This is a genomic window from Leucobacter sp. cx-42 (assembly GCF_014529985.1).
Lineage (GTDB): Bacteria > Actinomycetota > Actinomycetes > Actinomycetales > Microbacteriaceae > Leucobacter.
The window spans coordinates 398,372-456,042 of sequence record NZ_JACVMU010000001.1 but is presented as its reverse complement, the minus strand read 5'-3'; the positions used below and the strand labels follow the sequence as shown (position 1 = coordinate 456,042).

At 63.1% G+C, this 57,671-nt stretch carries 49 protein-coding genes (2 of these 49 running past the window's edge); 22 read left to right on the top strand and 27 right to left on the bottom strand.

The window, feature by feature from the left end; all coding sequences use genetic code 11:
- The 3 genes from ICM05_RS02000 to ICM05_RS01990 form a co-directional block, all read right to left on the bottom strand.
- On the bottom strand, positions 1-820 hold the 5' portion of the coding sequence (locus ICM05_RS02000) for a metallophosphoesterase (protein WP_188022866.1). Its footprint begins 8 nt before the window's first position; 820 of the gene's 828 nt are visible here — the first part of the coding sequence; it begins with the start codon at positions 818-820; the stop codon falls past the left edge of the window.
- Positions 817-1,503 carry a tyrosine-protein phosphatase gene (locus tag ICM05_RS01995; protein ID WP_353055790.1) on the bottom strand — a complete coding sequence of 229 codons (687 nt, stop codon included), beginning with the start codon at positions 1,501-1,503 and terminating at the stop codon, positions 817-819. The genes ICM05_RS02000 and ICM05_RS01995 overlap by 4 nt, the downstream gene beginning before the upstream one ends.
- Before the next feature lie 155 nt (positions 1,504-1,658).
- The gene (locus tag ICM05_RS01990) at positions 1,659-2,591 is read right to left on the bottom strand and encodes a MurR/RpiR family transcriptional regulator (RefSeq protein WP_353055789.1); all 933 of its coding nucleotides are present in this window, start codon (positions 2,589-2,591) and stop codon (positions 1,659-1,661) included.
- A gap of 142 nt (positions 2,592-2,733) precedes the next feature.
- Between ICM05_RS01990 and ICM05_RS01985 the strand changes: the two genes are divergently transcribed.
- The 3 genes from ICM05_RS01985 to ICM05_RS01975 all read left to right on the top strand — a co-directional run bounded on the left by ICM05_RS01985 (position 2,734) and on the right by ICM05_RS01975 (position 6,634).
- Positions 2,734-5,265 (top strand): ATP-dependent Clp protease ATP-binding subunit, encoded by a 2,532-nt coding sequence (locus tag ICM05_RS01985; protein WP_188022864.1) that lies wholly within the window; start codon positions 2,734-2,736, stop codon positions 5,263-5,265.
- Positions 5,266-5,419: 154 nt separating this feature from the next.
- Positions 5,420-5,947 carry an amino-acid N-acetyltransferase gene (locus ICM05_RS01980; RefSeq protein WP_188022863.1) on the top strand — a complete coding sequence of 176 codons (528 nt, stop codon included), beginning with the start codon at positions 5,420-5,422 and terminating at the stop codon, positions 5,945-5,947.
- A gap of 18 nt (positions 5,948-5,965) precedes the next feature.
- Entirely contained in the window at positions 5,966-6,634 is a 669-nt protein-coding gene (locus tag ICM05_RS01975) for a hypothetical protein (protein ID WP_188022862.1), read from the top strand.
- Between the two features lie 639 nt (positions 6,635-7,273).
- Here the strand turns inward: ICM05_RS01975 and ICM05_RS01970 are convergent.
- Positions 7,274-8,821 carry a PucR family transcriptional regulator gene (locus ICM05_RS01970; protein ID WP_188022861.1) on the bottom strand — a complete coding sequence of 516 codons (1,548 nt, stop codon included), beginning with the start codon at positions 8,819-8,821 and terminating at the stop codon, positions 7,274-7,276.
- 83 nt (positions 8,822-8,904) lie between these two features.
- Here ICM05_RS01970 and ICM05_RS01965 point away from each other — a divergent pair, with 83 nt between their 5' ends.
- Together ICM05_RS01965 and ICM05_RS01960 are read left to right on the top strand one after the other, a co-directional pair.
- A complete protein-coding gene (locus tag ICM05_RS01965; protein WP_188022860.1) occupies positions 8,905-10,098 on the top strand; it encodes a CoA transferase in 1,194 nt (397 codons plus the stop codon).
- Between the two features lie 70 nt (positions 10,099-10,168).
- A complete protein-coding gene (locus ICM05_RS01960) occupies positions 10,169-11,332 on the top strand; it encodes an acyl-CoA dehydrogenase family protein (protein WP_188022859.1) in 1,164 nt (387 codons plus the stop codon).
- A gap of 548 nt (positions 11,333-11,880) precedes the next feature.
- Here ICM05_RS01960 and ICM05_RS01955 read toward each other — a convergent pair.
- From ICM05_RS01955 to ICM05_RS01930, 6 genes are all read right to left on the bottom strand, one after another.
- Entirely contained in the window at positions 11,881-12,510 is a 630-nt protein-coding gene (locus ICM05_RS01955; protein WP_188022858.1) for a TetR/AcrR family transcriptional regulator, read from the bottom strand.
- A gap of 171 nt (positions 12,511-12,681) precedes the next feature.
- Positions 12,682-14,088, bottom strand: a complete 1,407-nt coding sequence (locus ICM05_RS01950; protein ID WP_370566758.1) for a class II fumarate hydratase — start codon at positions 14,086-14,088, stop codon at positions 12,682-12,684.
- Between the two features lie 59 nt (positions 14,089-14,147).
- Entirely contained in the window at positions 14,148-14,825 is a 678-nt protein-coding gene (locus ICM05_RS01945; protein ID WP_188022856.1) for a carbonic anhydrase, read from the bottom strand.
- 10 nt (positions 14,826-14,835) lie between these two features.
- The gene (locus ICM05_RS01940) at positions 14,836-15,546 is read right to left on the bottom strand and encodes a DUF4245 family protein (RefSeq protein ID WP_188022855.1); all 711 of its coding nucleotides are present in this window, start codon (positions 15,544-15,546) and stop codon (positions 14,836-14,838) included.
- Between the two features lie 2 nt (positions 15,547-15,548).
- Positions 15,549-15,791: an exodeoxyribonuclease VII small subunit gene (locus ICM05_RS01935; protein ID WP_188022854.1), complete on the bottom strand. Its 243-nt coding sequence runs from the start codon at positions 15,789-15,791 to the stop codon at positions 15,549-15,551.
- 31 nt (positions 15,792-15,822) lie between these two features.
- A complete protein-coding gene (locus ICM05_RS01930) occupies positions 15,823-16,434 on the bottom strand; it encodes a TetR/AcrR family transcriptional regulator (RefSeq protein WP_188022853.1) in 612 nt (203 codons plus the stop codon).
- Positions 16,435-16,508: 74 nt separating this feature from the next.
- On the opposite strand from ICM05_RS01930, the gene ICM05_RS01925 reads away from it, so the two are divergent.
- The 8 genes from ICM05_RS01925 to ICM05_RS01890 all read left to right on the top strand — a co-directional run bounded on the left by ICM05_RS01925 (position 16,509) and on the right by ICM05_RS01890 (position 27,945).
- Positions 16,509-17,900: an amidase gene (locus tag ICM05_RS01925; protein WP_188022852.1), complete on the top strand. Its 1,392-nt coding sequence runs from the start codon at positions 16,509-16,511 to the stop codon at positions 17,898-17,900.
- A 179-nt stretch (positions 17,901-18,079) separates the two neighbouring features.
- The gene (locus ICM05_RS01920) at positions 18,080-19,516 is read left to right on the top strand and encodes an APC family permease (protein ID WP_251364430.1); all 1,437 of its coding nucleotides are present in this window, start codon (positions 18,080-18,082) and stop codon (positions 19,514-19,516) included.
- 259 nt (positions 19,517-19,775) lie between these two features.
- Positions 19,776-21,308: an ABC transporter substrate-binding protein gene (locus ICM05_RS01915; RefSeq protein ID WP_188022851.1), complete on the top strand. Its 1,533-nt coding sequence runs from the start codon at positions 19,776-19,778 to the stop codon at positions 21,306-21,308.
- A gap of 90 nt (positions 21,309-21,398) precedes the next feature.
- Positions 21,399-22,328: an ABC transporter permease gene (locus tag ICM05_RS01910; protein WP_353055788.1), complete on the top strand. Its 930-nt coding sequence runs from the start codon at positions 21,399-21,401 to the stop codon at positions 22,326-22,328.
- Positions 22,325-24,169, top strand: coding sequence for a dipeptide/oligopeptide/nickel ABC transporter permease/ATP-binding protein (locus tag ICM05_RS01905; protein WP_188022849.1), 1,845 nt, complete (start codon positions 22,325-22,327; stop codon positions 24,167-24,169). The genes ICM05_RS01910 and ICM05_RS01905 overlap by 4 nt, the downstream gene beginning before the upstream one ends.
- Entirely contained in the window at positions 24,166-25,008 is an 843-nt protein-coding gene (locus tag ICM05_RS01900) for an ATP-binding cassette domain-containing protein (RefSeq protein WP_188022848.1), read from the top strand. The genes ICM05_RS01905 and ICM05_RS01900 overlap by 4 nt, the downstream gene beginning before the upstream one ends.
- Before the next feature lie 190 nt (positions 25,009-25,198).
- Positions 25,199-26,260, top strand: a complete 1,062-nt coding sequence (locus tag ICM05_RS01895) for a hypothetical protein (RefSeq protein ID WP_188022847.1) — start codon at positions 25,199-25,201, stop codon at positions 26,258-26,260.
- Between the two features lie 539 nt (positions 26,261-26,799).
- Complete coding sequence (locus ICM05_RS01890) at positions 26,800-27,945, top strand: DUF4062 domain-containing protein (RefSeq protein WP_188022846.1); 1,146 nt, start codon at positions 26,800-26,802, stop codon at positions 27,943-27,945.
- Positions 27,946-29,313: 1,368 nt separating this feature from the next.
- Here the strand turns inward: ICM05_RS01890 and ICM05_RS01885 are convergent.
- The 5 genes from ICM05_RS01885 to ICM05_RS01865 form a co-directional block, all read right to left on the bottom strand.
- The gene (locus tag ICM05_RS01885; RefSeq protein WP_353055787.1) at positions 29,314-30,555 is read right to left on the bottom strand and encodes a multidrug effflux MFS transporter; all 1,242 of its coding nucleotides are present in this window, start codon (positions 30,553-30,555) and stop codon (positions 29,314-29,316) included.
- A complete protein-coding gene (locus tag ICM05_RS01880; RefSeq protein ID WP_188023024.1) occupies positions 30,552-31,478 on the bottom strand; it encodes an alpha/beta hydrolase in 927 nt (308 codons plus the stop codon). The genes ICM05_RS01885 and ICM05_RS01880 overlap by 4 nt, the downstream gene beginning before the upstream one ends.
- Before the next feature lie 83 nt (positions 31,479-31,561).
- Positions 31,562-32,590: an alpha/beta hydrolase gene (locus ICM05_RS01875; protein WP_188022845.1), complete on the bottom strand. Its 1,029-nt coding sequence runs from the start codon at positions 32,588-32,590 to the stop codon at positions 31,562-31,564.
- 2 nt (positions 32,591-32,592) lie between these two features.
- Positions 32,593-33,564, bottom strand: coding sequence for an aldo/keto reductase (locus ICM05_RS01870; protein WP_188022844.1), 972 nt, complete (start codon positions 33,562-33,564; stop codon positions 32,593-32,595).
- A 30-nt stretch (positions 33,565-33,594) separates the two neighbouring features.
- Positions 33,595-34,710 carry a zinc-binding dehydrogenase gene (locus ICM05_RS01865; protein ID WP_188022843.1) on the bottom strand — a complete coding sequence of 372 codons (1,116 nt, stop codon included), beginning with the start codon at positions 34,708-34,710 and terminating at the stop codon, positions 33,595-33,597.
- Positions 34,711-34,936: 226 nt separating this feature from the next.
- On the opposite strand from ICM05_RS01865, the gene ICM05_RS01860 reads away from it, so the two are divergent.
- Entirely contained in the window at positions 34,937-36,475 is a 1,539-nt protein-coding gene (locus ICM05_RS01860; RefSeq protein ID WP_188022842.1) for an amidohydrolase, read from the top strand.
- 574 nt (positions 36,476-37,049) lie between these two features.
- Here the strand turns inward: ICM05_RS01860 and ICM05_RS01855 are convergent.
- Entirely contained in the window at positions 37,050-37,799 is a 750-nt protein-coding gene (locus ICM05_RS01855; RefSeq protein ID WP_188022841.1) for an SDR family NAD(P)-dependent oxidoreductase, read from the bottom strand.
- Positions 37,800-37,949: 150 nt separating this feature from the next.
- On the opposite strand from ICM05_RS01855, the gene ICM05_RS01850 reads away from it, so the two are divergent.
- A complete protein-coding gene (locus ICM05_RS01850; RefSeq protein ID WP_188022840.1) occupies positions 37,950-38,942 on the top strand; it encodes an aldo/keto reductase in 993 nt (330 codons plus the stop codon).
- Positions 38,943-39,405: 463 nt separating this feature from the next.
- Here the strand turns inward: ICM05_RS01850 and ICM05_RS01845 are convergent, their stop codons facing one another.
- Positions 39,406-40,134 (bottom strand): alpha/beta fold hydrolase, encoded by a 729-nt coding sequence (locus ICM05_RS01845; protein WP_215401719.1) that lies wholly within the window; start codon positions 40,132-40,134, stop codon positions 39,406-39,408.
- A gap of 198 nt (positions 40,135-40,332) precedes the next feature.
- Between ICM05_RS01845 and ICM05_RS01840 the strand changes: the two genes are divergently transcribed.
- The 5 genes from ICM05_RS01840 to ICM05_RS01820 all read left to right on the top strand — a co-directional run bounded on the left by ICM05_RS01840 (position 40,333) and on the right by ICM05_RS01820 (position 44,330).
- Positions 40,333-41,307, top strand: a complete 975-nt coding sequence (locus ICM05_RS01840) for a methyltransferase dimerization domain-containing protein (protein ID WP_188022839.1) — start codon at positions 40,333-40,335, stop codon at positions 41,305-41,307.
- Between the two features lie 57 nt (positions 41,308-41,364).
- On the top strand, positions 41,365-42,504 hold the full coding sequence (locus tag ICM05_RS01835; protein ID WP_188022838.1) for a hypothetical protein: 1,140 nt from the start codon (positions 41,365-41,367) through the stop codon (positions 42,502-42,504).
- A complete protein-coding gene (locus ICM05_RS01830; protein WP_188022837.1) occupies positions 42,501-43,598 on the top strand; it encodes a phosphotriesterase in 1,098 nt (365 codons plus the stop codon). Before ICM05_RS01835 ends, ICM05_RS01830 begins: the two co-directional genes overlap by 4 nt.
- A gap of 108 nt (positions 43,599-43,706) precedes the next feature.
- On the top strand, positions 43,707-43,988 hold the full coding sequence (locus ICM05_RS01825) for a type II toxin-antitoxin system Phd/YefM family antitoxin (protein WP_188022836.1): 282 nt from the start codon (positions 43,707-43,709) through the stop codon (positions 43,986-43,988).
- 3 nt (positions 43,989-43,991) lie between these two features.
- Positions 43,992-44,330: a hypothetical protein gene (locus ICM05_RS01820; protein ID WP_251364429.1), complete on the top strand. Its 339-nt coding sequence runs from the start codon at positions 43,992-43,994 to the stop codon at positions 44,328-44,330.
- A 9-nt stretch (positions 44,331-44,339) separates the two neighbouring features.
- Here ICM05_RS01820 and ICM05_RS01815 read toward each other — a convergent pair whose 3' ends face one another.
- The 7 genes from ICM05_RS01815 to hpaH form a co-directional block, all read right to left on the bottom strand.
- The gene (locus ICM05_RS01815; RefSeq protein ID WP_188022835.1) at positions 44,340-44,936 is read right to left on the bottom strand and encodes a TetR/AcrR family transcriptional regulator; all 597 of its coding nucleotides are present in this window, start codon (positions 44,934-44,936) and stop codon (positions 44,340-44,342) included.
- A 289-nt stretch (positions 44,937-45,225) separates the two neighbouring features.
- On the bottom strand, positions 45,226-46,368 hold the full coding sequence (hpaD, locus tag ICM05_RS01810; RefSeq protein ID WP_188022834.1) for a 3,4-dihydroxyphenylacetate 2,3-dioxygenase: 1,143 nt from the start codon (positions 46,366-46,368) through the stop codon (positions 45,226-45,228).
- Between the two features lie 43 nt (positions 46,369-46,411).
- Positions 46,412-47,908 (bottom strand): 5-carboxymethyl-2-hydroxymuconate semialdehyde dehydrogenase, encoded by a 1,497-nt coding sequence (hpaE, locus tag ICM05_RS01805; protein ID WP_188022833.1) that lies wholly within the window; start codon positions 47,906-47,908, stop codon positions 46,412-46,414.
- A 43-nt stretch (positions 47,909-47,951) separates the two neighbouring features.
- Positions 47,952-48,629: a GntR family transcriptional regulator gene (locus tag ICM05_RS01800; RefSeq protein ID WP_188022832.1), complete on the bottom strand. Its 678-nt coding sequence runs from the start codon at positions 48,627-48,629 to the stop codon at positions 47,952-47,954.
- A gap of 2 nt (positions 48,630-48,631) precedes the next feature.
- On the bottom strand, positions 48,632-50,143 hold the full coding sequence (locus ICM05_RS01795; protein ID WP_188022831.1) for a fumarylacetoacetate hydrolase family protein: 1,512 nt from the start codon (positions 50,141-50,143) through the stop codon (positions 48,632-48,634).
- An 85-nt stretch (positions 50,144-50,228) separates the two neighbouring features.
- Entirely contained in the window at positions 50,229-51,053 is an 825-nt protein-coding gene (locus tag ICM05_RS01790) for an HpcH/HpaI aldolase/citrate lyase family protein (RefSeq protein WP_188022830.1), read from the bottom strand.
- Positions 51,038-51,823, bottom strand: a complete 786-nt coding sequence (gene hpaH, locus ICM05_RS01785; protein ID WP_188022829.1) for a 2-oxo-hept-4-ene-1,7-dioate hydratase — start codon at positions 51,821-51,823, stop codon at positions 51,038-51,040. The genes ICM05_RS01790 and hpaH overlap by 16 nt, the downstream gene beginning before the upstream one ends.
- A gap of 321 nt (positions 51,824-52,144) precedes the next feature.
- Here hpaH and ICM05_RS01780 point away from each other — a divergent pair, with 321 nt between their 5' ends.
- Positions 52,145-53,524 carry an MFS transporter gene (locus ICM05_RS01780; RefSeq protein ID WP_188022828.1) on the top strand — a complete coding sequence of 460 codons (1,380 nt, stop codon included), beginning with the start codon at positions 52,145-52,147 and terminating at the stop codon, positions 53,522-53,524.
- 275 nt (positions 53,525-53,799) lie between these two features.
- Here the strand turns inward: ICM05_RS01780 and ICM05_RS01775 are convergent, their stop codons facing one another.
- Both ICM05_RS01775 and ICM05_RS01770 read right to left on the bottom strand, forming a co-directional pair.
- Complete coding sequence (locus ICM05_RS01775; RefSeq protein WP_188022827.1) at positions 53,800-55,260, bottom strand: MDR family MFS transporter; 1,461 nt, start codon at positions 55,258-55,260, stop codon at positions 53,800-53,802.
- A complete protein-coding gene (locus ICM05_RS01770; RefSeq protein WP_188022826.1) occupies positions 55,257-55,619 on the bottom strand; it encodes a DoxX family protein in 363 nt (120 codons plus the stop codon). The genes ICM05_RS01775 and ICM05_RS01770 overlap by 4 nt, the downstream gene beginning before the upstream one ends.
- A 139-nt stretch (positions 55,620-55,758) precedes the next feature.
- Between ICM05_RS01770 and ICM05_RS01765 the strand changes: the two genes are divergently transcribed.
- Positions 55,759-56,277: a helix-turn-helix domain-containing protein gene (locus ICM05_RS01765; RefSeq protein ID WP_353055785.1), complete on the top strand. Its 519-nt coding sequence runs from the start codon at positions 55,759-55,761 to the stop codon at positions 56,275-56,277.
- A gap of 526 nt (positions 56,278-56,803) precedes the next feature.
- Here ICM05_RS01765 and solA read toward each other — a convergent pair.
- A protein-coding gene (solA, locus tag ICM05_RS01760) for an N-methyl-L-tryptophan oxidase (RefSeq protein ID WP_188022825.1) crosses the window boundary here: on the bottom strand, positions 56,804-57,671 show its 3' portion. 305 nt of this gene lie beyond the right edge of the window; only the last 868 of its 1,173 coding nucleotides appear in the window; the start codon falls outside the window, past its right edge; the stop codon is at positions 56,804-56,806.

The following is a 57,671-nucleotide window of genomic DNA, read 5'->3' as shown; positions in this document are numbered from 1 at the left end:
CAGCAAGCGCCGCGGAAGCTGATGCGCTCGCCGCAGGGGTGAGCGGCTTCCGGAAGAGCGGCTGTGGTTCACACAGGCTCACGGTCGCAACGCTGACCTCGTGGGCTGTCAGCCTGACGAGCGAAAACATGGGGGAGTCGTGACCGGCGACAGAGTCGGGATCCGCGTCCATCACCTGGTGATAGGCGAGCGACGGACCGACAAAGACCGGGATGCCATCGGCGGTCGCACTTAGCGGGTGATGAAAGTGGCCAGCGAGGAGCGCACGCACGTCGCTCCCGCGCAGCACGCGCAAGAGCTCGTCAGCATCGCGCAACCCCTGCTTGCGGAGCGCCGGCAACGGCGAATCAAGCGGCGCATGATGGATCGCGATGATCGTTCCACGGCCATACGGGGCGCGGATCGTGTCAGCAAGCCAGGTGAGCTGCTCGGCCCCGAGACTGCCCGTGTGGGAATCGAGCCGAACGATGCGGAAGTCCTCGATGTGCGTGACGCCGAAGTGGCTCGTCTCGTGCCCGGTGAGCGTGCGCGCCGCGATCGGATCATCGTGATTGCCGAGCACCGTGAGTACGGGCGCACCGAGCTCGTGCTCGAGGCGGCGGCACGCGAGTTCGAATGCTGCGTAGGCGCCGGGATTCTCGCGCTGCACGAGGTCGCCCGTGATGAGCACGATCTCCGGGGTAATGCCCGCCTCGGTGGCGTAGTCGCTCACGCTGCGGAGGCGCGCGAGACCATCGACCGCACCGTAGAGTTCACCAGACTCCGTCGCGTGTACATCGCTGAGGTGCAGTACCGTGAACCGGCCGGTCGCGCGACTCATCGGACTGCTCCGGCGAGAGCGCGGGACTGCAGCGCACTGAGTGCTTCCCGCGGCGTGCCGTGCGCGAGCAGGTATTCGGTGGCGCCGCCGAGCGCGTCAAGCTCATCGAGCGCGAGGCCAAGGGCTGCGGCGGGGCTGTCGAGGTGGAGCCGTTCGGCGGCTGCCCGATCCGCGCCCGCAATTCCGAGGCCGTTGAGCTGACGTGTCACCAGGTCGATGCGCTGCGGGCGCACCCGGTCGCCGGAGAGCTCGTAGTCGGCCATAACCGTCGCACGGTCATCGCCAGCGGCCAGCCGGGCGAGTGCCACGACGAGTCCGGTGCGGTCCTTGCCAGCTGCGCAGTGCACGAGGCTTGCTCCCTCTGCGACCGCGAGCTGTGTGACCGCGAGAGCGAGTGCCCGACCGTTGTTGCGGAGGAGGCCGAGGTAGACCGCTTCGAGCGTGCCATCGGCAGGCGGGGCAGCGCCGTACAGCGGCACTGAGACGACCGGGAGTGAGTGACTGCGTGGCGCGTGCTCCGAGGGCTCGCGCAGGTCAATGATCTGGGTGACACCGAGGTCGCGCAGCTGGTGTTCGTCGGCCGCGGTGAGCGCGTCGACCGCCGCGGTGCGCACGAGCCAGGGGGCGCGCGGATCGCCAATGCTGCGTGCGTTGTAAGTCCCCTGCAGGGTGAGCTCGTTCACCAAGTGCGTCTCCAGATTCTTCGTGTGATTCGTGATGCACCGCCGTTTCATGCGGAATGAAATGCGTTACAGGAATCACTCTCACGGGCGCATGTGACCGCTCGGTAAATCGGGAGGGAACCCGGAGTGAAGACTCGGGGCGGGCTGTGAACTTGCTAGTCGGCGGAGTCGGAAAGCGCCGTCGCGACGACGTCAAACATGCCTGCGGCGTCGCCACCGCCGGCGAGATCCGTGTAGGCGGTGAGGAGCGCGTGGAGCGCGACCGAGTGATTCACGCGCGAGAAAAACGGGTCAACGGCCTGCTGGGCACTGCGCGACCCGGTCGCGATGACAGTGTCTGCTAGCTCGGGAATCGGTGCGTGGGAATAGCTGCACACCACGATGACGGTGGCGCCGGCCTGCTGCGCCGCGCGCACAGTCGCCAGGGTGTGCGCGTTGGCGCCGGAGTGCGTCAGGGCCAGACAGACGTCATCTGGGCCGAGGGTGTGCGCGGTGAACTGCTGCGCCAGAATATCGAGCGGTGATTCGACGGGGCGGCCCACCGTCGCAAATCGCATAGCCGCGTCCTGGAGCGGTGGGGCGGAGAACCCGTTCGCCGTGAACATGATCCGGTTGGCGCTCAAGAGCGTCTGCGCCGCTCGCAATACAGTCGAGCGGTCGATTGCCGCAGCGCTCAGCCGCAGCGCTTCCTGTGCTCCGGTGAATGACTGCGTGACGGCATCGAAGCTCGCGCTCGTTCCAGCTGACTGCAGGGGAGCGCCCTCGCGCGCCAGCTCGAGCCGCAGGTGCTGATACCCGCGAAAGCCCAGCCGCTGGCACGCCCGCACAACCGTCGCTGCGGAGGTCCCCGCTGCCGCAGCAAGCTCCTGTGTTGACCAGTCAGGAATCTCGGCGCAACGGTCCAGAATCACCCCCGCCACGGCGCTCTCGCTCGGACCAAGGCTCGGTTTCAGGGCGCGGATCAGCGCAAGCGTCGGTGGGACAACGCCGACTGGCGAAGAAACTTCTCGGGATCGCTGCATGGCAGCACGGTAAATAGCTGGCGTGATCCGCGCATCCTCGCTCGCCGTGCGTTGCCAGCTGTTCACGAGCCGGACAGCGTCCCGGGGGAATTGAGGGAAGCTTGCACGCCTCTGGCGAACAAATCCCCACGCCGCAATATCACCGCGTAACCTGGATTTATCGACCGGGAGGCTACCGCCATGTGTCCCCGGAAACAGGAGGTATTCGATGTTTGAGAGATTCACAGACCGCGCTCGCCGCGTCATCGTTCTCGCCCAAGAAGAGGCGAAGATGCTGAATCACAACTACATCGGCACAGAGCACATTCTGCTCGGCCTCATCCACGAGGGTGAAGGTGTTGCCGCGAAGGCGCTTGAACAGCTCGACATCTCGCTTGATGCCGTGCGTGAGCAGGTGACCGAAATCATCGGCACTGGCCAGCAGCCGCCCGCCGGTCACATCCCCTTCACGCCGCGTGCGAAGAAGATGCTTGAGCTGAGCCTCCGTGAGTCGCTCCAGCTCGGCCACAACTACATTGGCACCGAGCACATCCTGCTCGGCCTCATCCGTGAGGGCGAGGGTGTTGCCGCTCAGGTGCTCGTCAAGCTCGGTGCAGACCTGAACCGTGTCCGTCAGGCAGTGATTCAGCTGCTCTCGGGCTACCAGGCTGGCAAGGAGAACGCCACGGTTGGCGCTCCCGAGCAGCAGAACGACACCAAGGGTTCGCAGGTGCTCGACCAGTTCGGTCGCAACCTCACCCAGGCAGCTCGCGACGGCAAGCTTGATCCGGTCATCGGCCGTGAGAAGGAAGTTGAGCGGGTCATGCAGATCCTCTCGCGCCGCTCGAAGAACAACCCCGTCCTGATCGGTGAGCCTGGCGTGGGCAAGACCGCAGTCGTCGAGGGCCTCGCGCAGGCAATCGTCAAGGGCGAGGTTCCCGAGACGCTGAAGGACAAGCAGCTCTACGTGCTTGACCTGTCGTCGATGATCGCTGGTAGCCGTTACCGCGGTGACTTCGAGGAGCGCCTGAAGAAGGTCACCAAGGAGATTCGCAACCGCGGCGACATCATCATCTTCATCGATGAGATCCACACGCTCGTTGGCGCTGGCGCTGCCGAGGGTGCGATTGACGCAGCAAACATCCTGAAGCCGCTGCTCGCACGTGGCGAGCTGCAGACCATCGGTGCGACCACGCTCGATGAGTTCCGCAAGCACTTCGAGAAGGACGCAGCGCTTGAGCGCCGCTTCCAGTCGATCATGGTGAACGAGCCGTCGCTGCCGCACACCATCAACATCCTCAAGGGTCTGCGCGACCGCTACGAGGCGCACCACAAGGTGTCGATCACCGACGGTGCAATCGTCGCTGCCGCGAACCTTGCTGATCGCTACGTACAGGACCGCTTCCTCCCGGACAAGGCAATCGACCTCATCGATGAGGCAGGCGCACGCCTCCGCCTCTCAATCCTGTCGAGCCCGCCCGAGCTCGTCGAGTTCGACGAAAAGATCGCGGTCGTTCGTGCTGACAAGGAAAAGGCCATCGAGGAGCAGGACTTTGAGAAGGCTGCCGGCAAGCGCGACGAAGAGAAGAAGCTGATCGCTGAGCGTCTCCGCATGGAGAAGCAGTGGCGTTCGGGTGACGTCGAGTCGGCCGCTGAGGTCGATGAGGGACTCATCGCCGAGGTGCTCGCACAGGCAACCGGTATCCCCGTCTTCAAGCTCACCGAAGAAGAGACCTCGCGTCTCCGCTTTATGGAAGAGGCGCTGCACCAGCGCGTCATCGGCCAGAACGAAGCAATCTCGGCGCTCGCGAAGACGATCCGCCGCCAGCGCGCAGGCCTCAAGGACCCGAAGCGTCCCTCGGGCTCGTTCATCTTCGCCGGTCCTACCGGTGTCGGTAAGACTGAGCTCGCGAAGGCACTCGCTGAGTTCCTGTTTGACGACGAAGATGCACTCATCTCGCTCGACATGTCGGAATACGGCGAGAAGCACACCGTTTCGCGCCTGTTCGGTGCCCCTCCCGGGTTCGTCGGCTTCGAAGAGGGCGGCCAGCTCACCGAGAAGGTGCGCCGCAAGCCGTTCTCGGTCGTGCTGTTCGATGAGATCGAGAAGGCTCACCCTGACATCTTCAACTCGCTCCTGCAGATCCTCGAAGAGGGTCGCCTGACTGACGGTCAGGGCCGCATCGTTGACTTCAAGAACACCGTCATCATCATGACGACCAACCTCGGCTCGACCGCGATTGCGGGCGGCCCGGTTGGCTTCCAGATCGAGGGCGACGTTCGCCACGGCTACGAGAAGATGAAGGGCAAGGTCAACGAAGAGCTCAAGAAGCACTTCAAGCCCGAGTTCCTCAACCGTGTCGATGACACGATTGTCTTCCCGCAGCTCACCAAGCCCGAGATCCTCAAGATTGTCGATCTCTTCGTCAAGCAGCTCAAGGATCGCCTGCTCGATCGCGACATGTACATCGAGGTTTCGCAGGCCGCTCGTGAGCGCCTTGCTGACCTGGGGTACGACCCCGCGCTCGGTGCACGTCCGCTGCGCCGCGCGATCCAGCGCGAGATCGAGGATCAGCTCTCCGAGCGCATCCTTGGTGCAGAGCTCGTCGCCGGCGACACGGTCGTGGTCGACATCGAGGAGGAGAGCGGCAAGTTCACCTTCGAGACCAAGAGCGCGAACCCCAAGTCTCACGGTGAATCGTCGGCTTCCGCAGCCGCAGCCGCAGCATCGACCGCACCCACCCCGGGCGCGACCGACTAAGGCTCACCCGCTAGCCAGTTGCAAGAGGCCGGTATCCCCTCGGGGGTGCCGGCCTCTTGCGTTCCCTGCTGCGGGAGGTCTGGATCCGCCTCCCATCGCTGTCCCCTGAAGGGGGGCGGATCCGAGCAATCACACGAAAGAGTAGACTCAGCTCATGGAAATTCAGGCATCGGCAGTAACCATTCGCCAGGCGCGCACGCAGGACGTGCGCGCAATGGTGGCGCTTATGGAACCGCTGATTGCCCGACGTATTTTGCTCGGTAAAGATCTTGTTGATCTGTACGCGGCAGTTCCCGAATTTCTTGTTGCGGTCGACGGCGACGAAAACGTTGTCGGCTATGGCGCAGTGCACGTGATGTGGGAGCAGCTCGGTGAGGTACGCACGCTTGGCGTCTCTGAAGAGTGGCTTGGCAAGGGCATCGGGCACATGCTGCTCGATGCGCTCCAAGACCGCGCACGCGCGCTCGGTCTTGAGCAGCTCTTCTGCCTGACGTTTGAGACCACGTTCTTCGAGCGCCACGGCTTCTCTGCGGTCGAAGAAAACGAGTCGCTCGTTGCGGCTGACGTGTACGCCGAGCTGTTGCGCTCGACGGATGAGGGCATCGCGGAGTTCCTGGATCTCGCCCGTGTAAAGCCGAACACGCTCGGCAACACGCGAATGATCAAGCGCCTCTCTGCGTAATCGCGGTAGCCTGAATTCATGCCAGGCAATGCGCGACAGACCCCAGGACAGGCCCCGACCGGTGGCCTGGACAAGAGTGTCTATCGTCGTCGGCGGATCGTCGTGTTCGGCGGCCTGCTAATCGTCATTGCGCTCATCGTGCTGCTCATCATGTCGTTGAGTGGCGTGTTCGGCGGTTCTGATTCCAGCGGCTCCGGTTCTGGCGCGCAGAAGGTCGATGTGCCAGCCGACATCACCGCGCAGGAGAAGCAGAAGTCCGCGACGGAGAAGAAGGAAGGCGAGCCAGATGCGTGCGCTCAGGCGCGCGTCATGGTGACCGCGGTGGTCGACCACGACTCGTACGATCCTGGCGAGCTTCCGGAGCTCTCACTGACCGTTGAGAACACGAGCGAAGTTGAGTGCATCATTGACCTCGGCACCGCCGCGATGACGTTTGAAGTCTCCAGTGGTGACGATATCGTCTGGCGTTCGACCGATTGCCAGACTGATCAGACCAAGCGCCAGATCATCCTGGTGCCAGGCAAGCCGCTCGAAACCGAACCCATTGTCTGGGACCGCACCCGTTCAGATCCCGAAACGTGTGACATCACGCGCGACGACGTGATTGGCGACGGCGCGACCTACCACCTGCGCACTGCGGTCGTTGGGACCACGAGCAAGGCTTCCGCGCAGTTCTTGTTGTACTAGACGGCACACTTTTGAGTTCACCTCCGCCTGCTGACTCAACCCCGTCAAGAAGGGGCGCGTCACACAAAACGGGGTGTTTGAACGGGTTTGGCCGGTGGCAGACTTGAAGGAAACTCTGAACAGCGCGTTCTGAGTGGCTTCTCGGACATCCTGTCCGGTTTCTTGCATCGAACAGCGTTCGGCCGCTGTTGAAGGGTGCTGACGGCCATCACCTGTCAACGCTTGCGATACAACATCATGTCGTGCAAACTCACGTGATGGAGACCGTAGCTAGTCGTACCGTTGATACTCCTGACGGGCCAGTGCAGATAGTGATCTTGTGCGTGAACGGATCGCACCATGCGCCGGATGAGGACTCCGAGTACGCGGAATTTGTCTACGAGGTATGGGCCCCCGACGAGAAACTCTTTGTACGTCAAAGAATCTTTGGAGCCGATTCAATGCAAGCCCTGCTTCTCTGCATTGCTGCGTGTGGTGATCTATTAAGCAGGTACTACCCAGCGGCCTCCTGCCTCGGCTCAGACGGGCATGGGTTGTTGCAGACCGACCTTTCGAGCGGCCTCGAATGGCGAGCCACGGTGCGAATGACGCTTGAGTAAAATCCTCGGGACGGGCCACGCAATTGCCCGGCACATCACCTCACTGCGCAAAGGTCTGCTCCTCGAGGCGCAGCGCGATCCAGATCTCGGCTCGGTCGTCGGGTTCCGAGAGTGAGCGCCCGATGAGTCGCTCGATCCGCTGCATGCGGTCACGCAGCGTGTTTCGGTGAATGCCGAGAGCTGTGGCAGCCGGGCCGCGCTGACCGTCGGCCTCGAACACGGCGCGGAGGGTGACTCGCAGCGTCTCGCGATCCGCCACCGTGAGCTCCGTTGATTCACGCGCGAGTGGACCAAGCACGCGCGCGGCAAGTTCGGCGCTTGGCGCGGGGTAGCCGCCAGCGACCCCGCCGTCCGCGGCGCTACCCGGCAGCGTCATGAGGGTTTCGAGGACGGGGGAGGTGCGATCCGCCCAGATGGTCTCTGGCACGCGCGGGGCGATGTAGAGGGGCGCGGTGGTCGACAGCGTCGGGAGCTTGGCGAGCGCGGATCGCCGACTCAGCGGCGCATCCTCAGCGGCAACGGGCCGCCCGAGTACGACGTCGAGGCCATGCGCGTGCGCGGCAGAGACCGCGGCATCGATGGCAGCTGGCGTGTCAGACACGAGCTGCCAGGCCTGTGCGATACCGGGCGCGGAAATATGTGGCAACGCGGAAGTGATGAGGCGCTCGAATCCCGAGCGCGACCGTGAACGCCACTCGACGAGATCTTCGGCGGATCCCTGCACGGCAACCGCGCGCACGGTCTCCGGCAGCGGGTGCGAGGGGAACAGTACTGATAGCGCGGCGGGTGCCTGGGTCCCGGTGAGGAGGCCCTCGGTGAGCCGTGCCCACTGCTGACGTTCGCGCGCCTCGGCAGCGCTGCTGCCACGGATGCCGAGCCCGAGGACGATCGCGCCCGCCGCGATGACCGAGCGGCCCTCGGGGGAGAGCGGCGTGCCGCCTGAGATGTGGAGCTGGAGCGATCCGGCGGAGTTGAGGGGCACCTGCTCCATCGCCTGCACCGAGCCTGGGGCTGCTCCGTGGGCTGCGGTTTGTGCGGCTGCGAATCCGCCGGTGGCTGCGAGCACACTGCCGTCATTGCTCACGACGCCAAGCTGGCGCCCGGTTGCCTGCGCGATACTCGCGAGCACGGCCGCCGGCTCTTGCTCACTGCGGGCACTGTCGAGGAGCCGCTCCTGGATGCGGAGCGCATTGCGCGTCTCGCGAAGCTCGTCAGTGCGCAACAGCTCGGCGATCGCCTTACTGATCGCGATGAACGGCGTCGGAAGGGCAATCTCGAAGAGGGCCACCTGGTAGGTGCTTGCTGCCTGCACGAGTTGCGCCGGTACCTGGTCGTGATTCACGCCAATGCCGAAGCCAATCGCGGCGACCTGCGCTCGGCTGAGGCTCGCAACGAAGTCACGCCAGCGCGGATCATCACCATCGAGCGCGAGGCCCGTCGTCATAATGATCTCGCCACCCTCGAGATACTCCGAGAGGTTGAGGAGCTCGGTCACGGATCCCCAGGTGAGCTCAGGATCGCGGCGGCCAGCCTGGATGAGGCGAAGCCCCAAACTGGGAATCGCGAGGAGCTGCGACAGTGTAGCCATGCTGCCATCATTGCACAGTTGATACGAAACAAGTTGTGCACTTTGTCACACAATGACGTCGAGGCCAAACGTACACTGGAGATGTGACCGACGACGTACATGCATCCCAGGGGCCGCTCAGCGGCATTCGAGTAGCCGACTTCTCGCGAGTTCTCGCGGGTCCGCACGCCACGATGATTCTTGCCGATTTCGGCGCAGACGTCATCAAGATCGAAAGTCCAGAGGGCGACGGCACTCGGCAGTGGAACCCGCCGACGAACGCAATCGGCCAGAGCACCTACTTTGCAGGCGTGAACCGCGGTAAGCGCTCGGTCGTCTGCGATCTTCGCTCGGAAGAGGGTAAGGCACGCGCTGCCGAACTCGCGCGCACCGCTGACGTGGTCATCGAGAACTTTAAGCCGGGCACGATGGCCAAGTTTGGCCTGAGCTACGACGAGGTCGCAGCCGAGAACCCCGGTGTCGTGTACTGCTCGATCTCGGGCTTCGGCGATGCTGAGGGCAAAAACCTTCCCGGTTATGACTTGCTCGTCCAGGCCGTCGGCGGACTCATGAGCATCACCGGTCGCGCCGACGCCGACGGTGGCGAGCCCACCAAGGTCGGTGTCGCTCTCGTCGACATTCTCACCGGTCTGAACTCGGTCATCGGTATCCAGGCCGCACTCCGTGCACGTGAGACCCCCGGCACCGACATGACCGGCCGCGGCCAGCACGTCAAGGTCACCCTGCTCGGATCGCTGCTTTCGGCGCTCGCGAACCAGACTTCTTCGACCCTCGAGACGGGCGTCTCGCCCGGTCGTATGGGCAACGCCCACCCGTCGATTTCGCCCTACGAGACCTTCGCAGCGGCGGATCAGGCCATCGCGCTCGCAGTGGGCACCGACGGCCAGTTTGCCCGGCTGTGTGACGTGCTCGGTATTCCTGAGCTGGCGACTGATCCGCGCTACGCAACGAACGTGGATCGCGTGGCGAACCGAGTCAGCCTCCGCGAGGCGCTCGAGGTCCGCCTGAAGACCCGTCCCGCAGCGGAGTGGATCGAAGAATTCACCGCCGCGGTTATTCCCGCAGGCCGCGTGAACACGATCGCGCAGGCGCTGGAACTCGCAGACTCGCTCGGCCTCGAACCCGTAGCCGAGACGCACGCACTGGATGACGAGGGTGTCGAACGAACCCTCCGCTCAGTTGCCACCCCAATCTCGTTCTCTGCAACGCCCCCGCGCTACGGCACCCCGCCCCCGCGCGTTGGCGAGCACCAGAACGCGGAGTGGCTGCCGCGCTAGGCACCGATCCGCGCCCCGTTCTTCCCTAACATCACCTGCATTTCACACGGTAGTGAGCCAAAGGAGCATCATGACCACCACGATTGACCAGCTGTTCAACGTTTCCGACTTCGTGACCGAAGAGGAGCGTGAGTGGCAGATGAAGGCGCGCGAATTCGCGCAGACCCGCATCAAGCCGATCATCGACCAGGCCTTTGAGGACCGCCGTCTTCCCGTCGAGCTGCTGCCCGAGGTTGGCGAATTCGGTGCCTTCGGTATGTACATGGATGGCTACGGCCTGAAGGGTGCATCGTCGGTCGCGTACGGCCTCGTAGCGATGGAGTTTGAGGCGGTTGACTCGGGCTTCCGCACGGCGCTTTCGGTGCAGGGTTCGCTCGCAATGGGCGCGATCTACAAGTTCGGTTCTGAAGAGCAGAAGCAGCAGTGGCTGCCCGCAATGGGTCGCGGCGAGGCTGTCGGCTTCTTCGGCCTCACCGAGCCGCAGGGCGGATCGGACCCCAACACTATGCTCACCACCGCACGCCGTGACGGCGACGAGTGGGTACTCAATGGCAAGAAGCGTTGGATCGGCCTCGCAACCATCGCCAAGGTCGGTGTCATTTGGGCAAAGGACGAAGAGGGCATCGTGCGCGGCTTTGTCGTGCCCACCGAGACCCCCGGCTTCAAGGCAACCGCGATTGAGAACAAGCTCTCGATGCGTGCCTCGCTGCAGACCGAGATCGAGCTCACCGACGTGCGCCTGCCGCTCGACGCGATCCTCCCCGGCTCGAAGGGTCTCTCGTCGCCGTTCAAGTGCCTGAACGAGGCACGCTACGGCATCGCTTGGGGCGTCATGGGCGCAGCACGCTCGTGCCTCGAGGTCGCTGTTGAGCGCTCGCAGACCCGCCAGGTCTTCGGAGCACCGATCGGCTCGAAGCAGATCATCCAGGCGCAGCTCGCAGACATGTTCGTTGAGTACGAAAAGGGTCTGCTGCTCGCGCTGCACCTCGGCCGCCTCAAGGACGCAGGCAACCTCTCGTACGGCCAGATCTCGGTCGGCAAGCTGAACAACGTGCGTGAAGCGATCAAGATTGCGGGCACCTGCCGTGGCATCCTCGGTGGCGACGGCATCACGAGCGACTTCCCCGTGATGCGCCACATGGCGAACCTGGAGTCGGTGCGCACCTACGAGGGCACCGACGAGGTACACCAGCTCGTCATCGGCCGCGAGCTGACCGGTATCGCAGCGTTCTAGTCTTACTTTTCGCTTGCTAGCCCCGTAAGACTCGGGGTTTCTGGCACAGAGGGCACTTTCAATTGTTTGAAAGTGCCCTCTGTGCATTTGTGGGCCTGTTTCGCGGGGTGCTCGGCGCGCTGCACGGGGCCAATGGTGAATGCACTGCTTGTGCCGACCAGTGCCTTAGTCACCAGCCCGTGCCTACACAGCTCGCTCAGCCATCCGAAAGCCCGTGGTGAGGGGAAAAGACGCCCGGCCATAGGGCCGGCCCTTTCTCTCCCATAGCAGAGCCCCAGACGCGGAAACTGAGCGCCAACGCCACGCATTGGCCTAGCGGCGGGAGCAGCGAGACGAGGGTTGCGGGGGCCAACCCAGCGAACATAGGCCTAAAACTCGCCCCAACCCCGAGCTAACCCCTCGAAACAGGGGGTTTCTGCCGAAACTGGCACTTTCATGCGCAAGAATGACCCCATCTCGACAGAATCGGTCGATCTCGCGGGGTTGAGCGCCAAAGCCTCGCGGGGGTGGCGCCAACGCAGGGTAGCACCAAGAGCTCAGAACAGTGCCTATCGCAGCGGCGGGAACAGCGCGCCGCGATCGAGCACAGTTCCATCGGGCTCGGTGCGCATCCACTCGGGGTACACGACACCGAAGTTGGCACGCAGATCTTCGCGGGTAAATGAGGCGTCGCCAAGCCAGTAGCCGATGGCAGTTGCGAGCGCGCTTGCGAGCACCCAAGCGACCATGTCGATGTCGATGTCTGCGGGGGTGGTTGCCCAGTTGCGGCGCAGCTCAAGGTGCCACAGCAGCGACTCGTAGGCGTGCTTGGTGAGTGCTTCGCGTACGGTGCCGTCGAGGGGGTCCTCGAAGCCGAGACGGTAGAGCTCGTGGTTGTCTTCAACGTGGTCGACGAGGTGGGTGAAGCCCGCCCACATCTCAAGGATGCGAGGCGTCGACTCGTCGGCGTATGCGTTGCGCGTCTCGCGACCGCTGTCAGTTTCAGCGAGCATCCCGCCAATGACATCGGCAAGAGTTTCTGAGGGGGTCGCGTAGTGCTTGTAGAACGTCACACGGTTGATGCCAGCCTCAGCGGCAAGCTCAGAAACGGTGACGGTGCTGATATGTTTTGCGCTCGCGAGGTTCAGTACGGCCCGGTGGAGGGCAGCCCGTGTTCTCACTACGCGCGCATCAGTCATGGTTTCTAGAGTAGTCCAGAACGGCAACGGAACATTGAGCATTGCGCGGTCTGCGCTCAGAGTGTGATCAGGAAAATGTGACGCTGAGTAGCCATTTATGCAAAAGGAGCCTGGTTACGCAACGGTAACCAGGCTCCTCGTGTGACGAATTACGACACAGGGAAAACGAAATTACTTCGCGACACCCGGGTGAGTCATCGAGAGCAGATCGAGTGCCTTGTCGAGGTCAGCCTCGGTGACCTCGCCACGCTCGACGTAGCCGAGGTCGATTACCGCGTCGCGCACGGTGATGCCCTTGGCAACCGAGTGCTTTGCGATCTTCGCAGCTGCTTCGTAACCGATGAGACGGTTCAGCGGGGTGACGGTCGAGGGGCTCATGCCAGCGAGTGCCGCAGCGCGCTCGAGGTTTGCCTCGAGGCCCTTGATGGTCTTGTCTGCGAGAACCACCGAAGCGTTCGAGAGCAGGCGAACCGACTCGAGGAGTGCGGTGCCCATGACGGGGATCTGCACGTTGAGCTCGAAGGTGCCCGAAGCGCCAGCGAAAGCGATTGCTGCGTCGTTACCGATAACGCGCGAGCAGACCATGAGGACTGCCTCGGGGATAACGGGGTTGACCTTGCCGGGCATGATCGACGAGCCGGGCTGGAGATCGGGGATGTGGATCTCGCCGAGGCCGGTGTTGGGGCCCGAACTCATCCAACGAAGATCGTTGTTGATCTTCACGAGCGAAACAGCGATCGTGCGCAGCGCGCCCGAAGCCTCGACGAGGCCGTCGCGGTTTGCCTGTGCCTCGAAGTGGTTGCGTGCCTCGGTGATGGGCAGGCCGCTCGAAGCTGCGATCTCAGCAATAACCTTCTCAGGGAAGCCGAGTGGGGTGTTGATGCCGGTGCCAACAGCGGTGCCGCCCTGGGGAACCTCAGCTACGCGGGGGAGAGCTGCGTCGATGCGCTCGATGCCGTAGCGAATCTGTGCAGCGTAGCCGCCGAAGACCTGGCCGAAGGTGACGGGGGTTGCATCCATGAGGTGGGTGCGGCCGGGCTTGACTGCGGTCTTCCACAGTTCAGCCTTCTCCTCGAGTGCCTCAGCGAGGTGTGCAAGCGAAGGCTTGAGCTGCTCGATGAGCGCGCCGGTCACAGCGATGTGTACCGAAGTGGGGAACACGTCGTTCGACGACTGCGAAGCATTGACGTGGTCGTTCGGGTGCACTGCATCGCCGCGGTGCTTGGTTGCGAGGTTCGCGAGAACCTCGTTCATGTTCATGTTCGACGAGGTGCCCGAGCCGGTCTGGTAGGTGTCCACCGGGAACATGTCGTGGTGTGCGCCGCCGATAACCTCGTCTGCCGCTGCAACGATCGCGTCTGCGATGTCTGCGGGGAGGATGTCGAGCTCCTTGTTGGCAATTGCGGCTGCGCGCTTGATGCGTGCGAGCGCAACGATCTGTGCAGGCTCAAGACCCGAGCCTGAGATCGGGAAGTTCTCAACTGCGCGCTGGGTCTGCGCCGAGTAGAGCGCATTCTTCGGAACGCGCACTTCACCCATGGTGTCGTGCTCGATGCGGTATTCGATCTGTTCGGTCACTGTCATCCTTTGTTTGACGAGATGAAAGAAGGGGAATTACAAAAGCGTGTGAGGCCTAATTAGCCAATCAGGTCGCTGGTCTCGATGTTGAGTCGACCAACAGCAGTGTATGGCACTGCACGGCCTTCGAGAAGGCGGTACTGGCAGCCCACAACTGCGACCTCACCGCGGTCAACCGCGGCGCTGATGGTCGGCGAGTTGCGGAGTAGCTCGTTCACGGTCGACTGCAGGTGCAGGCGGCCGACGGTGTTCGCGTCGATCTCGCCGGGAACGACGTAGGGCGACTCGTGGTGATCGCGGTGCCAGAGCGCCTGCACAGCGGGCTGGATCGGTGCGAGCGTGTTGCGCACGGCGGGGCTGACCTCGCCGGGTTCACGGGTGGTCTGGTCGATCGCAGCTGCGACCGCGCCACACGAATCGTGTGCAAGCACAACGATGAGTGCCGAGCCGAGGTGAGAGACGGCGTACTCCATCGATGCGGTGATCGACTCTGCGACGACGTGCCCCATGTTGCGGGCAATGAACATGTCGCCGAGGCCGCAATCGAAGATGATCTCTGCAGCGAGGCGGGAATCCGAGCAACCGAAGAGCGCAACGTCTGGTGACTGCTGGTTCACCAGCTCAGAGCGTCGCTCGACGTTCTGATTGGGGTGGTTCGACGTACCGCTCACGAAGCGGTCGTTCCCTGCAATGAAGGTATCCCAAGCTTCCTGCGGTGTTACGCGTGGTGCGGTCATGCGGCTTCCTTTACTGTGTTTCGGCGGATCCGCCCGTCGCCTGGTCAGTGGGCTCGGTGAGCGAGTCCATGACCTGGGTGGCGAGCACACGAATGGTGCCGGCAGTGTCAGTGCCGGAGACGATGACCGCGTCGTTGCCGACAGCGCCTGAGAGTGCAAAACGGATGTTGCTCTTGTCGATTGCCCGGTCGGGGTAGTCGTAGAGCGTCCAGTCAGTGCCCGCGAGGGTTTCCTGGCCGGTGGGGGCGAGTGCCTCAAGCACCTCGGTGTTGAGGTAGGTCTCAACACCGGGAACATCGAGTACGGGCTCGCCGGTTTCCGTGAAGATCTGGGTGACGGAGGCGTATGCCTCGTCTGCCGTGGTGTAGTGAATACGCCAGACGTAGAAGCCATCTTCGTGCTTCAGGCTGGCCGACTTTGCCTTCCAACCCGCGTCAACGGCGGGAACCGCAAGGTTGTCGTTGAGGCCTGGGCCTGACTGCTCAGCGATTGCCGCGACGTCGACCGAACGCTGATCAAAGTCGCCGGTGCTCTGCGGCATCATGAAGTAGATGACGAGCATGAGTCCGAAGCTCACGAGCAGCGAGAAGACCAGGTTGTTGACGGTCTTGCGGCTCTTGTACAGTCGGCTGTTTTCGGCTTTGCGTGCCGCCGTCTCAGAGGCGGTTTCGGGCCTGCCGAGCTCGGCAACTACTACGGGAGCCTTGGACTTCTTCGCCATTGTTAGTTGCCGGCCTCCGTCGGTGCAGCTGAGTTTCGTGCGGCCTCGAGGCGCTGGCGAGCGCCAAGGAGCCATTCTTCGCAGCGCTGCGCGAGCAGTTCGCCGCGTTCCCAGAGCTGGAGTGACTCTTCGAGCGTGATGCCGCCCTGTTCGAGTCGGCTGACGACCTGAATAAGTTCGTCACGAGCCTGTTCGTAGCTGAGCGTGCTCGTCTCGCTGGCAGCAGCGGACCCCATGTCTGACATACCCTCCAGCTTACTCGCTTCGGCTGAAGATTCACATGCGAGCGCGGATCCCCGCCAGCAGTATCTCGATCCCGGCCTCGTACGCTGGCCAGGCTGACTCCGCGAGGTCCTCCGCCGGGTTGTGTGCGAGGCGCGGCAGGCTTGGCTGTGCGCGGACGATGAGGAATCCTGTCGCAAATGCGTCGGCGGTGTCGAGGATGATCCGCGCGTTTTCTTGCGAGAAGCCAAGTGTGCCGAGGTGGGTGACGATGCTGTCGAGGTGCTCGGTGACGTGCGCGGCTTCCGCAGGCGCGAGGGCGAGAAGCGCGAACGACCGCGGGAAACGCAGCGCGAGGTCGAAGTACGCGCGAAGCGTCGCCCGCATCACCGATTCCCAGTTGGGGCCGGACGCGCGTATCACTCCGGGGATATCGAGCTCAGCAATCAGGTGTGCGACGACGGCTGCTTGGAGATCATCGCGGTTCTTGACGTGCGTGTAGAGCGACATCACTGCGCAGTCGAGGTCGGCGGCGACCGCGCGCATGGTGAGTCGATCCGCACCATCGGCTTCGATCCGAGAAATTGCGGTCGCGACAATGATCTCGCGCGTGAGTGTGCCGCGCGCGGTCGACTGTCGCCGCGTTGCGTCTTGACGGGTTGCCATGTCTGTAGGTTAATAGATGCACACGTTCCGTACTAAGTACGGTTTGCAATGTCGCAACACGAATGGGAGTCACCATGGACCTGCATCACCTCACAGCATCGGAGGCGGTTCGTCGCTTCCAGAGCCGCGAACTCTCGCCCGTAGACCTGCTTGACGCAGTGGTCGCGCGCGGTGAGGCGACCGAGCCAACGGTCAACGCGATCACGGAGCAATTCCTAGACGAAGCCTATGACGCAGCCCGTGCGTCAGAAGCGCGCTATGCGGCTGGCACCGCACGCCCGCTCGAGGGCGTCCCCACGATCATCAAAGAGGAGCAGCCGATCGCCGGTCGCACGAACGAGGAAGGATCACTCCTCGAAAAGGGCGTGATCGCTGACGTGACGCACCCGATCGTCGAGCGCATCTTCGACGCTGGTGCGGTCGTGCACGGTCGCGCGACGACCCCCGAATTCTGCTGCGCGCCCGTCACGCACACGAAACTCTGGGGCGTGACACGTAACCCCTTCAACCCGGACATGACCCCTGGCGGCTCCTCCGGCGGCTCCGGCGCCGTCCTCGCGGCCGGTTCAACGACGCTCGCAACCGGTTCAGATATTGGTGGATCGATCCGCATCCCCTCGGCGTACTGTGGCGTCGTTGGTTTCAAGCCGCCGTTCGCCCGCGTGCCAGGTCTCGCGCCGTTCAACAGTGACACCTACTGTGCTGACGGACCCATGGGACGGTCGGTCGCGGATGTGGCCCTGCTGCAGAACGTGATTTCGGGGCCGTGGCGCGGCGATGCGGCCTCGCTGCCGAAGATCAACGTCTCGGCGAAGGTACAGTCGCTCGCTGGCATGAAGATTGCGCTGAGCTACACGCTCGGTGGCTACGACGTTGACCCTGACGTGATCGCGAACACCCAGCGGTTTGCCGAAGCGCTGCGCTCGGCTGGCGCGACCGTGACCGAGGTGGACCTGCCGTGGGGCCCGAAGCGTGTGAAGGACGTGTCGTGGGCACACTTCGGCGCAATCATGGGCGCGTTCATCGAGAGCATCGCGAATGATTCGCCCGAGCGCGTGGCGCAGCTGATGCCGTACACTCGGGCGTTCGCGGCGTCGGCGAAGACCGGTGGCGACTACGTCGAGGGTCTGATTGCCGAGTCCGCGTTCTATGAGCCCTTTGGCGAGCTGCTTGAGAAGTACGACGCACTCATCTGCCCGACGACGGCGAACACCGGTTTTGCGGCCGACGAGCCCTGCACCGATTCTGAGAACGTCTTTGGCCAGCTCATGACGCTGCCCTTCAATATTGTTGGCCGCGCGCCCGTGCTGGCCGTGCCGTCGGGGAAGGCGTCGAACGGCGTCCCGACCGGTGTGCAGATTGTCGGTCGCACCTTCGACGACCAGACGGTCTTCACAATCGGCGCGGCCGTCGAGCAGGAGCTCGCGCTCTGGACCGCTGCTGACTGGTGGCCTTCCGTCGCGTAACGAAGTGAGTGGGTGCTGGGCACTGTTTCGCTGCGTTGCGTCTCGTTTCGTTCGAATGAATTGGCAAAGGATATGCTTACCCCTGGCATAGCGAGCCGTTTGTTCGCTGTGAAAACGCGCACAGAAGGTCCACGGAGACTCCGATGGGGCGGCGCACCTGGACTCATTCAACAGGAGGAATGACGTTGGAACCCACGCTCAATCGGAGGCTCGGCGTCGCCGGGATCGTGTTTATGGTGATTGCTGCGGCAGCGCCCATCACGGTCGTTGCCGCGAACTTCCCGATCATTATTCTGAGCTCGAGTTCCATTGGCGTTCCGTCGATGGTGCTCGCGGCAACGGTCATTCTGCTGCTCTTCGCTGTTGGGTACACCTGGATGACTCCGCGCGTGCCCGATGCTGGCGCGTTCTACTCGTACGTTGATCGCGGTCTCGGCCGTCGCACCGGCCTCGGCACCGCCGCGATTGCGCTCGTGTGTTACGTGCTGCTGACGGTGTCGATGACCTGCTACCTCGGTGTGCAGGCGGGTAACCTCATCAACCTCTGGTTCGGTGTGACGCCGCCGTGGTGGCTCATCTCCGGCATCATGATCGCGATTGTTGCCTTCCTGGGCTACCGCGATATTGAGCTCTCGGCAAAGGTGCTCGGTGTCGTGCTCGTGCTTGAGGTCGTTGCGGTGCTCGCAATCGACCTTGGCGTGCTCTTCTCGGGTGAGGAGCTCTCGATGAAGCCGCTCTTCCCGAGCGAGGCGCTCGTCGGTGCCCCCGGCCTTGGCCTGCTCTTCGCGTTCCTCGGCTTCTTCGGCTTTGAGGCGACCGCGGTCTTCCGTAACGAAGCGAAGAACCCCGAGCGCACGGTTCCGCGCGCAACCTACATCGCAGTCATTACGATCGGTGTGCTGTACTTCATCTCGTCGTGGCTTGTGATTTCCGGCCTCGGTGTCGATACCGCAGTGGCAGATTCGAACGCTGCGCCTGACAGTATCGTGATTGCCCTCGCTGGCAATGTTGTCGCACCGATCTTCGCTGACATTGTGCAGGTGCTCGTCGTGACGAGCATGTTTGCGTGCATGCTGTCGTTCCACAACATTGTCACGCGCTACCTCTTCACCCTCGGTCAGCGCGGCGTGCTGCCCAAGCGTCTCTCGGATGTGCACCCCAAGCACCTCGCGCCCTCGCGCGCATCGCTGTGGGTCACGATCATTACCGCGGTCGTTGTGCTCGTCTCGGCGCTCGCGCAGCTTGATCCTGTGACCCAGATTTACACCTGGTACTCGGGAGCTGGCGCGGTTGGTGTCATCTTCATGATGGCCCTCACGAGCGTTGCGGTCATTGCGTTTGGCCGATCCGCCAAGGCTGGAGGCGATACTCGACCGCCAGCAGGTGTGGTCGTGGCTGCGGTGCTCGGCGGTCTGGGGCTGCTCGGTGTGCTCGCGATCTCGGTCTCGAACCTCCCGGTACTGGTGGGTGGGGTGACTGAGTCGTTCATCTGGGGCGGCGTGCTCGTTGCGGTCTTCATTGGCGGCATGTTCTTGCCTGGTCGCACCTCGGTTGAGCAGGCTGCGCTCGTGGAAGAGCGTGCAGCGCACGCGGCACCGGTTGGGCGTGATGACTAGTCACTAGCGAGCGGCATTACTCGCGCGAAAGCGCCGAACGTCATCTGATGTTCGGCGCTTTTCTGCACTCTGACGAGTGTTTCTTATTCGTTACCAAAATCGGAGTTGTGCTTATTGTCAACATGCGTAGAATGAAAATTGACGACCCATAGAAGTGCCGTCCATCTCGTGCCCCGACAACGATAGTCAGGTGCTTGGTGGCGTGGCCGGTGGCGTCTTCATCACCATCCCCATGTCCCGAAATCGAGAGAAGATAGACATGAAGAAATCACTTACGGGTGTTGCAGTCGTAGCTGCAGCTGCAGCTGCACTCGCACTGACGGGCTGCTCAGGCGGCGGTGGCGGCAATGATGCCGGCGCCGACGGTGCAGTGAAGCCGCTCAACATCGGCAACTTCCTTGACGTTACGAACTGGGATCCCGCAGCAGCCGACCTCGGCTTCGACGGCCCCTACCTGTCGGCTGTGTACGACGGACTCGTCACCACCAATGCGAGTGGTGAGCCCCAGCCCGGTCTCGCAACCGAGTGGGAAGTATCAGAAGACTTCAAGACCGTCACCTTCGAGCTTCGCACCGACGCAAAGTTCTCCGACGGCACCCCAGTTGACGCGGATGCGATCGTCGGCGGGCTGAATCACCTCAAGGAAGGCACGACCTCCCTCGAGGCGTACAAGAACGTTGCTGAGATCAAGAAGGTCGATGACGACACCATCGAGTTCGACCTCACCCAGCGCGACGACACCATGCTCTACCTCATGGGTCTCGGCCGCAGCTACATTGCCGCTCCCGCGGCGATCGAGGCCGGCACGCTCTCGGAGACCCCGGTTGGCTCGGGTCCGTACACCCTGAGTGCAGACAGCGTCCCCGGTACCGAATACGCCTTCGATAAGGTTGCTGACCACTGGGACGCAGACACCTTCCCCTTCGATCCGCTGAAGATCACCCCGCTGAGCGACGGCACCGCAATGCTGAACGCAATGGAGGCTGGCCAGCTCAACGTGATCTACACCGACAAGACCGGTCGTGAGCTCGCAGAGGCAAACGGTTGGAACTCGTCGAAGGGCCTCTCGATGTGGGCAGGCCTCTACTTCGCAGATCGCTCGGGCGCGATGGGTTCGCCGCTTGGTGACGTGAAGGTGCGTCAGGCGCTGAACTACGCGTTCGACCGTCAGGCGATGCACGAGTCGATCGCGCTCGGTGAGGGCAAGGTCACCAACCAGATGTTCCCCGTTGGCCTCCCCGGCTACGACGAGAGCATCGACAAGATCTACCCGTACGATCTCGACCGTGCACAGGCGCTCCTCGCTGAGGCGGGCTACGCAGACGGCTTCGATGTCACCATGCCCATGGCGCCGCCCTTCGCTGGCTACCAGGCAATCATTGAGCAGACCTTCAAAGAGCTCAACATCACCGTGAAGTGGGAAGAGACCGACTTCATGAGCTACATGGGCAAGGCATCGCAGTACCCGATGTTCGTCGGTGTCATCGCAATGGACTCGAACCCGGTTGCGACTGTCGAGCGCCAGATCAAGGATCCGCAGTGGTACAACCCGAACCCGGGCCTCGACACGATGCCCGGCGTGCAGGAACAGGTCGACGCGGTCTTCACCGCAGCCCCAGGCGACGAGCAGATCTCAGCGATCGAGACCCTGAACAAGACGATCACCGAGCAGGCGTACAACGCAGTTTGGGGTCAGAACGAGAACACCTACGTCAGCACCGCTGACTTCAAGGTTGACGCAGTTGTCGGCCTGATGTTCCCGACCCTCCGCCAGATCACTCTCGCGGGTTAATCCGGGCAGTGGGGCGGCCCATCACGGGTCGCCCCACTCCCGCTCCCATGCTCGCTTTACACTCACCGGGATTCACAGATGCTCTCGTTCGTGCTTAAGAGACTGCTCTCTGGCATCGTGCTGCTGTTCGTTGTCGCCAGCGGTACCTTCTTCCTCGCCCACTGGGCGATTCCCAACCCCGCGCTCGGCCTGCTTGGTAGCGGCGCGACGCCCGACGCTATCGCTGCGCTGACTGAGAAGATTGGCGCGGATCGCCCAGTCTTCGTCCAGTATCAGGAGTGGCTCGTCAATCTCTTCCAGGGTGACTTCGGCACCTCGTGGAAGAACGACCAGCCGGTCGGCAAGATTCTCGGCATTCGCCTGCCGGTCACGCTGTCGCTCGTGACCGCCTCAATCATTCTTTCGGCTGTCCTCGCTGGCGTCCTCGGCACCGCTGCCGGCCTGCGCCCGCACAGCTGGATCGACAAGCTCGTCAAGGCCGGCTCGGTCATCCTCTTCGCGCTTCCCGGCTTCTGGGTGGCTGTCGTGCTCGTGATGACGTTCGCGGTGCAGCTCAAGTGGTTCCCCGCAATCGGCTATGTGCCTATCTCGACGTCGGTGTCTGAGTGGCTGCGTTCCATCACGCTGCCCGCTGTTGCGCTCGCGCTTGGCGCAATCGTCATGATCGCCGAGCAACTGCGAAACGGCATCATTCAGGCTGACGGCCAGGACTACGCGCGCACCCTGCGCAGCCGCGGCCTTCCCGGTTGGCGGATCGCGGTGCATCTGCTCCGCAACTCCGCACCCGCATCGCTCACGATCCTCGCCCTCATGTTCGTTGGTCTGCTTTCTGGCGCGATCATCGTCGAGCAGGTGTTCGGTATTAAGGGCATCGGTGAGCTCACCCAAACCTCGGCGCAGAACGGCGACATCCCGATGCTCATGGGCGTCACGGTTGTGACCGTCATCTTTGTTGTGATCGTTAACCTCCTGCTTGACATCGTGCTCGGCTGGATCAACCCCAAGGTGCGTGTGAAATGACCACTATCGCTGACACCAACGCCGTAAACATTGACACGCGCGGCGGCGATCGCGGATCGCTGTTCATCCGCCTGATCCGCCGTCCCGCCGGTCTGATCTCCTTCACCGTGCTGGCAGTGATTGTCCTCGTGGCGCTCCTCGCGCCCTGGATCATGCCGCACGATCCCAACGAAGTCATCCTGTCGCAGACCCGCGCGCTGCCGAGCGCTGAGCACTGGCTTGGCGGCGATACGACCGGTCGTGACGTCCTCAGCCGACTCATCCTCGGCACCCAGATCACGCTGTGGGGTGCGCTCGTCGCGATCCTCACCTCGGTCGTCATTGGCGTCCCGTCGGGCCTCGCGGCCGGGTACTACGGCGGCGCAACCGATCGCATCGGGATGTGGATCAGTGACGCACTGCAGTCCGTTCCCGGTATGATCATCCTGCTGATCGTCGGCGCGAACTCGGGGAACGATCTCACGATCCTCATGATCACGATCGGCATCTTCATGGCGCCCGGCTACTTCCGTCTCACGCGATCCACGGTGCTTTCCGTGCGCGGTGAGATGTACGTCGACGCCGCTCGCGTCTCCGGTCTCACCGATGCGCGGATCATGGGCCGCCACATCATCCGTCAGGTCGTGGCCCCGCTCGTGATCCAGTCGGCGCTGACCGCGGGTATGGCGATGGGCATGCAGGCAGGCCTGCAGTTCCTCGGCATCGGCGGCGGCACCACCCCAGGCTGGGGCGCCGCGATGAACGAGGGCTTCAAGGTCATGCGGACCGATCCGCTCCTGCTCCTCTGGCCTTCGATCGCCCTCGGCATTTCGATCGCTGCGTTCGCGGTGCTCGGCTCGACCCTCGGCGATGTCATCAACGCCAAGACGCCGATGCTCTCGCGCCGTCAGCGCAAGGCCATCGAAGCAGAGAACGCAGCCCGTGGACCGGTGGCGAAGGCGACCGCGACCGGCTCGATCTCGGTCGCAGCGGTGGACTCGGCCGTTCGACTCGAGAACCTGCGTGTGAACTACGAAACCGCCCGCGGTGAGGTCGAAGTGGTGCACGGCATCACGCTCGACGTCGCACCGGGTGAGGTGCTCGGCATCGTCGGCGAATCGGGCTCTGGCAAGTCGCAGACGGTGTTCTCGATGCTCGACCTGCTGCCGAAGTCTGGCTACTACACGGCTGACGCGATCTGGATCGGTGGCGAGGACGTCACCACCCTCAGCCATCGCGAACGCGGCCGGCTGCTCGGCCACGAGATCGGCTACATTCCGCAGGAGCCGATGACGAACCTTGACCCGTCGTTCACGATCGGTCACCAGCTCACCGAACCGCTGCGTGCGGTGCACGGCCTCTCGAAGAGCGCGGCGCGTGCGCGCGCACTCGAGGTGCTCGACCGCGTCGGCATCGTCGACCCCGAGCGTGTGCTCAAGTCGTACCCGCACGAGCTCTCGGGCGGTATGGCGCAGCGCGTGCTCATCGCTGGCGCGATCTCGGGTAAGCCGTCGGTGCTCGTCGCCGATGAGCCCACGACCGCGCTCGACGTGACGGTGCAGGCCGAGGTGCTCGAGCTGCTCCGTGAACTGCAGCGCGAGTACCAGATGGCGCTCATCATCGTGACGCACAACTTCGGCGTTGTCGCAGACATCTGTGACCGCGTGGTCGTGATGCGTTCTGGCTCGATCGTGGAGATCGACGATGTCGGGCCGATCTTCGCGCACCCCGAGCAGGAGTACACCCGCACCCTCATCGCTGCATCGCTCGACGGTGCGGCAAGCCGCGCGGAACTCGATGCCGCTGTTGCAGGTGCAGGTGCAGGTGCAGGTACAGCCGCTGACGCAAAGGAGAACGCATGAGCGAGAACACCCCGCTGCTGCGGGCAGAAAACGTCGTTGTAGAGTACGGCTCGCGCCGCAAGGCGAACCGCGTGCTTCACGAGGTCTCCCTTGATGTGGCTGCAGGCGAGTGCGTTGGCCTCGTCGGTGAATCCGGGTCGGGAAAGTCGACGCTCGGCAAGGCGATCCTCGGCCTCGTGCCGGTCAAGAGCGGCAAGATCTTCTTCGACGGACGAGACATCACGCATCTGTCTGGCAAGGAACGCCGTGCCCTGTCGAAGGACATCCAGGTCGTCTTCCAGGACCCCTACGGTTCACTCAACCCGAACATGACGATCGGCGAGATTCTCGCAGAGCCGCTCTCGACCTCTGGCATGGATCGTACGGAAGCACGCCTCATCGTCGCCGAAATGCTTGAGCGCGTGCACCTGCCGTCGAACGTGATCGACCGTTTCCCGAGTGAGTTCTCGGGTGGCCAGCGCCAGCGCATCGCAATCGCACGAGCACTCGTGCGGAAGCCGCGCCTCATCATCTGTGATGAGCCAGTCAGCGCGCTCGACCTCACGACGCAGGCCGCAGTACTTGAGCTGCTCATCGAGCTGCAGCGCGAGACCGGCGTCGCGTACCTGTTCGTCTCCCATGACCTCGGCGTCGTCCGCAGCATTTGTCACCGCGTCGCCGTGATGTATCGCGGCAACCTCGTTGAGGTGGGTGACGGTGATCAGATCACGCGCGACCCGCAGCACCCGTACAGCCAGCGCTTGCTCGCTGCCTCGCCTGTAGCGGATCCCGTGCTTCAGGCCGAACGCCGCAAGGAATGGCTGGCAATGAAGGACGCGCAGCCTGCGGGGGCGCAGTAGTCGCGCGTGCGTGACTGCATGAATGGCAGAGGCCGGGGCGGGATTCCGCTCCGGCCTGTGTCGTGCCTGGGGCGCGGTTCTGCGTGGGAACGTGCGGCCCGGATCCGCCAATCATGTAGCCGTCAGTCGCAATTCGTAGCACTTTGTCACACATTTACTGGGATCCGCACAGGACAGCAATACTGGAGCTATGACACAGGCAAACGTTACCGGGGCACACCTCGTAGGCAGCATCAACTTCGACACCGCTGAAGAGACCATGCGCACTGCGGCGGCTCACCTCGGCGACCACCTGAAGCGCATTCCCGACGGAGAGGTCGGCGAGCGTTTCCACTGGATCGCGTTCCAGCCGGGTCGCCTCGCAAAGACCGAGGGCCTTGAGCAGATCGGTGATCAGCCGATCCTGCTGCGTACGCTCGACCTCCGCCAGATTCGCATCTCTGAGGGCGTCAACGCCGCAGACCTCAAGATCGCCAACCTCGGTTACGCCGACGCCGCGCTCGAGTCGTACGCAGTGTTCGCCCGCCTCCAGGAAGAGGGCGTGATTCCCGCGGGCATCCGCTTCCAGGTCTCGCTGCCGACCCCGCTTGCGACCCTCGCCAGCTTCGTGCGTGAGGAAGATCGCGCGGATCTCGAACCCGTCTACGAGGCTGCTCTCGCGGCCGAACTCGAGCAGATCCTCGCAGCGATTCCCCACGACAAGCTCGCAGTGCAGTGGGATGCTGCGCTCGAGTTCGCGATTCTCGAGCAGACCGCATACGCGGAGCGTGGCGGCAAGCGCTACGAGTGGTTCGACGACGTCTGGACCGGCACGAGCGAGCGTCTCGCGCGCCAGCTCGATCGCATTCCCGCAGACGTCGAAGCTGGTGTGCACCTTTGCTACGGCGACGTCGCTGAGAAGCACTTCGTTGAGCCCAAGGACGCAGCGAACCTCACCAAGTTCGCAAACCTCGTTGCTGCAGCGACCCAGCGCGACATCAACTGGGTGCACCTGCCCGTGCCGATCGAGCGAGACGACGCAGAGTTCTACGCTCCGCTCGCTGAGCTCGCACTCGCACCCGCGACTGAGCTCTACGTCGGTCTCGTGCACCGCGAAGACGGTGCGGAAGGCGCATCGCGTCGCCTCGCTGCTGCTCGCCAGCACCTCACGCGCGACTTCGGCGTCGCGACCGAGTGTGGCTTTGGGCGTTCGCCCGAGGGCACGACGGTTCCGCTCTTTGAAGCGCACCGCGCAGTCGCTGCCGCCTGGTAAGGAGAGGAGGTGCGTGGGGTGCGCCCCTGCTCGTCCTCCGGTTCAATCCGCGCTCCCAACAGCTTTCGACAAAGTCGTCGAATGCGGTTTGGTTGCTCGACTCGAAAGTTGAAGAGGCATCGTTTTGTACCCTGAGCCTCTAAAGAAGGGGCGCCAAGCTTTGACAGACTCATTAGGGCGCTCGAAGCGCTTGAGCTACATAATGCAGTTGAGATTCGAACGGGAAATCCGGTACAGCCCGTTGCAGGTGGACGGGTTACGGAGTGGAACAAAGAATGGACGCCCTCGGAATAGCTTGAAGTGGCTAGCCGATATTGGTCTCTCGCGTTCGAAGGAGGCGTGGAGTCGTCTGTCCTCGTCGCTGTAGTTGCCAACTTGGTAGTGGGAGAGTTGCGAGTTGAATCGATGCGTTATGACCAAGACTATTTGGCGTGGGAATTCGAGCTGTAGAAGGAACCTCAGCTTGCCGATATTCTGCGTGGTAGGCGCTTGGAGTTGGGTAACGGCAGGAAATCGCTTACCTGGATTAGTCACGACTCATGACTGGCTCCCGAAATTTTCAATACAAGATCAAGGAACTAGCGATTCATATGACCACAGACCAGCGAAGGTACCAAGTCTTCATTAGCTCGACTTATCTAGACTTGCAAGCGGAACGGCAGGCAATAGTATCGACTCTCCTAGAATCAGATGCGTTTCCGGCGGGGATGGAGATGTTTCCTGCTGCAGATGATGATGCTTGGGCTTTGATTACTAGCGTCATCGACGACTCTGATTACTACCTGCTAGTTATCGGTGGAAAATACGGTTCGTTGGATCCGACGGAAGACATTAGTTTTACGGAAAAGGAGTTCAACTACGCCCGGTCAACGGGTAAGCCTGTTATGGCCTTCTTGCATGGTGAGCCTACTGCTCTTGCGGTAAGTCAGGCTGAAATCACTGAGGAAGCTCGAGCCAAGCTTCAGGCATTCCGCGATCGGGTTGAGGCCACGAAGCATGTTAAGTACTGGACGTCAACGGAAGACCTTGCAGGAAAGGTGGCGTTGAGCTTCAACAAGATGCAGCGTCAAACTCCCGCCATCGGATGGGTGAGAGGTGATCGTGTGGCATCGGTGGGCATGCTGGAAGAGCTGGCCCACACGAAAAAGGTAGTAGCAGAGCTCAAAGCGGAGCTTGAAGCAGTCCAGTCCAAGCCGCCCACTGGCGCTGAAAACCTCTCGCAAGGCGATGATGTGGTGGTGGTGAATTTCCATGCGGGAGCGGTCCTGGAAAGCGGGAAAACTTCGGTTTGGATAGAGCAAGAGACTACTTGGAATAAACTCCTCGGTATTGTCGCTCCGTTGCTTCTAACAGAGGCTTCAGAGGACGCGCTAAAGACCGAGCTTTCTGAAACATTCTCGGCTCAAAGTCGTCCTAGAATTATCGAAGAGCTGAGGACTGAGGCAAAGATACCAACGGGTAAAACTGTAGGTGAAATGTATAGCTTGAACGTTGATATTGATGACACGGCGTTCCGCACTATTCTGATGCAGCTGAAAGCACTTGGCTTGACTGAGGTGAGTAACCAACGTCGGAGTGTTACAGATAAGGCAGTGTATTGGAAGCTCACTGCACTTGGTGAAGCACAAGCTGTGCGGCAACGAGCCGTGCAACGCCCTGCAGACGGCACGCCGGTCCAGATCTAGCAACACAGAAGCAGCAAGGGTGAAGTCAGCCTACGGACCTCTAAGCCACCCAAGTCGTCATTACAAGAAGCTGCGTTCGGGTATCTTGGGCGTCGCTATCGACTTGAGCCACCACTCTAGCCGCAGACAACGTTGAGCCTTCATCGTCAAATGCGTTCAAGAGCAACCATCGCGATTCGAAGACCTTCGTGATGCGCTCACAACGTCGGGCTTTGCGCAAAACCGTTGAGGGCCCGTTGATCCGCAGCTAACTGGAACGCACTCTGGACGGCAACGCACTTCCCGAGAAGCCCGATCGAGCAAGCTCAGATGATGCCAAGTTTCAGGAATCTTGTTCTGAGCTTCGGGAACGACTTCTTTGAGTACGTAATCGAGCGCTTTTGTCAGGTGCCAAACTGTCTTTGCCTCGTCACCATCAGCACGAAACCCATCGTAACGTGCTTGTGTGCCCCATCTGGTGACGGTGTCATCTTTTTGGAAACGGCGACCGCAGTGCGCGAAACATCGCGAAGCAGATTGGGGCGGGTGACTCGTGCCGCTCGATTCGGACATTGGCATGCATATGTATTACGCCAAGGTCTTGCCACACGCGGACGAGAAAGAACTCGGACGAGTCCCATCGGTCACGGATTCTTCGCACCATGTTGCCTAGAGTGTGCCGCTATCACGGTTCCAATCGACTAGGCCGGAGCAGTCATAAGCAATGTTATCGTTCGGCACTCCTCAAGAACAGGCTTCCCTCACCGATTGAGACTTGCCACACTGGCCACTGAGTGGCTTAACTTCTCGCGGAACACGATCGTACTGCTCCGAATGAAGGCGCAGTAAGAGTAAGCAGGTAAAACCGGTGGTTTGTACGGGAACGTTTAACATGCCAGAGCGAGCGACTTCTGCTCAGTCCAGCCGGTACAGCTCCGCTCACGATGCACAACTGGGCCTGATCGTGGAACCGTAGCGAACCCAGATTCCTGTCGGAAGTTTGATGGAGCGCGAACAGCCATTCGCTTTGACTTCTTCCGAAATCTCAGACCTGGTCTGTCCCGGCTCCACGCGAAGCGCTCGCCCTGTTGCGTTTGTGTGCCAGCCGGTATGCCTGGCGGCTCCGGACCTTTTCTCTCACACACAAACGCAAGAAAACGAGAGGCACGCCTTGGGCCGCCCACAAAAGTAACGAATCAGCTCGCCTGAGAATCGAAAGGTTACCGGATCAGAGTCACGTAGTGGAGATTGCGACGCTATCGGACTCCCCGCAGGGCTTCTATCTGCGGGGAGTCCTTCTGCAGAGTCTGTCCGCGGGAAATGGAGTCGCGTTCTGCTTTTCGTACCCGACCAGGTAGCCCAGGCCTTGCACGTGTTGAGCGGGAAGGGCTACAGCAGCCCGGGCCGCTCGCGCGGCAGCACCCGCAGAATCGCGTAGAGCGCGACGCAGGTTGCGAGCGCCGAGCCGATCGCGATCGTCGCAGCCATCGTCATCGTCGAGGTGCCGAACACCGACGAGACGACCGGCGCGATGACCGCGCCACCGGCGAACATGCTCAGACCGAGCATCGCCGAGGCGGTGCCGGCGCGGGCGCCGTGTGAGCTGAGCGCGATGGAGGTGCCGTTGGGTCCGCCGAGGCCGGCGGAGCCGAGGTACAGCGCGAGCAGCACGATGAACACGATGGGTCCGGCTCCGAGCAGCGTCGAGACCACGAGCACGCACGCGGCGGTCGCGCTCGCGAGCTGACCGGTCAGGTACATGCGCGCGATGCCGAGCCTGCGTACGAAGACGCGGCTGAGCTGCGATCCACCGAGCTGCGCGAGCGCGTTCATCGCGAACACCATGCTGAACATCTGCGGAGTCAGACCAAACTCACCCTGCAATACGAAGCTCGACATAGAGATGTACGAGAAGAACGCAATGCCGCCGAGGAACGACGCCGTCATGAACGCCATGAAGAGCGGATCACGCAGTACCGTTCCCACGTTCCCGGCAGTCGTGCGGATCACCTTGCCCTCGTGGCGGCCTTCGTGCAGGGTTTCACGCAGCCCAAACTGAGCCACACAGACGAGCGCGACGCCGATGCCGGCGAGGACGAAGAAGATTCCGCGCCAGTCCATGAAGCGGGCAAGCTGGCCGCCGATCACGGGCGCCACGATCGGGGTGAGGGACGTGACGAGCGCGAGCAGCGAGAGCATGCGTGAGAGCTCGACGCCCTCGAACAGGTCGCGCGCAACAGCCATACTGATGACCACGCCAGCCGCGCCAGCGAGACCCTGCAAGAAGCGAGCCGCGAGCAGAATCTCAATGGTCGGCGCAATCGCGCACACCGCTGACAGCAGCGCGAAGAGCGCGACGCCGATCACGAGGGGCCGCTTGCGACCGAAGCGGTCGGAGAGCGGCCCCGCGATGAGCTGGCCGAGTCCGAGGCCGATCATGCAGACTGACATGGTGGCCTGCGCGAGTGCGTCCGTGGTTTCGAGCGAGCGCGCGAGCTGCGGCAGCTGCGGCAGGTACAGGTCGAGCGAGAGCGGGCCGAACGCTTCGAGCACGCCGAGGACGAGCGTGATGCGGAGCACGCTCATCTGCGGCTTGCCGGAGCGCCCGGCCGCGCGCTTCGCCGCGGTCACAGTTCGAGAACCCGACGCCACCAGCTATCGCGGGCAGCGTTCGCGGCGTGCGACACCTCGGCTTCGGGGGAGAACCCGCTGAAGCCGTGGTATCCGCCGGACCAGATGTGCAGCTCTGCCTGGCCGCCGGTTGCCCAGATCCCACTCGCGTAGGTGATGGTTTCGTCGCGGAAGATCTCCGCAGAACCCACCTCCAAGAACGCTGGCGGGAGATTGCTGAGGTCGGTGGCGCGGGCAGGCGCCTGATAAGCGGTGATGCGATCGGTGCCGCGATCCGCCCCCACATAGGCATCCCAGCCGGTGTCATTGTTGTTGCGATCCCAGGCGCCGATGCCGTCGTACTGCCACGCAGACACGGTGTCGTTGCGGTCGTCGATCATCGGGCAGCCGACGAGCTGGCCAGCAATACTGGGGCCGCCGCGGTCGCGGGCGATGAGGGAGACGGCGGCGGTGAGTCCACCGCCTGCAGACGCCCCGCTCACGACGATGCGCGAGGGATCGATGCCGAGTTCGGATGCGTTCGAAGCGAGCCAGACGAGGGCTGCGTAGCAATCCTCGGCGGCCGCGGGCGCGGGGTGCTCGGGCGCGAGGCGGTACTCGACCGCGACGCCGACGACGCCGAAGCGCTCAGCGAGGTCGATGAGTTCGCCGGTGCCGAAGAAGCGGGTGCCGAGCACGTATCCGCCGCCGTGAATGCCGAGCACCGCAGGCGCAGGCAGCTTCGACGTGGGGTTCGCGGGGCGCACGATGGTCACGTCAACATCGGGAGCGCCGGCAGGGCCGGGCACCGAGCGGTGTTCGAACGTGACGGGGCGGTCGCCGACCTGCACGTCCATCGCGGGGATCAGACTCTCGAAGAGTGCCCGATTCTCGAGGATGGTGTGCTCGCGCAGCGGGATCCGCTCAATGTTCTCAAGGAACATCGCGAGGCCCGGCTCGAGCGCGGGATCGTACGGGACGGGGGTCGGGCGCGGGTTCGGCCCGACGGGACGGAACGGGGTCGCGCTCACGCGGCACCTCCGTTCGCGCCGGCGCCGGTACCGATCACGCGGCGCAGCCACGAGTCACGCGACGCGAGTGCGGCCCGCGTGATCTCGGACTCGGTGGCGTACATGTCGAAGCCGTGGAACCCGCCGGCCCAGACGTGCAGCTCGGCCTCGCCGCCAACGGCCCAGATGCGCCGCGCGTAGTCGGTGTCTTCATCGCGGAACATCTCAGCCGCACCGACCTCGATGAACGCGGGCGGCAGATCAGCGAGCGACGTCGCCCGCGAGGGCGCAGCATACGCTGGCGCATCCGTAGAGAAGGCCAAGTCAGCGCCGAGCACGCACTCCCACGCGAGCAGGTTCGCCTCGCGCTGCCAGGTGCCGATGCCGTCATACTGCAGGCTCGCCGGGGTCGAGTTCGTGTTGTCGAGCATCGGGCACAGCAGGAGCTGGCCTGCGATCGCGGGGCCGCCACGATCCCGCGCCATGAGGGAAACCGCTGCGGCAAAGGCGCCGCCGGCGCTGCCTCCCATGACGATGAGTGTGTGTGGATCCGCCCCCAACTCAGCCGCGTGCTCGGCGACCCAGGCGGTTGCGGCGTAGTTGTCCTCGACGCCTGCGGGGTAGGGGTCCTCGGGCGCGAGCCGGTATTCGACGTTCACGCCGACGACGCCGTGACGTGCGACGAGATCGGCGACGCGACCGTGCTCCCAGGTACGGTGACCGACGATCATGCCGCCGCCGTGGAAGTTCACGAGCACGGGCAGCGCGTCAGACGCCGGGGCGACTGGGGAGAACACCGTTATTTCGATCGCGGGGCTGCCAGCGGGGCCGGGAATCACCAGATCGCGCGTGCGCACGCCGAACTGCTCGGCAACGGCCGCTGCGTCAGGGAACGCCGGCCCGCCACCGCGCATGAACGGCAGCGTTTCGCGCGTCATCTTGGGGGATTCCTGCGCGGCCATCGCCTCGAGGATCGGTGCGATCTCAGGATCGAACGGGACCGGCGCGAGCTGCGGAGCGCCGGTCGAGATCGGGGTGGAAGCCATGGTTAGGGTCCTTCCGGGTTCACAACGTCACGGTCGGCCCAGAACGGCTCGACAGCGGCGCGGATCGCCTCAGCACCCACGCGCTCAAGCACCTCGAGGCTGCCAAGGTTGGCTTCGAGCTGCGTCACGCTCGAAGCGCCGAAGAGGGTCGTGGCGTTCGCGGGGTGCGTGAGCGTGAACGCGATCGCGAGCTGCGCGGGGGTTGCGCCCAGCGACTCAGCGAGCTGCACGAAGCCGGGGACGTCGTCGATGATGCGCTGGCGGATCCCGCCAGGGTCGCGGCCGACCTCGCGCTCGGTCGAGACCTTGCCAGCGAGGTAGCCGCCCTCCATGACGTCGGATGCCTGCATCGCAAAACCCTGCTCCCAGAGCTTCGCGAAGGGGGCGCCGTCAGGGATCGAGCGGCGCGAGACGCTGTACTTCAGCTGCGCCATGCAGGGACCGTCGACGCCGTCTTCGCGTGCGATGTCGATGAGGGCCTGCACGTTCGATGCCGACCAGTTGTTCACGCCCCAGGCGTTGATGAGGCCGTCAGCCTTGAGCTCTGCGAGCGAGTGCACGAGGTCGCGCAGCTCGAGGTCGTCACGGCGCAGGTCGCCGAGCACAACGAGGTCAGCGTGTTCCGCACCAACGCGGAACAGGGCGCCTTCGAGCTGGGGGCGGAAGCCGCCCTGATCCGCGTCAAATGCCTCGAGCCAAAGCTTCGAGGACAGCAAGTATTCTTCGCGCTTGATGCCGGCAGCACGGACGGCGGCCGAGAAGAGGATGTCGGTGTATCCGGGCGGCATGGTCGGCGCGGTGTAGACGCCAACGTCGAAGAGGTTGATGCCGCGGTCGATTGCGGTGCGTAGCAGAGCGACGGTCTCCTCGAAGTGCATGCGGTCGTAGACGTGCCACGAACCGAGCGCAAACTTCGAGACAGTGAGATCGCTCGTGCCGAGCTTGTTGTGCGGAACGGAGATGGGCTGGGACATTGGTGTCCTTTCGGTGAAGAAGTTGTGGGGTTACGCTGCGTCGATGCGCGGATCGATGACGGCCTTGACCTCGCCAAGCTCGTGCATGTTGGCGATGCGAGCCGAAGCCTCTTCGAGGCCGCAGGGTGCCGAGAACAGGTCATCCCAGGGGAAGCGATCAGCGAAGGCTCGGAAGAACTCAATCGAGCGGTAGTAGTCGGAGACGTCGCCGTTGAGCGAGCCGACCACGGTGAGCTCCTTGCCCATGATTGCTGAGAGCGGGAAGGCATCTCCGGTGGGCCCGGTCGAACCGACGATTGCGAGGGTGCCACGCTGGGCAGCCATCGCGACGGCCTCTGGGCCGATCGACGGTGCCCCCGCGAAGTCGAGCACGAGGTCAGCGCCCGCGCCGCCCGTGAGCTCGAGCACGCGGGCGATGGTGGCTTCCGATCCGCCGGCAATGTCAACGACGTCGGTCGCGCCGAAGCGCTTGGCGACCTCGAGGCGCGCAGCGGGTGCGCCGACCGTGATCACCTGGGCAGCGCCCGAGATGCTCGCGACCGCGGTGGCGAAGATGCCGAGGGCGCCAGAGCCCTGGACAACGACGCGCGAGCCGGGGCGAACGCCGCCCGCACGGTCGAACGCGCGCAAGACGGTCTTCGCGGTGCAGCCAGCGGCCGAGGCCCAGGTGTCCTTCACGCCGCCGGGCAACTTGAGCTTCTGCGCGCCGGGGGTGACGTAGGCGTACTCCGAGAGACCGGCGGTCGAGAAGGGGTGCACATCGGAGCGCTGGAGGAACCCGTATCCGCGCTTCGAGCACGCGACGGGCTGGCGCAGCACGACGCAGCCGAAGCACTCGCCGCAGACTGATTCTGACCAGCCAATGCGGTCGCCGACCTCGAGCGGAGCGCCGAGCGCATCAACCGTGCCCTCGCCAACAGCGATGACCTCACCGACCATCTCGTGGCCGAGCACCATCGGGAGCATGCCAGGGAATGACATCTTTCCGGCCCAGATCTCTACGTCGGTGCCGCACAGTGTTGCGCAGGTGATCTGCACGAGCGCCGCACCGGGCTCGATGGCATCGGGGAGCGGGAGGGTCTGCATCGTCAGGGGTGCCGAGTGCTCGGTGAGCACGGCTGCGCGAGTAGAGGTGGGAATCGTCATTGAAATACTCCGTCTTCGAATGTTTTCGATCTCGCATCATTGCTCAGGGACCGAAACTGTGGTTTTATTCTACATACGTTGAACTTAAAAGATAGCCCCCAACTTTGGCAGGGCTGGGTTCAGTCATTGACCGCACGGTCAAGCCGGCCGCGAGGCTCACATAGCCGCGAGGCGCAATGAGCCGCGAGGCCGCACAGAGTCGTGAATAACAAGGAATGAGAGTCGCATGAGTGCAATGGTGCATGCGAGCAGTGCCGACCTGGTGCTGCGCGGCGGGTCAGTATTGGTGCTTGACGAGCGGGGCAGCCGCGCGCAAGCGGTTGCGGTGCAGGGCGGCGCCATCGTCGCTGTGGGGACCGACGCAGATATTGAGCCGTGGATCGGCGATAGCACCCGCGTCATCGACCTCGCCGGGCGCGCAGTACTGCCAGGCATCAATGACTCCCACCTCCACGCGAGCTGGATGGGCGCACGCTACCCCCACACCCTCTTCGGAGAGATGGTGCCCGGCGCCGAACCCGGTCCTACCGGGGCACTGGTGTCATCGCGGGCGGATCGCCGTGCGGCACTCCTGCGTGCCGGCAAGCTCCTCGCCGCGATGGGAATTACCAGCTACACCGAGCCCGGTATTGGCCCGGGCGAGGATGACGGTGAGACCGGCTGCTTCCACAGCGAGGTGCTCGACGTCTACCGCGAACTCGCCGCAGCAGGGGAGCTGCAGCAGCGCGTGACGCTGCTCACCTTGCACGGCATCCTGGACGGGCCGAGTTCTGTTGGGGCTGTGGTTGACGGTATTCGTGGGCAGGAGGCGCTTGCTCGCGGCGTTGTTGTCGGTTCTGATGGCTCGTCGGTTCTGGGGGAGGCGCCTGATCCGCGCTGGCTCGCTGTCCCGGGTGTGAAGCTGTTCGGTGATCTCATCCCGCTGTCGCGCAACGCGTGGACCGCGCGCACCTACGACGATGGTTCGCACGGTGGGCTGCTCGTTGAGGGGGAGACGCTTGAGGCGCAGGCCGCAGGCCTTGCCGAGATGATCGCCGAGGCGCACCGTGCCGGCGTGCAGGTCGGTGTCCACGCGACCGGCGACCGCACGATCGAGCTCGTGCTCGACACCGTGGAACGCGTTGCTGCCGAACCCGGCACCCCTGCTGCTGCCGACCTCGCCCACGTCATCGTGCACGGCGACCTCGCAACCGTCGACCAGGTGCAGCGCATGGCTCGCCTGGGCATGTTCGTGAATGCGCAGGCCGGAATTGCCGCGATTACCGGCGACTGGTTGGTCAGGTTGATGGGCGAGGAAGCTGCTGTTTCTGCTTGGCCATTCGAGGCCGCGCTCGCCGCAGGGGTGCTCGCGCTGTCGTCGGATGCTCCCGTGCTCGACTTCGACTGGCGTGTGGGTATCGCAAATGCTGATGCGCGGATCTTGAAGGCTCGTGCCGGCGGGACTGGTGGGGAGCTGTTTGCTGCTTCGCTTGCTTCTGGTGCTGTGACCAAGCTCGATGGGGGCGGTGCTGGTGCGGGTGCTGGTGTGGGTGCGGGTGCTGGTCGTGATGACTCCGACCAGCGACTTCTTGGATTGCTGCGCGCCTACACCGCGGTTCCCGCGCGCCAAGATCGTGCCGCCGACTGGAAGGGCACCGTCGAGGTTGGCAAGGTTGCTGACCTTGTCGTGCTCGCGGGCGACCCGTTCGAGGTTGGCGCTGCCGGACTACCCGGACTTGATGTTGAGCTCACTGTTGTCGATGGGTCGGTGGTGTTCGAGCGGTAGGGGCGCCTCCAGGCAAACCCCGCGAGATTGGCCCTTTCTCTCGAGAAGGGGCCTTTCTTGCGCAAGAAAGTGCCTCCTGTGTGAGGAACGGTGCTTCTCGACGGGGTGAGCTTGGCGGGCCGGCGCGTCGACCGGACAGCCTTGCCCACCCCTGCTCCACTTTCCCTCAGGTTGTGAAGCATTGGTGCGGCCGCTGGCCGCGCCCTCTCTATTGGAAGGCGGCGCAGCATGCGCCACGATTCCCTCACCCTTGCGTTCCCATTGAGTTGTGGAACGGCTGGCAGGTGGCCTAGGTATTGCAACGGCTAAAGCATGCGACGCCTGGCTTGCATGTTAGAGAATCAAAAGAACCCCGGAGGCTTCACCGCTCAAGTCGGGAGAGGCCATATCCGGGGACTACGAGCATCATTCTAGGTGTCACGGCGTCGGGGTGTGACTACTTTTGTTCACGCCAAACAGCACTCAACCCCGCGAGATCGACCGTTTCTCTCGAGAACCATAGTTGCAGCGCGCTGAAACTATCGGTTTCGGGTGAAAGGCCCCATCTCGCGGGGTTGAGCAGATTGCGCAGCCCTTACGTCAGCAGCTGACCGCCATCGACGGGCAGGCTCACGCCAGTAATGTGTGAAGCGCCCGCGAGGAAGAGAACTGCGGGGGCGATGTCGGTGATCCGCGCCAAATCACCCAGGGGGATGCGGCTGGACCATGCCTCGCGTGCGGGGGATCCCTCGGGCATGCCCATCTCGAGCATCGGGGTGAGGACGGGGCCGGGGGCGACGGCATTGACGCGGATCGAGTGTGCCGCAAGCTCGATTGCAGCCCAGCGGGTGACCGAGTCGACCGCGGCCTTGCTGGATTCGTAGGCGCCCATGCCGGGGGTTGGCTGGCGTCCGCCGATTGAGGAGATGTTGACGATCGAGCCCTGGCCGCCGGCCGCGATGCGGTGACGCGCGAATGCCTGGGTCATGGTGAAGGTGCCGATGACGTTCACGTCGAGGATTGAGCGGTAGGCCTCGGGGGTGAGCTCGGTGACTCCGCCGTGGACGGAGAGGATTCCAGCGTTGTTCACCAGCACATCGACCGGGGTGCCTGCCGCGGCGAGGCCTGCGAAGGTTGCCGCGACTGCCTCGGCGTCGGTGATGTCGAGGGTGATCGCGCTTGCGGCATCGCCGAGTGCGGCCGCTGCCTGCCCGACGGTCGCTGCGTCGCGGTCAATGAGGATCACGCGATCGCCTGCTTCGACGAACTCGCGCGCAATGCCCTGGCCGATGCCGCCCGCGCCGCCGGTGATGGCGACCGTGCGCTGTGCTGATGAGGGGGTCATGTGACTCCTTTGTCATGGGTTTTGGTGCCAGCTCTGGCACCCGTGATCCTTATATTATACGATTGTAGAAAATAAGGAATAGGGGATGCGTGCGTTATTTTGGCGCCTGCGTGACCTGATCTGACTTTGACCTGCAAGGAGGCAGCGATCATGACCGACGTACGCGTACCCAAGCGCAAGCTTGGTGCTGGAATCCCCGAAGTGCCGGTGTTTGCCCTCGGATCCTGGAATATCTGGGATCGCATGGATGCCGACGCGCGCCGCGCACTCATGTCGCGCGCGGTCGAGGTCGACGCCGCGTTCTTTGACGTGGCGTATTACAACATGGGCCCGCACGCTGAGGCGTCCCGCACCGACCTGCTCTTCGGCGAGACCCTGCGCGAGCTCGGCCTCGCGCGCTCGCAGTACCAGCTCTGCGGCAAGCTGTGGCTGTGGGAATATCCCGCGACCGGCTTCGCTGGCCAGATGGACGAGTCATTGGCGCGGATCGGTGCAGGCAACGGGGGCCCCGAGTCCTTCGACACTGTAGTTGTTGGCGACTTCTTTGGCGACATTGATATCCGTCAGGTGGTGCACGATGTGCAGGCCGAGATTGACCGCGGCAGCTTCGCAAGTTGGGGCGTGAACAACTGGGCGGCCGAGGCGCTGCAGACCGCGCTCGACGTGTCGGCTGAAGAGGGCTTGACTCCGCCGAGTTTTGCGCAGCTGAAGTACGGACTCGTGCGCCGCAGCATGGCCGAGGGGGAGTTCTATGGGCGCTGGTTCGAGGAGGGGACCCTTGCATTGCAGGCATCTGACGCCTTCGAAGGCGGCATTCTTGTCGGCAAGCTCGCGCCTGCACGAAAGATTGGTGCTGATGTTGGTGGAATCCGCGAGCAGATCGTCGCCGCGTACCCCGAGGTGGAGCGCATTGCGCGTTCGTTCGACGCGACGCCCGCGCAGCTTGGACTGGCGTTCACGCTGGCAAACCCCGCGACCGCGAACGTGCTGTTTGGCGCTTCGAGTGTGAAGCAGCTGAATGACAACCTTGGTGCCATCACGCTGCTTGAGCGCGTTGGCGCTTCGGCGCTACGTGAGGCTACCGCTGACCTGTGGCTCGACCGTGACGTGCGCGCCGATGGGCTGTGGGAGCCTGCTGGGTAGTTCGCTTCGCTCTGAAGCTCGGCCGTTCGGTCGTTCGCCGGGCTTTGCTCAACCCCTCGAAAAGGGCCCGTTTTGCCGAAACGGGCCCTTTCTTGCGTCTGAAAGTGATTGTTTCGCGAGGAACGGTGCTTCTCGACGGGGTGAGGTTGGCAGACCGGCGCGTCGCCCGGCCTGTCTGTCCCACTGCCGCGACACTTTGCGTCAGCCTTTGGGGTTGCGGTGCGGCCGCTGGCCGCACGGAACTCCCACAGGTGCGAGCGGGCGGGTTGAATCTGCCCGCGCCCGACCTTAGGCAGCACACAACCCCACGAAACGGGCACTTTCTCGCGAGATGCATAGTTGCAACGCGCAGAAACTATCTGTTTCGGCAGAAAGGGCCCGTTTCGCGGGGCTGAATGGGGCTGAGCGGGGCTGAGCAGAATAGAGCAGAATGGAGCGGGGTTCAGCCGGGGTGGAGCCAGGCCTACGCCAAGAAGTTCACCACGGCCGCACGGAACTCCGCGCTGTCGAGCGCCCTGCGGTGGTCGCCGGGCACGCGCTCGAGCGATCCCTCGGGCAGTGCCTCGACGAGGCCCTCGATGCCCTGCGTCATCTGATCTTCAGAGCCTGCGACGAGCAGTGCGGGAACCTGAGGTGCATTTGCGGAAGGGTCAAAGGGTTCAGACGCGAGCCCGACGATGAGCTTCGCGAGCGATGCGGTGTCGCGGCCCGGCGCGGAGATCATGCCGGCCATCATTCCGACGAGGGGGTTTGCGGGATCCGCGCCCCCGAGTGCAGCTTCGAGGTCGGCCGAAGATACCGCACTGAATGGTTCAAAGGGGCTTACGCCGCCGAGTACCACGCGGCGAATCTGTGCCGACTGGCTGGGAAGTTCCCAGCCGAGGCGTCCGCCGAGTGAGTAGCCGACGACGTCGACAGCTTCGGCCGTGCCGAATTCGCCAGCGATCGTTGCGAGAATTGCCGCGGTCACTGCCGAGGTGCTTGCGGCGTCGGTCGCTGCACCTTCGACGGGGGTGTTTGCGCCGTGGCCGGGGAGATCGATCGCGATGCCGGTGCGGCCGGCCGCAGCGAGGGCATCGGACCAGTCGGCGGATCCGAAATCCTCAGCCGCACTCGACGCAAAGCCGTGCAGGAGGGCGATCGGGGGAAGTTCTGAGGTGGCAGCGCCAATGCGCTGGAACGTAAGAGTCACGGTGAAACCTTTCGACGGTGAAGGGTGGTGGCGGGTGAGGGGTGTTCGAAAGATCCGCCCACCGCGTTTTTCTATGGTAGTAGAAAATAAATGAAACCGCGGCTAGACATTGTTAGTCTACGCTTGTAGAGTTTCCCGCAGACCCCCTCGGACAACGTCGTCCCGCCACCGGGAGGACCTCGAACACAAGGAATCCTCATGACTGCAACCCCAGAACGTATTGTCGACATCGCGATCGGCTTCATGGGCGCAAAGCAGCTCGATGCGGCTGCTCGCATCGGCATCTTCCGCGCACTTGCAGACGGCCCCAAGACCGTCGCGGAGCTCGCAGCCGCAACCGCTCACTCGGAGCGCCAGGTGCGCACCCTCGCTGACGCAATGAACGGCCTCGGCCTGCTCGACCGCGCGGCAGGCAGCTACTCGCTCGTCGCCGACTCGGCAGAGTACCTCTCGGGCAAGGGCGATATCGATCTCACCCCGTTCATTGCGTTCCTCGGTGACATTAGCTACAAGCAGTGGCTCGGGTACGACAAGACCGTCGACACCGACGAAGCAGGTACCCTCGAGCTGTCGGAGGCTGGCTGGGCTGACTTCATGGCCGGCGTCATGACCTACAACGACCTGCACGCTGAGCAATTCGGCAAGGCGCTCGACTTTGCGAAGTACACGAGCATCCTCGACTTCGGCGGCCTCGCAGCCGGCTTCGCGATTACCGCGATGCAGCAGAACCCCGGGCTCACCACCCGCTTCGTCTACGCGCCCGGTTTCGGGGACGGCATCGGCGGCGCAGCTGAGGCAGCTGGCGTGGCGGATCGCATCAGCATCGAAGAAGTGCCCACCGAAACCGCAACCCCGGGTGGCGAGCACGACCTCGTCCTCCTCGGTGGCGTACTGCACCGCTTCACTCCCGAGCAGAACCAGGACATCCTGAAGGCATCGCGCGACGCTGCACAGCCCGGCGCGAACCTCATGATCATCGACTTTTTCCTGGATCAGGATGATCGCCAGCGTGCGATCGACGCGATCCATGCGGGTGAGTACTTCAACATCGACGGCACCCTCGTGTACCCCGTCGAGCAGGTCACCGCATGGCTCGACGGCTCGGGCTGGAAGTTCGAGAGTCTCGTAGAACTCCCGGGCTGCCCCCGCGTGCTCGTCGCGACCGCGGTCTAAGCGACCCGATCCGCGCCCGCGCCCTGCCCTGCACCCGCCCTGAAAGGACCGACCGTCATGCCCACGAACACCGCCATTTGGCGCACTGTGTGCGGAAGCCAGCTAGCCACCGACCTCACCTCGGTGCTCGCGGCAGAGACGCTCGTCATCTCTCCGGTGCGGGTGCCGGGCAACCGCGGCCAGGCCGCGACTGCCGCTGCGTTCGAGCGCGAGCCGGTCTCGATCGGTGCGCTCGGCAGGCTCATGATGGGGGGCCGAAACCGGGACGACGCAACCCTCGCCGCCGCAGACGCCTACGCAGAGCTCACCGCACTCGCGAGCGTCTGGGGTGGCGCGGTCGAAGCGGCCCCGGCGGCCCAGGCCGCCCCGACCGGTGCCGTCGTCGCGCTCGAACCGCTCGCTGCCGCGGGCTATGAGCGCGCCCCACAGGCTGCCGATCACGGTGCGACCCTGCGCGAGCTCAGTAAGGAGACGGGTGTCACGCTCCTGCGTGGCACCAACGGCGGCTGGGCAGCTGACGTGTCCATTGCGGATGCCGTGTCGCGGATCACCGACGCCCTCAACGACCCCGCCGGCCCAGCCGGCGTCATCGGCGCACTGCCGATCCCCAGCACGAACGAGGCCGCAGTATTCCTGGAGCAGGCCGCCCGCCTCGCCGCAGAAACTGGCGTCTCGCTTGTGCTGGACGGTGAAACCGCTCTCACCCCCACGCCTGATGGCTGGGATGCGCGGGTGCGATCCGCGCTCGACATCATCGACCGGGCCGGCCTTGGCCGCGACCGGGTCGTGATCGCGGGAATCACCTCGCTCATCGCCGAGAGACACACATCGGGACGCTTCGGCGTCGGCATCGATCCCGAACGCCTCGGTCGCGTGACGGCGCTCGGCACCGCCCTGTGCTTCGATGGTTTGGGGCGGATCCCGAACGTCACGACCGTCGTCTCAGATCACGACATCGCGGTGGCGATCATGGGTCTGGCCGCCGACGGGCACGCAGATCGCCTGCTGCTCAGTTGCGGCATTACCCAGAAGCATCGGCTCACGGCGTTTGGTGGCAACGGCCTCGGATTCATCACGCAGCAGTACGCGCCATACCTCGGGATGTTCGGTGCCGATGCAGCGTTGCTCACAGCCGTGACCGGCGGGAACGCCGCACGCATCTTCGCCCTCACCGCAGCCGAGGAGGCGCAGGCATGATCGACGACCTCAACATCCCGAACCGTGCGGGCCTCGTGCAGACCGTGCTCGGCCTCGTGCGGCCCGAAGACCTCGGCCGCACGCTTATGCACGAGCACATCTTCCTCGACATCCGCCGCCCCCTGCACGCCGCAGAACCGCGGCCGGGGGAGTGGGATAACGCGGCAGAAACTCCGCTCACGCTCGACAACCTCGCGGCCGTGCGCCGTGGCCAGCCGTGCGCAGACAACGACGTGCTCGGCGACTTCGCAGAAATGCTCGACGAGGTGAACGATTTCGCCCTCGCCGGTGGCGGCACCATGGTCGAGGTCACCCCGCGCGAGGTCGGCCGCGACGCCGCAGCGCTCGCGCGCCTGAGCCGTGCCTCTGGCCTCAACCTCGTCATGGGCACCGGCTGGTACCAGAAGCAGCTGCACCCCGCAGACTTCGCAGACCGCACGCTCGAGGAGCTCACTGAGATCCTCGTCCGGGACATCGTGCTCGGCGAGCGCGTCGGTCCCGGCGCCGGAGCCAGCTCGCGCGTGCGTGCCGGCATCATCGGTGAGGTCGGCGCTGAGGGCAACCCCGTTGACGAGCAAGAGATGCGCAGCGTCCGCGCAGCCGGCCGCGCCTCGGCGCTCACGGGCGCCCCGATCACGCTCCACATGGGTGGGTTCGGTGAGGCGAAGCTCCGCGTGCTCGATGCGCTGGAAGAAGAGGGGGCGGATCCGCGCGCTGTCGTCTTCGGTCACGCGGGAACCGCGGCCGATGACATGCCCCTCGCGCGAAAACTGCTCGATCGCGGCGTGACGCTCGAGGCCGACTTCTTGGGAACGACCGGCAGCCCGTGGGGCACCCTGTTCCCGTTCACCGACCGTGGCGTCGCACGCGGCTTCGCGCAGCTCGTCGCCGACGGCTGGGAATCACAGCTCGTGCTCGGTGGCGACGTGTGCCAGCGCGTGCAGCTGCGCCGCCACGGCGGACACGGCTACGGCTACATCGAGGAACACTTCCTGCCGACGCTCGCCGAATTCGGCGTGAGCGACGAAGCACTCGACGCCATGATGGTGGCCAACCCGGCTCGCGTACTCGCGTTCCGGGCGCCCCGCGTTTAGTCTTTGGGGATCCTCTCAAATTAGCCGGAGGGCTCGTGGACATAAATATGTACATCTTTATGAACACATTTATGTGCGAAAAGGTGAACAAAGATTTAGAATAGTGCCATGGCTATTTCACCAGTGCTCCCCAGTGGGGAAGCTCGCACCGAGCTTCCGAAAGCTCTGCGCCGCTTCCGTGAGGAAGGTGCGCTGGCAGAGCCGTTGATCTTTGGGTCGCATCGACGCCCAGAGGCTGTTGTTATTCCGTTCGAGCTCTATGTATCTTTGCTACCCGCAATTGAAGAGCTTGAAATTGCGCAGCTCGTACGTGATCGTCGCGCGGAAAAGGCTCGCCCCCTGAGCGAATTTGCTGAGGAGCTTGGGCTCAATTCGGCTGATTACGAGTAGCTCGTGCGCCGCAAGCTTGCACTCACGAGCCTTCCCGGATTTGAACGTGACGTGCATGCGCTCCCTGATTTGCGGACCAAGAAGATGGCGCTCGACATGCTCGCGCTTATCCGAGACGGCCGGATACAAGGCAAGCCCCTCGGGCAGCATGTGAAAACTGGCGACCTCTCGGACTGTTTCAAGCTCTACTTTGATCCGATTGGGGTTGGCAAGCCGAGGTACAGGCTTGTGTATCGTTACACGCCAAATGAAATCGAAGCTATCGCGCTCGAAGCGGTTGCTGTTGGCGAGCGCAATAGCCTGAACGTTTACCTTATTGCTGCAAAACGACTAGGCCGTTAGGTTTTTGCCCTACTTCGCTTGGCGCAGGCGCGCGACGAAGTCAGTGACCTGGTCTTCGAGAATCTGCGCGCTCAGGTGCTCGGGGCTCACGACCCGCACGACGGTCGCGCCAATGTTCAGCAGGATGATCTCCGACACGATCTGCTCATCGGGCTTCGTGGTGACGATGTCACCGTCTTCGCGGCCCTGGCGCAGGTACTCGAGGTAGCCGGCCTTCCACTCGCTGAGGTGCTGGCCGTAGCCCTGCTCGATCTCGGAGCTGAACGCGCAGCGCTCCCAGAACGAGAGCAGTACGCGGGCCGCAGTTGCTGACTCTTCGTCGACCGGAAGCGTGTACCGCATCGCGGTCTCGAGCGCGTCGATGCCGCGCTTGCCGCGCACCTGGTCTTCCAGGCGCTTCTGCAGGCTGCCGAGTGAGCGCGCGTAGGCGCCCTCGATGATTGCGTCCTTGCCAGAGAAGTAGTGCTTGAGTGCCCCGTTGGCGAACCCTGCCCGCGTCGCGATTTCACGCATCGTTGCGGCCTCGATGCCGCCCTCCACGATGAGCTGCCAGGTCACCTCGACGATGTCTTCGCGGCGCTTATCGTGATCGATGATCTTGGGCATTCGTCCTCGCTGACTGGTCGTGGCGGCACTGAACCTGGTTGGCGGATCAGCGGGGTCACTGACTTGCGACACAGGAAACTTTTATATCCAACATTGTAGACGAAAAACCGCCCTCCCGACCAGGGGTAATGCCGGTGGGGCGACGCAAAACGGGGAACAAGTGTTGCGTAATTACGTGGCTCAGAACCTGGCGAGAAAAGTGTTGGGCCCCGGTACTCGCGTGTAACGAGTACCGGGGCCCAACGGTGTGAGTGCAACTCCGGTGAGAGTGCGACCTCTGAGCGAGTGCTTAGAGGGTGTTGCCGAGCTTGAAGCCCTGCTCCTTGTCGCCGTCGCGGGTGTACGAGAACCCGTCGGCGCCGATGGTGACAGCCATCTCCGAATCATCGGTGCGGCTGATGACGGGCTGGGGGTTGCCGTCAAGGTCGAGAACGAGCGAAGCGTCGGTGTACCACGACGGTACGACCGGGTTGCCCCACCAGTCACGACGCTGGTTGTCGTGAACGTCCCAGGTGATTACGGGGTTGTCGGGATCGCCGGTGTAGTAGTCCTGCGTGTAGATCTCGACGCGGTGGCCGTCGGGATCACGGAGGTAGAGGTAGAACGCGTTCGAGACACCGTGACGGCCGGGGCCGCGCTCGATGTGATCGCTCAGGCGGAGTGCACCGAGCTTGTCGCAGATCGCGAGAATGTTGTGCTTCTCGTGGGTTGCGAACGCGACGTGGTGCATACGGGGGCCGTCGCCACCGGTTGCAGCGGTGTCGTGCACGGTGGGCTTGCGGCGCAGCCATGCAGCGTAGACGGTGCCGTCTTCGTCCTGAATATCCTCAGTGACGCGGAAGCCGAGGTCCTGGTAGTGGCGGACCGCACGGGGAACGTCAGGGGTGACCTGGTTGAAGTGGTCGAGGCGGACGAGCTCACCGGGGGTGTGCAGGTCGTAGCGCCACGAGAGACGCTCAACGTGAGTGGTCTCGAAGAAGAACTCGTAGGGGAAGCCGAGGGGATCGACAACGCGAACCGAGTCACCGATGCCCATGACGAAGCCCTCGGGGTTGCGGCGAACGTCGCAGCCGAGCTCGGTGTAGAACTCAACCGCGCGGTCGAGGTCCTCTGCCGAACGGACGCGGTACGAGAATGCAGCCACTGCAGCGATCGGGCCCTTGCGGAGCACGAGGTTGTGGTGGATGAACTCCTCGGTCGAGCGCAGGTAGACGACCTCGTCGTCCTCAGCGGTCACATAGAGGCCGAGTACGTCGACGTAGAACTGGCGCGACTTCGCGAGGTCGGTGACGACGAGCTCCATGTATGCACAGCGGAGGATGTCGGGCGCCTGCGACTTGGGAGTCGAGACCGGGTTGTCGGTCTTGATCGGTGCTTCTTCGGTTACCCAGAAACCGGACGAGGTCTTCTCACGACCCTTGAGATCTGACATTATGCTTCCTTGCGTAATTCGTAATTGATGAGTGGCGGATCGGCTACTTGCCGAGTCCAAACTTGGGGGAGTGTGCTTCGTTCAGCGTGATGTGCACAGCCTGCTGATCGGTGTAGAAATCGATCGAACGGTAGCCGCCCTCGTGGCCGAGGCCCGAAGCCTTGACGCCGCCGAAGGGGGTGCGGAGGTCGCGAACGTTGTTCGAGTTCAGCCAGACCATGCCAGCCTCAACCGACTGCGCGAAGTTGTGCGCACGCTTGAGGTTCGAGGTCCAGATGTACGCTGCGAGACCGTACTTGGTGTTGTTCGCGAGTGCGAGCGCTTCCTCGTCGGTGTCGAACGGCGTAATTGCAACGACCGGGCCGAAGATCTCTTCCTGGAAGATACGTGCATCGGGAGCGACGTCTGCGAAGACGGTCGGCGACACAAAGTTACCGGTCGGGAACTCTGCGGGGCGGCCGCCACCTGCGACGAGACGACCCTCAGTCTTGCCGAGCTCGACGTAGCTCATGACCTTCGCGTAGTGCTCGGGGTGCACGAGTGCGCCAACCTCGGTTGCGGGATCGCTCGGGAGGCCAACGACAACGTTCTTCGCACGCTCTGCGTAACGCTCAACGAACTCGTCGTAGATGTCGCGCTGGACGAGGATGCGGCTGCCAGCGGTGCAACGCTCGCCGTTCAGGCTGAAGACGCCGAAGACGGTTGCGTCGAGTGCTGCGTCGAGGTCAGCGTCTGCGAAGACCACTGCGGGGCTCTTGCCACCGAGCTCCATCGACAGACCCTTGAGGAAGGGAGCCGAGTTGCCGAAGATGAGCGAGCCGGTGCTGCTCTCGCCGGTGAACGAGATGAGCGGAACGTCGGGGTGCTTGACGAGCGCGTCGCCAGCCTCTTCACCGAAACCGTTCACGAGGTTGAAGACACCGTCGGGGATGCCTGCCTCGCGGAAGATCTCGCCCCACAGCGATGCCGAGAGGGGAGTGAACTCTGCCGGCTTCAGCACAACGGTGTTACCGGTTGCGAGCGCGGGGCCAAGCTTCCACGACTCGAGCATGAAGGGCGTGTTCCACGGGGTGATGAGACCTGCAACACCGATGGGCTTGCGGTTCACATAGTTGATCTGACGACCGGGCACCTTGAAGGTGTCGTCGTGCTGCGCAACGATGAGGTCTGCGAAGAAACGGAAGTTCTCAGCCGCACGACGCGCCTGGCCCTTCGCCTGAGTGATGGGCAGACCCGAGTCGTAGCTCTCGAGCTGTGCAAGCTGCTCGTCGCGTGACTCAACGATGTCGGCAACCTTGTGCAGAATGCGTGAACGCTCGCGGGGGAGCATCTTGGGCCAGGGGCCCTCGGTGAATGCGCGGCGTGCAGCTGCAACAGCAAGGTCAACATCGGCCTTCTGGCCTGCAGAAGCCTTGATGTAGGTCTCGTTCGAGACCGGATCGAGCACGTCGAATTCTTCGCCGCCAATCGAGTCGACGAACTTGCCGTCGATAAAGTGGCGGATCTTGTCGGGGAGGCCGGCAGGCTTTTCCTGAATCATGATTCCTACTTTCTTGGAGGATGAAAATTGAGGTGAATGAAAACTAGGCGACCGCTTCAGCGGTGTCGTGGCGCGTCTCCTCGCGGTATGCGAGCACTGCGTTGAGTGTGTTCAAGCGGTGCGCGCGAGCTGCGAGTTCGATGTCGAACGGGTCAGCGTGCGATTCGAGGAGGCGGAGAAGTTCGTCGTGTTCTGCGACGGACTCCTGGGCGCGACCGGGCACGAAGCTGAACGACGAGTCGCGCAGTACCTTCATGCGGTTCCAGCCGCGGTGAACAAGATCGAGAATGTGCGGGTTCGGGCAGCTCTCAAAGAAGACCGAGTGGAATTCCTTGTTGAGTTCGGTGAACCGGCGCGGATCGAAGCTTTCAAGCGTCTCGCGCATGCGCTCATTGATCGCACGAGCGCGGGCAATCTGCTCCGGGGTGACCGCGGGGGCTGCGAGCGAGGTGGCGGATCCCTCGACAAGCGCGAGCGTCTGCATCGTGTGCAGGTACTCGGTCTCCTTGAAGAGTGCGACCTGGGCGCCGACGTTGCGTTCAAAAGTCACAAGCTGCTCTGCCTCGAGGCGGCGGATCGCTTCGCGAACCGGCACCACTGACATCTCCAGCTCAGAAGCCAGACTTGCAAGCACGAGGCGGAAGCCGGGGCCGTACTCGCCGTCCTCGATCCGCGCCTTGATCTTGAGGTAGGCCACCTCAGACTTTGAACGTGAGGTCATGGTTACGCGCCCTCGCCAGCCGCGAGCTCTGCCTCGTAACGCGCACGCCACTCAGCATTCATCGGGAACAGGCCGTCGACCTTTGCGCCGGCAGCAACCTGGTCAGCAACCCATGCGTCCTCTGCCTCCTGCTTTGCGGAGTCGCGAGCGACCTCTTCGAGCAGGAACGGCGGGATCACGATGACGCCATCGCGGTCGCCCATGATGACATCGCCGGGCTGGACAGCTGCGCCGCCGCACGCGATCGTGACGTCGGTTTCCCAGGGGACGTGACGGCGACCGAGCACGCTCGGGTGTGCGCCCTGCGAGAAGACGGGAATCGCAAACTCTTCAACGGCCGAGTAATCGCGCACGCCGCCATCGGTGACGATGCCAGCTGCTCCGCGGAACTGTGCGCGCAGTGCGAGCACATCACCGACGGTGCCGGTCTCGCGAACGCCGCGCGCCTCAACGACGAGCACTTCACCCTCGTTGACGCTGTCGAATGCGCGCTTCTGTGCGTTGTAGCCACCGCCGTACTTCTTGAAGAGGTCGGGACGGAAGGGGATGAAGCGCAGGGTCTTCGCGATGCCGAGAATGCGGTCGCCCTCGTGGTTCGGGTGCACACCGTCGATGAAGATGTCGACGTAGCCGCGCTTGCGCAACGCTGCCGACACCGTTGCGACCGCAACACCGTCGAGCAGCTCGCGCAGCTCTGCAGTGAGGGGATGCGCCTCGACGGGCTTGTCGAGCGGCGAAGCCTTGCCGGCGGCAACTGCTGCCGCGTGCTCTTCCTCGCTGCCCCATGCTTCGACGCGCTGCAGGTCGTTGATCGCTGGCTTCGAGCCGAAGTCGCCGAACGCCTGGGTGCCCTGCGTGACGGTGGTCACCAGGCGACCGGTCGTCGGAGCGCCGGGCGCCGTGGGAGCGTCAACCTCTACCTCGACGACATCGCCGGGAACGACGACCGACGAGCCAGCGGGGGTGCCCGTGAGGATCACGTCGCCGGTCTCGAGCGTCATGTGCTGCGAGAGGTCGGCGACGAGCTGACCGAAGGAGAACTTCAGGGTGTCGCTGGTGTCGTTCTGGACGAGCTCACCGTTGACCCAGGTGCGCACGCGCCAGCTGTCCTGATCGATGCCGTCGGTCGAAATTGCGACCGGGCCAATCGGGGTGTAGCCGTCGCCACCCTTGTTGCGAACGTTCGAACCCTTGTCTGCGGAGCGCAGGTCGTAGAGGCCGAAGTCGTTTGCTGCGGTGACGTGCGAGACGTGCTTCCAGCCGTCTTCGGGGGTGACCCAGTGTGCTGGCTCGCCGATGACGAGTGCGACTTCACCCTCGAAACCGAGGAGCTCGGTGCCTGCGGGGCGCTCAATCATTGCGCCGGTCGGCGCGAGCGACGAAGCGGGCTTGAAGAAGTAGGAAGGGAACTCAGGAGTGCGACCACGCTGCGCAATGCGCGACGGGTAGTTGAGATGCACAGCAATGATCTTGCCGGGGGTCTCAATTCCGAGTGAATCGATGCCGAACGTCATGACAACCTCTGCTTCTTTGCTTGATGATATTTCTTATCGTATACGATCTGGGTGGATTTGTGAAATGACAAATCCTGGGAGCTTGCTAATAGCTCGCGCGAGGGGCGGATCCGCCGTCATCCCCACGGAAACTGTCAACGAGCGCTTCAGTCTGGCGAGCCAGAATTGCCACATCTGCACCGACGGCGACGAAGGAAGCGCCGGCCGCAATGTATCGATCCGCATCCGCGCGCACGAAGGCATTCACGCCAACCGGCTTGCCAGCAGCCTTGGCGGCCGCGATCACGTCGAGCACATTCGCGACGACATCGGGGTGGTTCTGCTGGCCCAGCAAGCCCATCGACGCAGCAAGATCGGACGGCCCAATGAAGATCGCGTCAACGCCATCAATCGCAAGAATCTCGGCCGCGTTGCGAACCGCCTCTGCCGACTCGATCTGTACGGTGAGACTGATCGTCTCGGACGCGCGACCCAGATATCCCTCGACGCGATTCCAGCGGGCGGATCGCGCAAGCGCCGAGCCAACTCCGCGGACGCCGCCGCCGACACTACCGTCGGGGTAGCGCACCGCGCGCACGATCTGCTCGGCCTGCGCTGCCGAGTCGACCATGGGAATGAGCAGGTTCTGTGCGCCAAGGTCGAGGAACTGCTTGATCGTGACGGTGTCGCCGTAGGGCGGGCGCACGAGCGGCGCTACCGGGTAGGCCGACATCGCGTAGAGCTGCGCGAGCACCGACTCGAGGCCGTTGGGGGAGTGCTCTGCGTCGAGTAGCACCCAATCGCAGCCGCTGCCGGCGACGATCTCAGCCGTGATCGGGCTGCCGGCGCAGGCCCACAGGCCGATAAGCGGGCGGGCGGTCTCAGCGAGGCGCTGCGTCAGCGTCGCCGGGAGGCTTAGATGAATCGGCACGTGATCGATCCCAGTTCTGCGTAGTCAGCGTGTACGGTGTCGCCGCGCTCCACCCACATGGGCTTCGTGAACGAGCCAGCAAGAATGATCTCGCCTGCTTCAAGCGACTGACCGTGCTGTGCGAGCTTGTTTGCGAGCCACGCGACACCGAGGGCGGGGTGACCAAGGATCGCACCCGCGACGCCCGAGTCTTCGATGGTTTCGTTGCGGTAGAGGAGTGCCTTTGCCCAGGTGAGATCGACCTCGTCCACCTTGACCGGGCGGCCACCGATGACCATGGCGCCCATTGCGGCGTTATCGCTGATGGTGTCAACGATCGTGCGACCCTCGAGCTCGAGGTGCGAGTTGAGGATCTCGAGTGCGGGAACCACGTATGCGGTCGCGTCGAGCACGTCAAAGATGGTGACGTTCGGACCCGAGAGCGGCTTCGAAAGCACGAAGGCGAGCTCGACCTCGATGCGAACGTTCGAGAAGCGATCGAACTCGATGACGGCGCCCGACTCGTGCACCATGTCATCGTGGATGACGCCGTAGTCCGGCTCCGAAATGCCGGTAGCAACCTGCATCACCTTCGAGGTGAGGCCGATCTTGTGGCCGACGAGCTTCGCGCCATTTGCGATGCGGCGATCTGACCACTCTTTCTGAATGGCGTAGGAGTCTTCGATGACCATGCCGGGGTAGCGGCTGGTGAGCTTCGGGAGGATGGTGCGGTCGCGATCCGCCTGCACCAATTCCTCTGCAATTGCCTTGATCTGTGCCTGCTCGAGCATGTGCCCTCCCAATCTGCGACTGCGCTGCCGCGTAAGACTTGCTCAAATCGTATACGATTCCCGGGCTCTTGTGCCAGCTCGAAAAGGGGGAAATTTGTTCGATAGTTAAACACTGTTCTGGACAGGGATTTTCTCCGACCGGAGATGCGTGAAATGTGATTTGCGTCCGCGAAAGATCGGTCTTACGATGTTTGGAATCGTATACGATCCCCAGTTCTGGAGGTCAGTACGCACAGGCGCTAATTGGGTGGCGCCGCAATGTGGCGGCAATAGGGCGCTGTCACATTCACCACACATCCAGACAAGGAAGTCGGAGCAACGATGTCATCATCAGCTGTCACACCGGCGCAACAACGCGAGTTGCGCAAGGTGGCCGCGGCCACAGTAATCGGTACCACCATTGAGTGGTACGACTTTTTCCTCTACGCCAGCGCAGCTGGACTCGTCTTTAACAAGCTGTTCTTCGAACCCGTCGGTTCGGAATACGGCACCATCATTTCGTTCTTCACGGTCGGCGTCAGCTTCCTCTTCCGCCCGCTCGGTGCGTTCCTTGCCGGCCACTTTGGTGACCGTCTCGGCCGCAAGTCGATGCTCGTGCTCACCCTGGTCCTCATGGGCGCAGCAACGACCCTCATCGGTGTGCTGCCGACCTACGCGCAGATCGGCGTCGCGGCACCGCTGCTGCTCGTGCTGTTGCGCGTGCTGCAGGGCCTCTCGACCGGTGGCGAGTGGGGTGCGGCAGTGCTTATGGCTGTCGAGCACGCGCCCGCTGGCAAGCGTGGCCGCATGGGTGCGTTCCCGCAGATCGGTGTGCCGATCGGCCTGCTGCTCGCATCGGGCGTCCTCGCGCTCATGACCGGTGTGATCTCACCAGGCGAGGCCTTCCTTGAGTGGGGCTGGCGTATTCCGTTCCTGCTGAGCATCGTCCTCATCATCGTTGGTTTCGCGGTGCGCCGCTCGGTTGAAGAGAGCCCGGTCTTCACCGAGATCTCGGAGCGCAAGCAGCAGACCAAGGTTCCCGCAGCGCAGCTCTTCAAGAAGCACTGGCTGCTCGTGCTCTTCGCGGCATTCACCTTTGCTGGCAACAACGCAGCTGGCTACATGACCACTGGCGGCTACATCCAGAACTACGCAACCACCCCCATCGAAGAGGGTGGCCTGGTAGGTATGGAACGCACTCCCGTGCTGCTTGCTGTCGCTGGCGCCTCGATTGTGTGGCTGGCAGTTACGTACTTCGCCGCGGTGATCTCTGACCGCATCGGCCGCAAGAAGACCTACGTCATTGGCTGGATTGCGTTCCTCGCGATCATCTTCATCTTGTTCCCGCTCGTCAACACGGGCAACGTCTGGCTGCTCTTCCTCGGTCTGTCGCTCTTCGCGATCGGTAACGGCTTTACGTACGGCCCGCAGGCGGCGTACTTTGCGGAGCTGTTCCCCGCCTCGATCCGCTACTCGGGCGTCTCGATCACCTACGCGATTGGTGCCATCCTCGGTGGCGCGTTCGCTCCGATGATTGCGACCTGGCTCGTGAAGACCACTGGCAGCGCATCCTCTGTCGCGTTCTACATTGCCGGCGTGCTCGTCGTCGCGTTCATCGCGACCCTGCTGCTGCGTGACCGTACGGACATTCCGCTCGACCCCGACAGTGAAGAGATCCAGGAAAAGGGTCACTTCATCTGGGAGAAGGCGCACAACGCGTAATCTCGAGAACTGTTTGACGGAGGCCCGGTGCATTGCGCACCGGGCCTCCGTTGTGTGCGCGGTGTGCTGCGTTTTTCGCCCTCGTCTGGAAATCGACCGAAAACCAGACGAAAACTTCTGTTTTCATGCTGACGACGGTCGATTTCCAGGTGGAGGTCGACCGCTGCCGCGGTTGGCCTTTGGCTAGTCGTGCTGTGGGTTGAGTGCTTTGCGTTGCCAGTAGCTCGCTGACGGTATCACCTAGTTACGTGATGGCTATGGGAGGCGGATGCAGATTACTGAGTTGGGGTTCGCTTCACGAACCAGGCACCAATTACCGCGAGAACTGAGAGCATCGCGCCGATCAGAAACGCGAACGCAATACCGTCAGCGCTTGCGGCAATGGCGCTTGCTCCTGATGCAGCTGAACTTGCTGACCGCACGCCGAGCACCGTTACAAACAGGGCTGTTCCAATGGCGCCGGCCACCTGTTGCACTGCGCCAACGGTTGCTGATCCGTGTGAGTAGAGCTGCGGAGTAAGCGAGCCGAGTGCACTCGTCATCAGCGGAGTCATCATCATCGCGAGCCCAAGGGACAGTCCAATATGGGCCGCGGTGACGAAAATCGGCGAGGTGTTCTCGGTGAGCTGGGTAAGCGACCACAGTACGGCACTCGCCAACATTGAACCGGGAATGACAAGAGGGCGTGGCCCGTAGCGGTCGAAGAGACGACCAACAAGTGGAGCGATAAGCCCCATAATGAGGCCGCCGGGAAGCATGGTGAGCCCCGTAGCTACGGGATCGAGGCCGAGTACATTCTGAAGATAAATTGGAAGCAGAATGAGCGTTCCAAACATCGCTGCCATCATGATCGTCACAAGCGACAACGAGAGCGCAAATGGCCGTGAGGCAAATACTCTGAGGTCAAGGAGCGCTCGATTTGCACGCTGAAGTACTAGTTGACGCCAAACGAATAGTGCGAGTCCGATGATGCCTGCAGCAAGCACAAGTCCGCCGGTTAACAGGCCGTCTGCGTTGCCAGATCCGATGGTTGAGAACCCGTACACAAGCCCACCGAAGCCGAGAGCTGAAAGTGGGATGGAAATTGCATCAAACTGCGTTTTTTGGGTCTCGCCAACGTTGGGCAACCGCAAGAAGCCTATGAGCAGCATCGCCAATGAAATCGGCAGGACGAACCAGAACAGCGCGCGCCACGAGAAAGCGTTGAGAATGAGCCCCGACACGGTCGGGCCAAGCGCAGGCGCGACCGCCATGACAATGGTGATTCGTCCCATAAATCGGCCACGTGATTCCGCTGGGATGAGCGCCATGATCGTGGTCATCAGCATTGGCATCATCATTGCCGTGCCGCCTGCCTGAATGACCCGAGCGACGAGTAGTAGTGGGAAGGTTGGAGCGAGTGCTCCGAGTAACGTGCCTGCGGTGAACAGCGACATGGCGAGCGTGAAGATTTGACGTGTGGTGAAACGCTGCAGGAGATAGCCCGTTGTGGGGATCACGATTGCCATCGTGAGCATGAATGCCGTTGTCGTCCACTGCGCGGCGTTCAACGTGATGCCGAGGTCGGCCGTGAGATGCGGGAGTGCCACGCCCATCACGGTTTCATTCAGGATCGTGACAAATGCTGCACCGAGGAGAAGCCAGATCGCTTTGGTGCTGCTGACGTGAGCGGTGTTAGCACCAGTGGCAGGCAGGGGATGTTCTGGGGCGAATGCCCCAGACGAGTGCTCGCTCACAGTGTCACGAACCAAAGAACAGCAACAGTGATTCCAAGCAGCATGAGAATGATGTTCATGTAGAAGGGCTCTTTGAAGCGGCGGTGGGCGAACACTGCGAGGAACTGGATGACTGCCAGACCAATAGCAGCGATTGGCCCGAGAATGGCGACGAACCCGATGAGTGGGAACACAATCACGGCGATGGCGCCAAGAACTTCAGCGGCTCCAATGAACTTCACGCTGCCGGGGCTGAGCTCCTGCAATGTAGGCATTGGCATGTCTGCGTGCGGCTTTGCGAGCTTCATGCCGCCGGCCATCAGGAACATGAACGCGAGGATTCCTGAGAGCACCCAGGTGATGATTGAAAGAACGAGCACTGCGTCTACTCCATAAGTAACTAAATGTAACTGAGGTACAGTGAGTAAGTATCGGTTACGGGGTGGCAGGCACTGCAACGTGACTGAGTTACTCCCGTGTGACTGACTATGGGTTCACTAAAGCGGAAATGGAAGACTGATGAGTGGTCAAAACGTTACGGTGTATGGCGTAGAGACGCCGAACAAGCTTGGTGGGGAGACAGCGGTGTTCGCCGAGGGCGCAGCCTCCGACCATCAGCTGGTCAGGTCAGCGGGGCATGATGAACCGCGAATGCAACATATTTGCGCGGTCGATGACCAACAGGCCGAGGTGTTTCGGTCGATCCTTGCACGCGTGGGTGATAAATGGAGCATGATGCTTATTGGCATGCTGCAGCAAGGCCCCTACCGTTTCACTGAGCTTAAACGGATGACTCCGGGTATCTCGTCGCGAATGCTCACCTTCACGCTGCGGCAGCTCGAACGCGACGGGCTCGTCGAGCGGACGGTGTATGCCGAGATTCCGCCTCGTGTCGAATACCGAGCAACCGTACTCGGGAGCACGCTCGTCGGACCAGTCATGGCAATTGCCGAATGGGCATTGACTCACCAAACCGAAATTGTCGCGTTCCGTGATCGATATGACCATGCGCAGGATGAATCGTCCTCCGCTCGATAGGACGGGAAGGGTCGGTTCTGGTCGGGTTGGGTCAGTCCTGGTCTGATCTGGTCAAGCAAATACTGCCGCGGTTGGCCGTGGGCCAACCTTGCCCTTGGCAAGATTGCTGCGGGTGAGCTTTGGCCGCGGTGTAATCTGCACGGGCGGAAGGTGCGGCGGGGATTTGCCGTAGATATGCGTTCTGCCCTCAATCGCGTATTTTGTGCTCCAAATTGCATGTCTACGGCCGATTACATATTTACGGCAAATCACACTGTGCCCGGCGCGCAGGCAACAGCAGACGCAAGCCAACACGCCATCGGCAAGGCACGGCGATAGCCGCGCCGCGGCAGACTCATATGCTGCTCTGCCCGGAGAAGTGGCGCACACAAAGCCTTGGGGTGCAGGCCGGAAACCACTCACCGTGGGTATGCAAAAAGACCTTCGGTAAGACGAAAACAGCAGAATTCGTCTTACCGAAGGTCGATTTCATACCGAGGCAAAAATTGCCCCGACGAAAGCCCCGGGCGCAGCCCGGACTCCCTTACTAGTGGCCACCGCCGGTGTACGGCCCGGTCTTCGCGAGGCGCTCCATGTGAGCGGCCAGCGCGAAGCGCGGGTCGATGGTGTTGTCTTCGCCCGTGACGAGCTGTGCGGCCCACTCGCCGATCTGCGGAGCGAACTTGAAGCCGTGTCCCGACAGGCCAGTCAGCGTCACGACGCGGCCGCTCTCGCTGCGGTCTACGACGGGCAGGCGGTCAGGCGTGTAGGCGCAGTGATGCACGCTCTCGCGTACGGGCTCTGGGTTGATGCCGTCGAACAGCTCTGCTGCGCGCTGGCCGATCTTGATGAGCTCCTCGCGGGTGTGGTGCTTCGGCACCTCAGCAACGTCGCGGAACACCGGCCACTCCGGGTTCGTGCACGCCTTGAACGCATAGCCGTCGAAGCTCGGGGCGCCGAAGAAGTGCACGGGGCCAGCGTCGCGCAGGAACACGGGGAACTTGTCTGGCACAAACGCCGCGGGGTCGCGGGGCATGAACCAGGTGAGGCCGAGCACCTGCAAGCGAAGCAGCTCGTCGAGCTCGGGTGAGAGGCGCGTCGACCACGAACCCGACGCGACGACTACCGACTGGGTGAGCCACGAGCCCTGCGTGGTGCGCACGACAACACCATCTGCACGCTCTTCAATGCCGATGACCTCGGTGTTGAAGAACAGGCGTGCTCCGTTGCGCTCAGCAACGTCGAGGGCGCTCATGACAGCGACCTCGGGGCGCAGCCCGCCGCCCTGCTCATCGAAGAGGGCGATGTCGTCATCGCTGATGATGTGCTGCGGGTATTCCGCGCGCAATTCCTCTGCCGAGAGCACACGGTGCGGGAGATCGAATTCCTTGACGGTGCCGAGCGCGACCTGCAGG

Bases quoted from the DNA above. Each gene is read 5' to 3' on its own strand.
- ICM05_RS01855 (WP_188022841.1), bottom strand. From the start codon at position 37,799: ATGACCCCCTCATCAGCACAGCGCACGGTCGCCATCACCGGCGGCGCG.
- ICM05_RS01870 (WP_188022844.1), bottom strand. From the start codon at position 33,564: ATGTCCCAGCCCATCTCCGTTCCGCACAACAAGCTCGGCACGAGCGAT.
- ICM05_RS01955 (WP_188022858.1), bottom strand. From the start codon at position 12,510: ATGACTGATGCGCGCGTAGTGAGAACACGGGCTGCCCTCCACCGGGCC.
- ICM05_RS01830 (WP_188022837.1), top strand. From the start codon at position 42,501: ATGATCGACGACCTCAACATCCCGAACCGTGCGGGCCTCGTGCAGACC.
- ICM05_RS01915 (WP_188022851.1), top strand. From the start codon at position 19,776: ATGAAGAAATCACTTACGGGTGTTGCAGTCGTAGCTGCAGCTGCAGCT.
- ICM05_RS01920 (WP_251364430.1), top strand. From the start codon at position 18,080: ATGACGTTGGAACCCACGCTCAATCGGAGGCTCGGCGTCGCCGGGATC.
- ICM05_RS01960 (WP_188022859.1), top strand. From the start codon at position 10,169: ATGACCACCACGATTGACCAGCTGTTCAACGTTTCCGACTTCGTGACC.
- ICM05_RS01925 (WP_188022852.1), top strand. From the start codon at position 16,509: ATGGACCTGCATCACCTCACAGCATCGGAGGCGGTTCGTCGCTTCCAG.
- ICM05_RS01800 (WP_188022832.1), bottom strand. From the start codon at position 48,629: ATGACCTCACGTTCAAAGTCTGAGGTGGCCTACCTCAAGATCAAGGCG.
- ICM05_RS01840 (WP_188022839.1), top strand. From the start codon at position 40,333: ATGACTGCAACCCCAGAACGTATTGTCGACATCGCGATCGGCTTCATG.
- ICM05_RS01980 (WP_188022863.1), top strand. From the start codon at position 5,420: ATGGAAATTCAGGCATCGGCAGTAACCATTCGCCAGGCGCGCACGCAG.
- hpaH (WP_188022829.1), bottom strand. From the start codon at position 51,823: ATGCTCGAGCAGGCACAGATCAAGGCAATTGCAGAGGAATTGGTGCAG.
- ICM05_RS01895 (WP_188022847.1), top strand. From the start codon at position 25,199: ATGACACAGGCAAACGTTACCGGGGCACACCTCGTAGGCAGCATCAAC.
- ICM05_RS01970 (WP_188022861.1), bottom strand. From the start codon at position 8,821: ATGGCTACACTGTCGCAGCTCCTCGCGATTCCCAGTTTGGGGCTTCGC.
- ICM05_RS01940 (WP_188022855.1), bottom strand. From the start codon at position 15,546: ATGGCGAAGAAGTCCAAGGCTCCCGTAGTAGTTGCCGAGCTCGGCAGG.
- ICM05_RS01865 (WP_188022843.1), bottom strand. From the start codon at position 34,710: ATGACGATTCCCACCTCTACTCGCGCAGCCGTGCTCACCGAGCACTCG.
- ICM05_RS01890 (WP_188022846.1), top strand. From the start codon at position 26,800: ATGACTGGCTCCCGAAATTTTCAATACAAGATCAAGGAACTAGCGATT.
- ICM05_RS01930 (WP_188022853.1), bottom strand. From the start codon at position 16,434: ATGGCAACCCGTCAAGACGCAACGCGGCGACAGTCGACCGCGCGCGGC.
- ICM05_RS01875 (WP_188022845.1), bottom strand. From the start codon at position 32,590: ATGGCTTCCACCCCGATCTCGACCGGCGCTCCGCAGCTCGCGCCGGTC.
- ICM05_RS01815 (WP_188022835.1), bottom strand. From the start codon at position 44,936: ATGCCCAAGATCATCGATCACGATAAGCGCCGCGAAGACATCGTCGAG.
- ICM05_RS01835 (WP_188022838.1), top strand. From the start codon at position 41,365: ATGCCCACGAACACCGCCATTTGGCGCACTGTGTGCGGAAGCCAGCTA.
- hpaD (WP_188022834.1), bottom strand. From the start codon at position 46,368: ATGTCAGATCTCAAGGGTCGTGAGAAGACCTCGTCCGGTTTCTGGGTA.
- ICM05_RS01880 (WP_188023024.1), bottom strand. From the start codon at position 31,478: ATGTTCCTTGAGAACATTGAGCGGATCCCGCTGCGCGAGCACACCATC.
- hpaE (WP_188022833.1), bottom strand. From the start codon at position 47,908: ATGATTCAGGAAAAGCCTGCCGGCCTCCCCGACAAGATCCGCCACTTT.
- ICM05_RS01905 (WP_188022849.1), top strand. From the start codon at position 22,325: ATGACCACTATCGCTGACACCAACGCCGTAAACATTGACACGCGCGGC.
- ICM05_RS01825 (WP_188022836.1), top strand. From the start codon at position 43,707: ATGGCTATTTCACCAGTGCTCCCCAGTGGGGAAGCTCGCACCGAGCTT.
- ICM05_RS01860 (WP_188022842.1), top strand. From the start codon at position 34,937: ATGAGTGCAATGGTGCATGCGAGCAGTGCCGACCTGGTGCTGCGCGGC.
- ICM05_RS01765 (WP_353055785.1), top strand. From the start codon at position 55,759: ATGAGTGGTCAAAACGTTACGGTGTATGGCGTAGAGACGCCGAACAAG.
- ICM05_RS01795 (WP_188022831.1), bottom strand. From the start codon at position 50,143: ATGACGTTCGGCATCGATTCACTCGGAATTGAGACCCCCGGCAAGATC.
- ICM05_RS01850 (WP_188022840.1), top strand. From the start codon at position 37,950: ATGACCGACGTACGCGTACCCAAGCGCAAGCTTGGTGCTGGAATCCCC.
- ICM05_RS01975 (WP_188022862.1), top strand. From the start codon at position 5,966: ATGCCAGGCAATGCGCGACAGACCCCAGGACAGGCCCCGACCGGTGGC.
- ICM05_RS01900 (WP_188022848.1), top strand. From the start codon at position 24,166: ATGAGCGAGAACACCCCGCTGCTGCGGGCAGAAAACGTCGTTGTAGAG.
- ICM05_RS01780 (WP_188022828.1), top strand. From the start codon at position 52,145: ATGTCATCATCAGCTGTCACACCGGCGCAACAACGCGAGTTGCGCAAG.
- ICM05_RS01935 (WP_188022854.1), bottom strand. From the start codon at position 15,791: ATGTCAGACATGGGGTCCGCTGCTGCCAGCGAGACGAGCACGCTCAGC.
- ICM05_RS01985 (WP_188022864.1), top strand. From the start codon at position 2,734: ATGTTTGAGAGATTCACAGACCGCGCTCGCCGCGTCATCGTTCTCGCC.
- ICM05_RS01945 (WP_188022856.1), bottom strand. From the start codon at position 14,825: ATGACCGCACCACGCGTAACACCGCAGGAAGCTTGGGATACCTTCATT.